A 57,671-nucleotide genomic window follows, 5' to 3' on the forward strand; every position below is an offset into this window, starting at 1 on the left:
TATGATTTTCGCTGCTGTCGGACGCTTTCCGCCGGGTGAGCGATGAGCCATCCCCGCCGCTTTGGCGTACGTTGGGATGTCTCATTTGCCCACTCATCCGGCAGGAGTCGCCGCCAACAGCGAAAATCAACAGAAAATGCTTACTTATTAGTGCCGACTCGCTAAAAACCAAAATTTTATACAGATTTTAAAATATGTGATTCCAGAAAATGGTTTAGGGAGATCAACTGTTCATGGAAAGCAACCAATTCTACTCGTGAAGCAATCAAATCAGTGCGAGAGCAACCAAATTGCCGGTGAAAGCACTCAATTCTTAAAACAGCTCTTTACTTGGAGTGAGATAACAAGGAATAGGAGGAACTCTTCCAATAAGTGGTTAATAGAAAATAATTTTATTCTAAAAGATGTGCTCTTTATTTGGAGACCGCATTTTCTAATTAGATTTTATAAACATTACATAGTAGAATGGATTAATTTAACCTTTGATATGTGTCGACACTAAATTAGATAGTAATTCCCATGGATTTTCCCTGCAGGGCGGCGACTCCAATGGAGGCCAACACGATGTTGGTCACGAAGGCGTTGCCACACGATGTGGCGCTCTTAGCCTTTGTTCCTCTGCCTGAGCAAGATGAGCCTTCACATCGTACGCGCTAGCGGCGGTGAAGGCTCATCGCTCACCCCATGGAAAGCATCCGAGCTGCAGCGAAAATACCAGCGGATACCTCATTCAACTCATTACCTCGCAGTTTCCCCATAAAGTACGTCACGCTATTTACAGCTCCCATTTACCTGTTGGGAAGACATAGGTACTTGCGTTTTTCGTATGTACTAGGCTATTAATACATAGTAAAGCAATAAGTATTAAATGTTTTTGAGCAACTGTATTGCATTACATAGGAAACTTTGATAAGATGTATTTAATTCAAGATAAAATACTTGAAGGACAATAAAATATTGATTCATCTTCGGGGCAGGGTGAAATTCCCGACCGGCGGTATTAGAACATGTTTCTTGAGCCCGCGAGCCGTTAAGTTAAGGTTGATTTGGTTAAATTCCAAAGCCGACAGTACAGTCTGGATGGGAGAAGGTGAAGGTGCAGTCGTTTTTCGTATACTCTAATACGGATACGCTTATTTAAGTGTACCTTTTACTCCTTTAAGCCTAGTAATAGCTTAAGGGATTTTTTGAGTAAAAGAAAACGTGCTGAGCCTTTCTTCTTGTGGAGTGAATCGCAAAAGGAGAGAGGATTTTATGTTAAAAGGTAAAACGCGAATGCTGATCGCAATCGCAATGTTAAGTAGTATTTCTTTTGTATTAATGCTTGTAGCATTTCCATTACCAGCATTACCTGCTTTTTTAAAGGTCGATTTTAGTGATATTCCAGCACTAATCGCAGCAATCACAATGGGTCCAGTAGCAGGTATTCTTGTAGCATTTTTGAAAAACGTCCTAGATTGGTTGTTTGCAGGCAGCCCAACTGGTGTTCCAGTAGGACATATGGCAAACTTCGTAACGAGTATTTTATTTATAGCGCCAGTCTATCTAATCTATCGTAAAGCTACATCATCTAAAGGAATTACGTATGGCTTAGCTTGTGGGACAATTTCGATGGCAATCGGGATGAGTGTATTAAACTATTATGTATTCTTACCAATGTATGCTTATTTCTTAAATTTCCCAATGGAAACTGGCACAGCATTATTCAATTCAATCATTTTCGGTATTTTACCGTTTAATCTTATCAAAGGAATATTAGTGGCAATAGTCATGATTGTTTTATTCAAACGAATGAAACCATTACTAGATAAAGTGACACATTCATTTGGTGCTACAAATATTAATTAAATTTAAAAGGGTTGTTTCTCCAATCACGGAGAAACAACCCTTTTTCATTGAAATATGAAGCATTTTTTCCATTTTGTTATACTATAATTCATGACATTCATTAATCGAAATAATTGCTCAGGAAAATAAAAGAACGTGTAAGGCGCTTTTTACACCTTACACGTTCCTTATCGGTATACTATTCAAACTTCAATGCGTCACCTTCGAATGATTCCTCTGCTACTTTAATAGAGTCAGTTGGGCAACCTTCAAATGCATCTTCCATATCCTCTAGTAGTTCATCTGGAACTTCTGTCGTCCCCATGTTATTATCTAAAATAACGAATGCAATTCCTTCGTCGTCATAATCATATATATCTGGTGCAGCAGCGCCACATGCGCCACATGCGATGCATGTATCTTGATCAACAATTGTATATTTAGCCATTCCTATATTCTCTCCTTTATATCTGCTTTCACGAATCTGCTATCTTATTCATTCTAAAGATATTTTCGCTACATTTCAACCAAAATACTTTCATATGTGAGGGATTTCCAGTGTATTTTCAACTATTACTCTTATTCATTATATACCATTTTCAAGGGGAACGGTCATCTACAGCTCCTTATTATTTATTAAAAGGGAAAAAATCCGGTCAAACCATGCAAGATGTGACGTATTTTAACCTACATCCCTACTTCGGCCTCTATCCAAAACTAGCAAAAGAAATATATGAAGTCGAAATAGAGAAACTCCATGCAGAAGGCTTCATCATCATGAATGAATCTACTTTGGCTATTACCGAAAAAGGTTTGCACCAAATAGTTTCCGTACGACGTCCTTTTTATAATGGATGGAATTTACGGGGGAAAGAATTTGTTTTTTGGGGAAGAGTGGAATTGATCGTTCAAACACTATCTCAATTTCAAAGGAATGAAAAACGATTTGTGCCCGTACAAAAGAGTAATGACGTTCATCAGTTTGTCAAAACGTATTTGCAACAAAGAGATTTTCAATCAAGCTCTTTTGGAGCAGATTTCAAACAACAACTATTGGGTTTACTCGAGAATTCTCAATTACTAGAAATACATCGTCTTTTGTTTGTTTATCGTTTAAGTGGGTACAAAAATAGTGGCTTAACTTGGGAGCAACTTGCGAGTACCCATCAAATGACTATCTTAGATGTGAAGTTTTTATTCATAGAGGGCTTACATATTTTATTGAATGAAATAACCGAGGAACAATACCCGGATTTCCACGCATTAACGAAAGGAATTTATGTACAAACACCTTTAACTGAATCAGCTTTGAAAACAAATAAATTATTTGAAAAAGGCTATACGATCTCGGAAATAGCAAGTATGCGCTTTTTAAAGGAAAATACGATTGAAGACCATGTCATTGAAATAGTTTCAGTAAATCCGAATTTTCCAATCCATTCCTTTATATCAGACAATCAAATGCAAGAAGTGCTACAAATCGCTCAAGAAAGACAAACAAAAAAATTGAAAATCATTCGAGAACAACTTCCTGATTTAAGTTATTTTCAAATTAGATTAGCACTAACAAAAGGAGAAGAAGTACATGGATAAGTTGACGGAAGTACTCAGCCGTAAATTTGGTTATGAGTCGTTTCGGGAAGGGCAAAAAGAAATAATTGAACATGTCATAGCGGGACAAGATGTTGTTGCAATTTTGCCAACGGGAATGGGGAAGTCACTGCTATACCAATTGCCGGCTTACTTGATGAAAGGGTCTGTCGTCATTGTTTCTCCTTTACTATCTTTAATGCAGGATCAAGTAGAACAATTAAAAATATTAGGCGAGAAACGTGTGGTAGCGATAAACTCTTTCTTATCTTTTGAACAAAAAGAGATGGTTTTTCGCAATTTATCTGCTTATAAATTCATTTTCACTTCTCCCGAAATGTTGCAAAATGAGCGCTTTAATCATGCGCTAACTACTATAAAAATCGCTTATATTGTGGCGGATGAAGCGCATTGTATTTCTCAATGGGGGTTTGATTTTCGGCCAGACTATTTACGAATCGCTAAATGGCTTCAACAGTTCCGACAAACCAATGTCCTTGCCTTAACTGCTACGGCAACAAGTAATGTAGTGAAAGATATTAAATCAACGTTACTAATGAGGGAGCCGTATGAATATATTCATTCCCTTGACCGACCTGCCATTGCATATGAGGCAATTGAAGTAAAAGATACGAAAGAAAAGCTAGCTTGGATCATCGACAGAATTACGTCTACCAATGGTCCTGGTATTTTATATACGCAGTCACGTAAAAAAACGGAGATGTATGCACATGAATTGCAAAAAAGAGGGATTCAAGCCTCATATTATCATGCTAAAATGGAGCAAGATGATCGTATTTTAGTCCAGCATCAGTTTCAGCAAGGGCAGCTAGAGTGGATATGTGCAACAAATGCTTTTGGGATGGGAATACATAAAGATAATATTCGACAAATTATTCATGATCATATTCCGACATCCATTGCGAGCTATATGCAGGAAGTGGGAAGAGCTGCGCGGGACGGGGCGCAATCAATCGCCTCCTTGCTATTCACTTCAACAGATGTGGAGCATGCATTTTACGTCGCAATGCAAGACTTTCCGGAAGAAGCAGATATTCGGCTGGCATATGAGTCCGATCAGATACAATTCCAATTACCAGAAACGACCGCTCGGATTTTAGAGTACTGGAAAGAAAAGTTGACGGAACAAGAGACGACCCTTCTTTTCCAATCGATTAAACAAAAGAAATGGACGGAAATTTTAAGCTTGTATACGATGCTACAAAATGATGTATGTATAAGAGAACAGCTTCTGCACTACTTTGATGAACAATTAATAAATCGTCCTATGTATTGCTGTTCCAAATGTACACTTCCTATAGAAGAAATTGTCGAGAACAGAAAACAATCGAGAGAAAAAACAGAAGAACTGGACTGGAAATTGCGACTAGATGAACTACTACTTTAGTAAAGTAGATGAGAAGTTTACTTTTTCAACAAAATTCGTCATAATAGTAGTAGATATAAAGGCAGAAATGGAGTTTGAAAAATATGAATCAAGACGACTATCAAAAAAAAATAGATGAACACAGACAATCCATCGGTGTCGAGGACGATCAAGTAGAACTGAGAAGTCGCAGAAGATCCCATTCCGGAAAAAAAGCGAAAAAAAAGTCTAAAAACGTGTTAATTCCGACCTTATTTTTTATTTTTATACTAATTCCTGTAGGGATTTTTCTTTATGTGCAATTTATTTACACGCCTCAGGAAGAGGAAGAAGTACAAGAATCGGAAATTATTCAAGTAGAGACAAAAACAATTACGAACAGTCCTAAAGAAGAAGAAAACGAAGCGCAAGTAGCGGATAAGGAAGTAGAGCAACCTACAGCTACAGAGGAACCAAAAGTGGAAGAACCTAAAGTTGAACAACCGAAAACAGAACAACCAAAAACGGAACAACCGAAAGTAGAAGAGCCCAAAGTCGAAAAGCCAAAACAAGAAACCTCCTCTAAAACACATATAGTTAAAGAAAATGAAACACTATACCGTATTGCGATCAACTATTATAATGACCCAAATGCTGTCGAAAAAATTAAATCAGCAAACGGTTTATCGTCTGATGAGATTGCAACTGGCCAAAAGCTAATCTTACCTTAACAAATGTATAAAAAGAAGGTCATTTGCAATGTTAGTTGCATAAATATATGTAGACAGTTATATTTGGAAAAAGATGATTCATAAAGTTAAGTAGTGAATGGAAAGGACAGGGGGGAATTTCCCTGTCCTTTTAGACGTTAACATTAGGAGGTTTTTTGTTGGTCTATTTTCTTTTGGTTGTAGTTGGTTTAGCTGTTTGTTTTCTCCTTTATATGCTCTACTTAGCATTTCAAGTAAATCTAAAGACACATACACTTCGAGTGGAAGAAATGAAACCCGGTGCGCAAGTTCATCTATTTTTCATCTCAGATATTCATCGTCGAAAAATAGATAGTAATCTTATCTATTCGCTTATGGGGAAGGTAGACATAGTTATTATCGGTGGGGATTTAACCGAAAAAGGGGTTCCTTTACATCGAACGGAACATAATATCGAGCAACTAAAAAAATTAGGGGACGTTTTTTATGTATTTGGCAACAATGACCGGGAAGTGGGAGAGCAAAATTTAATCCGACTACTTGAAAAAAATAATGTTCATCTATTGGTCAATCAATCTGTGGAACGCATCATTGATGGTACACCGATTCGCCTCGTTGGAGTCAATGATGGATTTAGTGGTAAAGTGAACATATATGACGCATTTCAAGAAGTTAGGCAAGAGGATATTATTATTTTCATCACACATGCACCAGCTTATTTTAACAACGCTAAAAAAGTCAGTAAACCGCATTTATTATTAGCCGGGCATCTGCATGGGGGTCAAATCCGATTTGGACCTTATGGCATTTATGAAAATGGTGCTTTTAAAGTAAAAGAAAATAGTGCGGAGCTTGTGAGCAATGGTTTTGGAACCACAGGCGTGCCTCTTCGATTAGGGGCAAAATCAGAGTGTCATATTATTACAATGTACGGTGAATAAAATCACCGGTTGAAAGAGTTAGGAAAGGAAGTTTTTACAAGTGGTACAACAAGTTGACGTAATAATTGTTGGAGGGGGGCCATGTGGGCTAGCAGCTGCAATTTCGATGCAAAATATTGGTTTACATACACTCGTGATTGAAAAAGGAAATATTGTGGAAGCAATTTATAAATACCCCACACATCAAACGTTTTTTAGCACAAGTGAAAAGCTAGCAATTGGAGATGTTCCTTTTGTCGTAGAAGAACGAAAACCTAAGCGAAACCAGGCATTAGTCTATTATCGAGAAGTCGCAAAGTTGAAAAACATACAAGTGAACAAATATGAATATGTTAGACAGGTGGAAAAAGAAAAGGATTATTTTATCATCCACACATCGAAAGGGACGTATCATTCGACATACGTCATTATTGCAACAGGTTATTATGATCATCCTAATCTCATGGGTATACCTGGTGAGGATTTGCCAAAAGTGAGTCATTATTTTAAAGAAGGTCATCCCTATTTTGATCATCATGTTTTAGTAATTGGTGGGAAAAATTCGGCAATTGATGCGGCGCTAGAGCTAAACAAAGCAAGAGCAAAAGTTACGGTTGCTTATCGAGGTGATACTTATTCCCCGAGTATAAAACCATGGGTATTGCCAGAGTTTGAAGGGCTCGTTCGAAATGGTGAAATCGACATGCATTTTAATACGGAGGTAACAACGATTGAAGAACAAGCGATTACGTTAAAAGGACCAGACGGGGAATTTCAAATAGAAAATGATTTCGTATTTGCAATGACCGGTTACCATCCGGACCATGGATTTTTACGGAAAATGGGGATTCAAATGGACCCAGTGACTGGTCGTCCAACCTACAATGCAGAAACGATGGAAACGAATGTGGATGGAATTTTTATAGCTGGAGTTATTGCTGCAGGAAATAACGCCAATGAAATATTTATAGAAAATGGCCGTTTCCACGGAGACCAAATAGCTAAAGAAATAGAAAAAAAGCGTAAAGAAAACTAAGCCTCTTTACGCTTTTCCCTTGCCCCTAGGGAATAATAAAATTTTTTTCTATATAGAAAAAATGCTGTTCATTGCGCTTTTCGGGTCGGTGTGATGCAGTGCTATGAGCAGTGCTAGTCTTGCCTTTTGACCGTTTAAACCGTGTGCAAACATCACTCCTTGTTCTTTCAAATTTTTTCCTCCGCCGACGTAACCATAAACGTCTTGAGCAATCCCATTAAAACATCTAGAGACCAGTACAATCGGTATATCTTTTTTCAAAATATCCTCGATGGTTGGAACAAGACTTGGAGGGACATTTCCTTGGCCTAAACCTTCTAGTACAATCCCTTCGTATCCTAATTGGATAGCCGCTTCGAGTAAATCAGGCTCCATCCCCGCATACACTTTAAATAATGCGACTCTTTTGGAAATACCTTGAATCGGAAGCACATTTCGGTGATTTGGCGAATGGTGAAAATGCACAATCGATTTGGAAATAAAACCAATTGGACCATATTGCGGACTTTGAAATGTGCTTACATTACTAGCATGGGTTTTCGTCACATTCTCTGCTGTGTGAATTTCGTCATTTAAAACGACAAGAACCCCTTTATCCTTGGCATCATCCGAACAAGCAACTTGTACAGCGGATACTAAATTATACAAACCATCTGAACCTATTTCGTTAGAAGAACGCATTGCACCTGTAAGTACGATTGGTATAGATGTATCAATTGTTAAATCGAGAAAATAAGCAGTTTCCTCCAGCGTATCAGTTCCATGTGTGATGACAACACCTTCAATGGAATGTTCTCCAATATATTGCTCAATTAATTGTTTCAAAATTAACATTTCTTTTGGCGTAATATGTGGAGAAGGTAAATTGAACGCTTCTATTTCTAAAATATTAGCATATTGTTTCAGTTTTTCAGCTTCGAAAGTAATGGGATTATTTTCTGTAGGTATGACGGCACCAGTATCTGATTGTATTTGCATAGATATAGTTCCGCCAGTATGAATAAGTAAGATAGATTTCATTTTAAAACCTCCGGAATTTTACATTTTATCGGCAAAAAGTTGTATAATAAAGAGAATCTAATGGAAGGAGTACGCATATGTTCATACTACTCTCTGTTGCAATTGCACCAGCACTTGCACTTTTAAGCTATTTCTATTTACGTAAAGAAATAGCCAAAGAGCCTTCCAAATTATTATTACATTCTTTTATATATGGTGCTATATTAACATTTCCAATATTATTTATCCAACACGTTATTCAAGAGGAAGAGCTATTTTCATCCTTATTTCTTCATCAAGCACTCGTAACAAGTGCTTTGGAGGAATTTTTTAAATGGCTTATATTAGTTATTGCCATATACAAACATGTAGAGTTTGATGATCCTTACGATGGAATATTGTATGGGGCCAGTGTCGCGCTCGGCTTTGCGACGGTAGAAAATATTTTATTTTTACTAAATTTTGGGATGGATGCAGCATTTATTCGTGCCTTATTACCCGTTTCCAGTCACGCCTTATTTGGTGTTGTAATGGGCTATTATTTAGGGAGAGCAAAATTTTCTGCTCGAAAGGCAAAAAACGAAATTACGTATGCATTTTTAGCATCATTTTTTTTACATACTGTATATAATAGTATTTTGATTATTAAAGGGTTGGATTTATTATTAATCGTTCCATTCATGCTGTTTTTATGGCTATTCGGTTTGTCTAAAGCGAAAAAAGCGCATATTTTATCACGACGTAAGCGAATGGAAGACCATCAATATTATATGAGAGAAGAAATCTAGCTCTGTGCTAGATTTTTTTTGTATATTTGAGCGCATCTTATCCAAGCTAATAAAAAAGGAGAGATGACGTTYGAAACAACTAAAGTATATTTTATTGGGCATCGTATTTTGTGCAGCGAGCTATGCCTTGTTACAGGAAGAGCAACCTACACAGGCTTTCTCTACCCAAATAGTTGAACGCGGAGCATATGGTGACGATGTAATTGAATTGCAGTCTAGACTACAATATACCGGATTTTACACGAGTCAAATAGATGGGAAATTTGGTTATAACACATACTGGGCACTTCGAAACTTTCAAGAAAAATATGGCCTTCCAATTGATGGTTTACTAGGAGAGGAAACGAAGAAAAAGCTTGTAAGTGTTTCCAAGTTCGATAAACAATTCGTCCATGACCAACTGAAAAAAGGAAATAGTTTTACGACTTATGGTGGAAAAGATTTAGCTAGTCAAGTGAAAAATAAACAAGCAGAAAGCACCAATATGCAACTTCCACCGAAGTATTCGGAAAAAGATTTAAATCTTATTGCCAATGCTGTATATGGGGAATCTAGAGGAGAACCTTATGAAGGGCAAGTGGCGGTTGCTGCAGTTATTTTAAATAGAGTGGAGCATCCCGATTTTCCAAATACTATTTCAGAAGTAATCTTCCAACCATTAGCCTTTACAGCAGTTGCGGACGGTCAAATTTGGCTAGAGCCAAATGAACGTGCAAAAGAAGCGGTACTCGATGCGTTGAATGGATGGGATCCTACGGAAAATGCAATCTACTATTTCAACCCGAAAACAGCAACAAGCAAATGGATTTGGTCACGACCACAAATAAAAACAATCGGACAGCATATTTTTTGTGCATAAGGAGATCATATGAAAAAATTTATATGGGTAATTGTTGTTTCTGCCGCCGCCGTATTCCTTGTGTATCATTTTAACGTCCAGTCTAAAAATACTCGCTTAGAAAACGCGCTTGCCAATCAATATTCTAACCAATTAACATCGGCATCCGAAAAATTAATAAAACTAAGTGACTCCATTGATCAAACCTTACTCTTTCAGGATAAAGAGGTTCTCGATCAGCCATTAGAAGACGTATGGAGACTTTCTTCCGATGTTCGTGATTCAATATCTGCTCTTCCAATAGATCACGAGACCTCAACTGTATGGATGAATTACTTGAACCGAATCGGAAATAGTGCTTCCTTAGTGAAAGATGGCAAGATTCCAGTTGAGGAATGGCAAAAAAGTATGAAAGATGCAAGAACAAATTTACTATCATTATCTGATCAGTGGGCTTTTACGAATAGAAATGCTGGGAAAAAGGAATATATCGTTACTTCCTTTGTGAACAATAAAGCGAATAAAGAAAACGAAAAAAACTGGAAAACGCTTGGAGATTCTGTAAAAGCTTATACGGAAAGTGATTTTCCGATGACTGCAAGTGAAACGGACAAACAAAAAAAGAAAGATTTGCAACATATTAAAGACTCCGAAGTAACTGCGGATCAAGTGAAACAAAATTTCTTTAAATTATTTCCAGAACTAAAAGATGCGACCATTCATATTACGGAAAGCGCAGAAGATGCACCCTACCCTTTTTACCATGTACAATTCCATAAAGGGATTCGAATTGGATATGCTGACTTTACGAAAAAAGGAGGTCACTTGCTCTCGTATTTATTGGAGCGACCTTTTGACAAAACGACGATTAGTAGCGAACAGATGAAAGAAAAAGCAAGTGCTTATATGAAGTCCTTCGGCTACACTGATACAGAGTTGGTAGAGTATCGAGAAAACCATATTGCTTGGCATTTAGCCTTTGCACGGCTTGATCCAAATAATGATGCACTCATTTACGCGGACGGCATGCATTTAAAAATCGCCAAAGATAATGGGGAACTATTAGGCTTGAATGCGATGGAATATATTCAAAAAGAAAATATAGGGGAACAAAAAGTAGTACCAATCGATTATAAGAAAATATTCTCAGGTGATTTTACGGTCGAAGAAGAAAGACTAGCTTATGTGGAAAATAAAGAGCTTCAACAACGTCTTGCCTATGAAGTATTAACGAGAAATGATTCGATTGGCACACATAAAACGTATATTGATACGGAAACACATGAAATATTACACACAGAAAAATTACCTTAACCAGAAATTTTGATAGAAATATACCCCTTTAAGTGTCATAATATATATATTATGACACTTAAAGAGGGTTGCTTATGAATATTAAACTTGGGACAGTTCTTACTTTAGAGCCAACCGTATCAGAAAAAGTGGAAAAGTACCGTTGTAAAATTGTTGATAGCGATGATCATGCGATTTACGTAGATTATCCAGTAGATTCAATTTCAGGTAGAACCGTTTTTCTAATAGACGGAACACAACTTCGTGTTTCATACACCGAAGAATCAAAAGCAGCTTTTGCATTTCAAACGGAAGTTCTAGGCAAAAAAAAGGGACAAATCCCAATGATAAAACTCTCCTTTCCAGGAGATTCAGAAATTATTAAAATACAACGAAGAGATTTTGTGCGTGTGGTCGCTTCGCTTGATATATCAGTCCGATTCCAAGATGAAAAGTACCAATTTGTGACCGATGATATAAGTGCGGGTGGGACGGCTGTCATATTAAATCGTGCCGTCAATTTTAAAGCAGATGATGATGTTTCTTTATTGATCCCACTTCCGTTTAATAATGGTGATATTAAATACGTATCGACAACTGCTAAAGTAATACGGATCTGGGAAAGAGATTCGATCACGGTGGCATCATTGAAATTCTCGGATACGGATGAAGTAGATAAACAACAGATCGTTCGTTATTGTTTTGAACGACAAGTATTGCTAAGAAAAAAAAGCAGGGACTAAAAGTCTGTATAAACAGGCTTTTTTTCTTTGAGAAGTCATATGAGTTTTGGATAAGTGTAAACCTTTTTGGTAAAATAAGTGAGTTAAGTAATTTTAATGAATTGAACGCATTATAGGGATACTGCGACGTAGAGTATCCGCTATGATTTTCGTTACAGGATGGACGCTTTCCGCCGGGTGAGCGATGAGCCTTCACCGACGCTAGCGCGTGCGATGTGAAGTCTCATCTGCCCACTCATCCGGCAGGAGTCGCCATCCTTTCACGAAAATCAACGGAAAATTGCTTACCTATTCTGTATCKACTTGCTAAAAACAGGTTATTATCCAATTTATTCAATTCATGCATCCAGAAAATGGCTAAGGGCAACAGATCGGTCCCTGAAAGCAATCAAACCAACATGAGGGCAACCAAATTGCAGGTGAAAGCAACCATTTCTGTAAGTTTACTTGGATTGAGACGACCAGGAATTGGATGCATTATTTATAAAGGGTGCGCAAATGGTCTATAATGTTGTGAGTTTGAAGAGAGATTTTACGAGTAACGACTGCAACGTTACACATTTTTTATTGGACAATCTTCTCTGAATAAATAGAGTGGATATTGATGCCGTAGCGCGACGGGCCGCATGAGCCGCAGTCATGAGACCCACTCGTGTGCAACACGAGTTGGCTCATGCAAGGTGCGGCAAGCGCGAAGGCTAGCGGTCACTACGACGCATTATCCCTTTTCTGTGTAACATCCCATTAATATCAACCTAGCTGCAGCGCCTTGCCCCCTGAGGACAGCCATAGGCGCTTACGCTTTTCAAGTTATATGTTAAAATAGATTCGAATAGAGCGGAGGCAAAATTATGACGAAAAGAATTCAAGTCGCAATCGATGGACCGGCAGCTGCCGGCAAAAGCACAATAGCTAAAAAAACAGCAGAATTATTAGGATATACATATGTAGATACAGGTGCAATGTATCGAGCAATTACGTATAAAGCCATTCGCTTAAACATAGATTTGCAAGACGGAGAAAAATTAACGGAACTATTACACAACACTAGAATCGACTTAAAGCCCTCTCCAAAAGGACAACTTGTGTTTTTGGATGATGTAGAAGTAACAGAAGAAATTCGTTCCACAGAAGTAACTAGTTCGGTATCAGCAGTTTCTGCACATGCAGATTTACGGGAAGAAATGGTCAAAAGACAAGTGAATATGGGGAAAGACGGCGGGATTGTCATGGACGGCAGAGATATTGGAACACATGTATTAACGAACGCAGAATTGAAAATTTTCATGTCTGCTAGTGTAGAAGAACGAGCAAACAGAAGATATTTGGACAACCAAAAAAGAGGTATTTATACAAGCTTAGAAGAATTGGTAAAAGAGATCGCCCTTCGGGACAAACTGGATAGCGAGCGAGAAGCATCGCCATTAACGCAAGCAGAAGACGCGATTTATATCGATACTACTTCTCTTTCTATTGAAGAAGTATCCCAACAAATTATGCAGCTCGCAAAAGAAAGGATGGCGTAATATGAATCTTTATTCCTTTGCAAAAACAGTTGTTTATGGCATTCTGAAGCCAATTTACAGATTTGAAGTGATTGGAGCTGACAAATTTCCAAAAGAGGGAGGCATTTTATTATGTAGTAATCATATCGATAATTTAGATCCTCCCGTTGTTGGTATAAATGCTCCAAGACCAGTAAATTTCATGGCAAAAGAAGAATTATTCCACTTACCACTTTTAAAAAGTATATTACCTGGAGTGCGAGCGTTTCCTGTAAAAAGAGGAATGAGCGACCGAGATGCGCTTCGCCGTGCTATTAAACTATTAAAAGACGGAGAAGTAGTTGGTCTTTTCCCAGAAGGTACCAGAAGCAAAGATGGACAACTTGGTAAAGGATTCAGTGGAGCGGGCTTTTTTGCTTTAAGAGGAGAGGCAAATGTCGTTCCTTGTGCCATTGTCGGTCCCTATAAACCTTTTAAACGTTTAAAAGTAGTGTACGGTAATGCGATTGATATGCAGCCATATCGCGAGAGAAAAGCATCTGCAGAAGAAGTAACAGAAGTAATAATGGCTCATATTGCGGAATTATTGGAACAATACAAAACGAAATAATTAGATTTTTTCCATTTCAAAAGTGCTTCTTTTTGTATTTCTGTGCTAGTTGGCATAAAATAGATTAGAGACGTTGTGAAGGAGGAATATCATATGTCAGAAGAAATGAACTTAAATGACTCACATGAATTTAAAGAGGGAGATCTAGTAAAAGCAACGGTTGCGCAAGTTGATGAAAAATCGGCAATCGTATCAATCGAAGGTGCACCTTTTGATGGCATCGTTCCTATAAGTGAACTATCTAGCTTGCATATTGAAAAAGCATCCGACGCCGTTTCCATCGGTGATGAATTGGAACTTATGATTACAAAAGTGGAAGAAGCTAATTTTGTTCTTTCCAAACGAAAAGTAGATGCCCAGAAAGCATGGGATCAACTTGAAAAGCAATTCCAATCAGGTGAAATTATTGAAACAGAAGTAAAAGAAGTAGTAAAAGGTGGATTAGTGGTCGATTTAGGTGTCCGTGGATTTATCCCTGCATCTTTAATTGAAGACCATTTCGTTGAATCATTCGATGATTATAAAGGCAAAATGTTAACCTTTAAAATTGTAGAATTAGAAAAAGATAAAAATCGATTAATCCTCTCTCATAAAGCAGTAGTGGAAGATGAAAAATCGGTTAATAAACAAAAAATATTAGATGTGATCCAACCAGGAGACGTATTAGATGGTACAGTTCAACGCTTAGCGTCCTTTGGGGCATTCGTAGATATCGGCGGAGTAGACGGGCTTGTGCATATTTCACAAGTGTCATACGAGCATTTAGAGAATATTGCGGACGTTCTAAAAGAAGGGCAACAAGTGAAAGTAAAAGTATTATCAATCGACCGCGACGCGGAAAGAATTTCTTTATCTATTAAAGATACTCTCCCTGGACCGTGGGATGAAATTGAAGAAAAGGCTGCAAAAGGTTCTATTTTAACAGGTAAAGTAAAACGACTTGTTTCCTATGGTGCCTTTGTAGAAGTACTTCCAGGTGTAGAAGGGCTTGTTCATATTTCACAAATCGCTCACAAACATATTAGTACACCACAAGAAGTGTTAAAAGAAGGCGAAGAAGTACAAGTTAAAGTACTAGAAGTAAATAGTAAGGAAAAAAGATTGTCCTTAAGTATTAAAGACTTAGTTGAAAACGAAGAAGCATTCGATTTAACGGATTATCAGTTACCGGAAGAGTCAAGAGGTTTCTCTATTAGCGACGTACTAGGAGACAAGCTTAAGGATTTTACCAAATAAAATTAGTCTATAAGTATCACAAAGCAGGTGACTTCGACAAAGAAGTCGCCTGCTTTTGTCTTTTTGTTGTATAATACAAAATAGACGAAGTTGGAAGGATGAATAAGTAATGACAAAACCAGTAGTAGCAATCGTTGGTAGGCCAAATGTCGGCAAATCGACTATATTTAATCGAATCGTAGGAGAACGTGTTTCTATCGTGGAGGACATTCCAGGGATTACACGTGATCGTATATATAGTTCTGCCGATTGGTTAACACATGAATTTAATATTATCGATACAGGTGGTATCGAACTAAGTGACGAACCCTTTTTAGAGCAAATTAAACAACAAGCGGAAATCGCAATGGACGAAGCGGATGTAATCATCTTCTTAACTAATGGACGAGAAGGCGTTACATCGGCAGACGAATATGTGGCTAAGATTTTGTATAAAACGAAAAAACCAATCGTTTTAGCTGTAAACAAAATTGATAATCCCGATATGCGTGAAATGATTTATGATTTCTATACATTAGGAATGGGCGAACCATTTCCTATTTCAGGATCTCACGGATTAGGATTAGGGGATTTACTAGACGAAGTTGCGAAAAACTTCCCTAATGTAGAAGATCAGGAATATGGAGAAGATGTCATTAAATTCTCATTAATCGGTAGACCAAATGTTGGGAAATCATCTTTGATCAATTCATTTTTAGGACAAGAACGCGTAATTGTCAGTGATATTGCTGGAACAACGCGAGATGCCATTGATACAGAGTATTCGTTTGATGGGCAAGAGTACGTCATGATTGATACGGCTGGGATGCGAAAAAAAGGAAAAGTATACGAAACAACGGAGAAATACAGTGTGCTTCGTGCTTTAAAGGCGATCGAACGTTCAGACGTTGTGTTAGTCGTACTAAACGCAGAAGAAGGTATCCAAGAGCAAGATAAGAAGATTGCTGGATATGCCCATGAAGGCGGCAAAGCAGTTATCATTGTCATGAACAAATGGGATGCAATAGAAAAAGACGATAAAACGATGAATGAAATGACAAAATCTATTCGCGAGCATTTTCAATTTTTGGACTATGCACCGATTGTGTTTGTTTCAGCAAAAACCAAGCAACGTGTGAATAGCCTATTTCCAATAATAAATACCGTAAGTGAAAACCATTCACTTCGCGTACAATCATCTGTCTTGAATGAAGTAATTGAGGATTCTGTAGCGCGTAATCCAGCTCCAACAGATAAAGGGAAAAGATTACGTATTTACTATGCAACACAAGTGGCGATTAAACCACCGACATTTGTTGTGTTTGTAAACGAACCAGACATGATGCATTTCTCTTACGAGCGCTTTTTAGAAAACCGTATTCGTGAATCCTTTGATTTTGAAGGGACTCCAATACGTATCATAACTCGCGCAAGAACTTGAGTGTAAAAGGGGCGTAATTAAATGGAGAAAGTAACAGTACTTGGTGCCGGTAGCTGGGGGACAGCTCTAGCAATGGTGCTCGCAAATAACGATAATGATTGTCTGTTGTGGTCTCACCGCGAAGATCAAGCAAAAGAAATAAACGACCTTCATACAAATATCAAGTATTTACCAAATACTACTTTGCCTAGCAATTTAAAAGCGACTAGTCATTTTGAGCAAGCGATTCAACATGCATCTACTATCGTGATTGCCGTGCCAACAAAGGCGATTCGTGAAGTTTGTCATGATATGAAGTCGTTTTTAACGGAGAAAAAATTAGTGGTGCATGTTTCAAAAGGGATTGAACCCGATTCGTTAAAGCGCATTTCAGAAATGTTAGAAGATGAGCTTCCTGCTGAATTTGTAGATGCAATTGTTGTATTATCCGGTCCAAGTCATGCAGAGGAAGTCGTGTTGCAACATCCTACTACGGTTACAGTAGCCAGTGTAAAAATGGAAGCAGCAGAAAAAATACAAGATCTGTTTATGAATAATTACTTCCGCGTTTACACAAATGACGATGTAGTAGGAGTAGAAATAGGCGCGGCTTTAAAAAATGTTATCGCTTTAGCCGCTGGTATAGTAGATGGTTTAGGTTATGGAGACAATGCAAAGGCAGCTTTAATTACAAGAGGTCTAGCTGAAATCACTAGACTTGGCATCAGCTTAGGAGCAGATGCCTCTACATTTTCAGGGTTAACTGGCATGGGCGATTTGATCGTAACATGTACAAGTGTTCACTCTAGAAACTGGCGTGCTGGTCATATGCTTGGAAAAGGTGCAAGCCTGCAAACGGTATTAGATGAGATGGGAATGGTAGTAGAAGGCGTACGAACGACGAAAGCCGCTTATCAGCTTGCGAAAAAGCAAGAAGTAGATATGCCAATCACCGAAGCATTGCATTCTGTATTATTTGAAGGGACTCACCCGAAAGAAGCGGTCGATATTTTGATGCATCGTACGAAAAAACATGAGTTGGATGATTATAAATCATTCTAAAATTGTCACAAAGAAAAGAGTTGTTTGAAAACAACTCTTTTTTGAAGTGATATAATCTAAAGTTATAGAAAGGTGGGGAAATTTGTGTTACCTGTCTTGTTAGTGTCATCGATGGATAAAATGTGGATATCATTTGGATCTATGGGTAGTATGTTTTTAGCAATGCTTCTTATGTTTTTTGTGAAAACAAAATTTAATAACGCTTTCTTGAAATTTATCTTTGGTTTAGCCGCATACATAATGTTATTTATAGGCTTCATTACGATGATTTATATTATTTTTAACCCTACAAAAGCTTAATAAGGAGATTCGCATGAAAAAATTAAGTTTACTAGCAATTTTTACTATTGGCCTTCTCATATTAGCAGGATGTAATTACAAAAGCGGATATGAGCCAGAGAACTTATTGCCATACGAAGATCAATTAAATGCTGTCCAAAATGCAGTAAATGGATTTAAAGAAGATTCGGGTGGCTTATTACCAATTAAAACACGTGATATGGAAACAGATCAGTATATAAAATACCCAATCGACTTTAAAAAAATTGTGCCTGCTTATATGGGAAAAGTCCCGGCAAACTCTTATGAAGCAGGCGGAATTTACCAATACGTCATTATGGACGTAGAGGAAAATCCTACTGTTAAATTGGTAGATTTGCGCCTTGCAGAAGCAATCCGGGATATTAACTACCGAAAAGGGATTAATGGCTACGGCCCTGTTGCGGAAATCGTAGCAGAAGGTGTATATAAGCTAGATTACAAGAAGATGGGGTATAAAAGTGAATTATCCGTTCAAAGTCCTTATTCCGACACGCAGTTGCCTTTAGTAGCGACCGGAGACGGGAAAGTGTATGTGGATTATTCCATCGAATTGAATCGTCTTCTTCAAGAAAATGAAGTAGAAGTAAAACCAGGAGACGATATCCGCTTTTTACTAACGGATAATTTTGCCATTGTCCCGGCATACTCGCTTCCCTATACGGTTGATGAAAATAACGAACCAATATTTATGTTAACACCTGCGAAGTAGAGATGATAAGCTAGATTTGTATGTTTCAGTCCGCTTTGAACGAAATATTATCTAAAAAAATGATTAGGGAGGTGATTCTGTCACTTTCCTAATCATTTTTTTGTACAAACCGTCGTAAATCGAATACTTATCAGTTCCGCTTCGCCGAAAAACAAAATTTTATCCAGTTCTCCTATGGTGCACATCCAGTAAATGGCTTAGAGCAACAAATCAATCAATGAAAGCAACTAATTCTAATCTGAAAGCAACCAAATCGGCACGAAAGCAACCAAGTTACAAGTGAAAGCAACTAATTCTTATAACAGCTCTTTACTTGGAGTGAGACGACGATGCCGGAGAGTTATTTTGGGATAATACCTTGTAAAGCCTGTGGAACTTCCCGGCTTGACTCTAGCTAGGCTGGCTTGTCGTGTTCAGCGGTTTTATTGTCTCGTTCAACCATTTATTGTTAATTCGGGATGCGGATAAGTTAATATTTCCATTGATCTTCGCAGTAGACACTTCATTACTTAGAAAAACGTTTTATGCTTTATGCATGAAACGTTTTTTTGGTACATATATTAGATTGCGAAGAAAGGAGACTATCCATGTCAAATCAACTTTATGAACAAATAGCAGAGCGAACTAATGGAGATGTGTATATTGGTGTTGTAGGTCCAGTTAGGGTAGGGAAATCTACTTTTGTCAAACGAGTAATGGAGCTCGTTGTCATTCCGAATATTCAAGATGAAGCGGAAAGAGTACGAGCGCAAGATGAGCTTCCACAAAGTTCTCCAGGTAATGTTATTATGACCGCAGAACCTAAATTTGTCCCAGCACATGGAACGAATATCCACCTAGGAGAAGATCAATTACGACTACAAATTCGGTTAGTCGATTGTGTTGGCTACATGATTGATGGGATTAATACTGGTTCCGGAGAAGATGGCCAGAAACTGGTACACACCCCATGGCATAGTGAAGCAATTCCATTCGAAGAGGCAGCACGCATCGGTACCGACAAAGTAATCCGTGATCATTCCACAATTGGTATCGTAGTAACGACAGATGGATCAGTAAATAATATTCCGAGAAAAGCAGCGGAAGAAGCGGAAGAACAAATTATTTCGCAATTAAAAGAAATTGGTAAACCATTTGTCATTGTGTTAAATAGCAAAAATCCTGGTCATATTGACACGATTCAATTGAGTGAAGAATTACAGAAAAAACATGAAGTGCCTGTAATCGCAGTAGCTGTTGATCGTATGACTGCGGAGGAAATTCAGTACATACTCCAACAGGCCCTTTATGAATTTCCTATTACGGATATTGAAGTTGTAAAGCCTGATTGGACGGATGTACTAGAACCGGATCATTTTGTGAATAATGCCATCACTTCTTCGTTACACGAGTGGTTACAAATTGTATCCAAAATGAAAGATGTAAAAGAACTTGCTGCTCGTTTTAAACAAGTGCCATTTATTCAATCGGCTGAAGTAGTAGAGGCAAATCCGGGGCGAGGATCTGCTTGTATTCAAATTGGCCTAAAGCCCGAAGTGTTCCAGGAAGTATGTGATGAGTGGTTAGAAGAACCAATTCAATCGAAAAAAGATTGGCTTTTGTTCGTCAAAGATGCATCTACAGCGAAGAAAGCCTACAATAAATTTTCAGAAGCACTTGAAGCGGCGAAAAACCACGGGTACGGCGTGTCGCTACCAACTATACAAGATTTTCAACCTTCAGCACCAGAAATCATTAAACAAAATAATTTTTACGGGGTCAGCCTAAAAGCAAAAGCCGCTTCCCTTCACATTATTCGTGTCGATATGGAAGCAGAATTTGCTCCACTCATCGGCTCTGAATTCCATAGTCAGCAATTATTAAAAGACTTAAAACATGGGTATTTGCATGACCGGGATGCATTGTGGCAAACACAGGTTTTTGGAACTTCTTTAGTCGAAGTGATGAAAGAAAGTTTGCGTTACAAAACGGAAAGCGTTTCGGCCGTTGCGAAGAATAGAATGCGTCAAACAATCGAACGAATGGTAAACGAAGGCGATCGAGGAATGGTAACATTCATACTGTAAATTTGATACAGGGCTTTTCGCGACTATGCGAAAAGTCCTGTATTTTTATGAAATTCCCGTTTTTTTAAGGAATCTTCCCTAAACACGTGTAAATAGTGTTGCGAAGCCATTTCTGATGTGATACTCTTTTTACAGGCTTAAAGCTATCTTCCTTTGAGAGGAGGTGAATGGTATGAATAAAACAGAATTAGTAAATGCTGTTGCAGAAGCTGCAGAACTTTCTAAAAAAGACGCATCTAAAGCTGTTGAAGCTGTATTTGAATCAATTCAAGCTGCTCTTGCAGATGGAGGTAAAGTTCAATTAATCGGCTTTGGTAACTTTGAGGTTCGTGAACGTGCAGCACGTAAAGGACGTAACCCTCAAACAGGTGAAGAAATCGACATCGCTGCTAGCAAGGTGCCTGCTTTCAAACCAGGTAAAGCACTTAAAGACGCAGTTAAATAACTGATGTTGTAGTACATAGAACGGTTATTGTGAAGCTTGCTTCATAGTAGCCGTTCTTTTCAATTACATAGTGCGACTAGAGGAATTGGGCGATACATAGTTAAAAATATTTATTAAATACCATTCCTATGCTAAGATGCTAATGGTATATAAGTTAGGTCTAGGGGGTTAACAGATGACGAATGTCGATCTGAAAAAAATAGAAGAAGCAGTAAAAATGATTTTGGAAGCAGTTGGAGAAGATCCAGAAAGAGAAGGATTACTCGAAACACCAAAACGAGTTTCTAAAATGTATGCAGAAATGTTTGAAGGCTTACATCAAGATCCAAAAGAATATTTTAAAACCGTATTTAACGAGGATCACGAGGAGCTTGTATTAGTAAAAGATATTCCTTTCTTCTCCATGTGTGAACACCACCTTGTTCCTTTTTACGGTAAGGCACATGTTGCCTACATTCCAAGAGATGGAGTCGTAACCGGATTAAGTAAATTAGCGAGAGCTGTCGAAACAACGGCAAGACGACCACAACTGCAAGAAAGAATCACATCTAGTATTGCAGAAGATATAATGGAAATGTTGAATCCACACGGAGTTTACGTTGTTATTGAGGCGGAGCATATGTGTATGACCATGCGTGGTATTAAAAAACCAGGTGCCAAAACGATAACAGCTGTAGCTAGAGGGATATTAGAAACAGACGAAGTAAAACGCTCCGAAATATTATCTTTTATCCAGATGAAGTAACAGCTTTGGAGAAAGTTTTAGAATATGGTATGATGAAAAAAGACTGTTTTGTAAAGGAGAATAAATAATGTCTAGTTCAGATTTTATCGTGATAAAAGCAGAAGAAGATGGGGTACATGTCATCGGGCTTACCCGTGGGACGGATACAAAATTCCATCATTCTGAAAAACTAGATACAGGTGAAGTAATGATTGCACAGTTTACAGAGCACACTTCTGCCATGAAAATTAGAGGAAAAGCATCTATTCACACGGCAAACGGCGTTATTCAAAGTGAATCTAAAAAATAAAAGACCTACTCTAAAAAAAGTAAGCGTGGTTGGGAAATGGAGTAAAGTGTAATGAATGAAGCAATGATCACACAACTGGTAAAACAATATAAAAGCGATATTCTCATGCAAATTCGGCAAAGCACTTTGTTAAACTATACAGGTACTCCTATCATTGACGAAGAACGTTTGTTTTTTACACTTTTACCACTACTCAATGGGGAAGATTGGAACGAATCAGAAAGAATTTCTGTACTAGCAGTTTCTCTAATTTTCTCAGCACTTGCTGCTCATGATTTAGTGAAAGAACAAAATGCCACGTCGAGAGAACAGCAATTACAAGTGCTGGCAGGAGACTATTACAGCGGAAAATACTATCAGCTGTTAGCAAAAGATAAAAAGATAGATTTAATACAAAAATTGTCCGAATGTGTCACTTCTATTACGGAGCATAAAACAAGGTTTTACGACAAACACAACTATACGTTTGAACAACTGATAGATTCTATTCAACTTATTGAAAGTAAAACAATTGAACAATTTATGGAATATTACCTTTATCATGAATATGTATTTTTCATGAAAGAAGCATTATTATTACTATCACTGAAAAAAGAGATTGCTGCTTATGAACGAATGGAAGTTACATTTTATATAGATAAATCATCCGTTTTGAAATCGAACATAAACTTACTTCATGCGGAGATAAAAAATATAGAAAACAGTTTAGTACAAGACGTCCGTTCCTCGGATTTATTAAAAGAACATGTCAAACATGCAATTGTAGAACGGGTAACTAAATGTTCGCTGGAAACGCAGTTGAGAGAAGGTTAAACGGTGGGAAAATCAAAAGAGCAACATGTACATGAAGTATTTGAAAAAATTTCAGATAATTATGATTCGATGAACTCTGTCATCAGTTTTCAACAACATAAAATATGGCGCAATGACACGATGAAAGCAATGCAAGTGAAAACGGGGAGTTCCGCATTAGACGTATGCTGTGGTACTGCTGACTGGACCATTGCTTTAGCCAATGCAACTGGGCCAACAGGAACAGTAAAAGGGCTAGATTTTAGCCAAAATATGTTGAATGTTGGGAAAGAAAAAGTGAAAAACATTTCTCAAATTGAATTAATACAAGGTAATGCAATGGAGTTGCCATTTGAAGACAACACATTCGATTATGTCACGATTGGTTTTGGTCTACGAAATGTTCCGGACTACAAGCAAGTACTTAGCGAAATGAATCGCGTTGCAAAACCTGGTGGTAAAATTGTCTGTTTAGAAACATCACAACCAGATTCTAAACTATTCAATGCGGGATTCCGACTATATTTTCGTTTTATTATGCCGATGTTCGGTAAACTATTTGCGAAAAGCTATAAAGAGTATTCATGGTTACAAGAATCAGCGAAAGACTTTCCAAATAGAGCAGAACTTGCCAAGTTATTTGAACAAGTCGGCATGCAGCATGTAACAAGTAAGCCATATAGCGGTGGTGCAGCAGCAAGACATATTGGTTTCAAAAAAGATATTTAAGTGGGGGAAGGTTTGGATCTATGGATAAGATGAAGTTGAAATTACTTTATTCCGATTTAAAATCGGATTTAGAAGTCATAGAAAAAGAGCTTGCAGTAGCTGTGAATTCTTCCTCTCCCTTATTGAATGAAGCCTCTCTTCATTTACTTCTTGCTGGAGGCAAACGGATTCGACCTGTTTTTGTTCTACTAGCTGCGAAGTTCGGAAACTATTCGATTGAATCCATCAAACATGTTGCTGTCTCGATAGAACTGATACATATGGCCTCCCTTGTGCATGACGATGTAATAGACGATGCGGAAACAAGAAGGGGTAGGGAGACGGTCAAGGCACAATGGAATAATCGAGTCGCAATGTATACAGGCGATTTTCTTTTTGCGAAAGCGATGGAATACATAACAGAAGTACAAAATACATACGCACATGAAGTGTTATCTCACACCATGATTGAGCTTTGCATCGGTGAAATTATTCAAGTCGAAGATAAGCGCTTGTTAGACCAAACAGTGCGAGATTATTTAAGAAGAATAAAGAGAAAAACTGCCATCTTAATCTCTGCTAGTTGTGAATTAGGAGCTATTGCATCAGGAACGGATGCTAAAACAGTAAGGCATTTAAAACTCTTTGGCTATTATGTGGGGATGTCCTTTCAAATTATCGATGATATATTAGACATAGTTTCGACAGATGAACAACTGGGTAAACCGGCCGGAAGCGATCTTCTACAAGGGAATATTACCTTACCAGTGCTTTATGCAAAAGAGGAACCGACTGTGGCTCCATTGCTTCATGCGATGTTGGAAGGAACGATTTCCGCTACCGATCAAGATAAACTATTGAAGGCAATCCGACAATCGGATGGCATGACGAAGGCCAAACAACTAAGTAATTTATATTTGCAAAAGGCATTAAACGAAGTGAAACAATTACCTGCGAATTCTGCTAAAAAATCTTTGCAAAATATCGCCTTATTTATGAGTAAACGTAAGTTTTAATTGATAATTATAGTGCTTAGTGATACTATTTTTAACGGTGGAGAATTTATGCCCATTATATTTATTCGAGGAGTGTTAATCATGGAAAAAACATTTTTAATGGTAAAACCTGATGGCGTACAACGTAACTTAATCGGTGAAATTGTAAGTCGTTTTGAGAAAAAAGGTTATCAATTAGTTGGAGCAAAATTAATGCAAATTCCAACTGAATTAGCAGAACAACATTACGGCGAACATAAAGAACGCCCATTCTTTGGTGAATTAGTAGAATTCATCACTTCTGGACCAGTTTTCGCAATGGTTTGGGAAGGAGAAAATGTTATTTCAACAGCTCGTCTTATGATGGGTGCTACAAACCCTAAAGAATCAGCTCCAGGAACAATCCGCGGAGACTTCGCAGTAACTGTTGGTAAAAACATTATCCACGGTTCTGACGCACCAGAAAGCGCTGAACGCGAAATCGGTCTATTCTTCAAACAAGAAGAACTAGTAGCTTACGCTAAAGACGCTAACAACTGGATCAATTAATTTTTACTAATAAAAAGGCAGACAAGTGTTCACATTTGTCTGTCTTTTTCTATATTCGAAATGCCTCTGTTGCGATATACTAGATATAGGTCTTTAGAAAGGAACGATGTCAGTTGCCAGACTATATTAAATTTGTAGATTCCATCAAACGAAAAACAGGAATTGATCTTGCTGCATATAAGGAAGCACAAATGAAAAGACGCCTTACTTCTTTATATGAAAAGAAAGGCTTTAAAAACTTTGTCGATTTTTTTCAAGCATTAGATAAAGATAGAGATTTATTAAATGAGTTTTTAGATAGAATGACCATTAATGTGTCCGAATTTTATCGAAATGCCAAACGTTGGGATGTTTTAGAGCAAAAGATATTTCCAAAACTTCTTGCTCAAAATAAACGATTGAAAATATGGAGCGCTGCTTGTTCAACTGGAGAAGAGCCTTATACAACTGCCATGGTGCTATCTAATCACTTATCACTTTCGCAAATCTCTATTCTTGCGACAGATTTAGATGAAAATGCAATACAGCGTGCGAAGGTGGGAATTTATCCGGAGCGTTCGCTTGCGGAAGTTCCAGCTAATATGAAGTMGAAGTATTTCGAGAAACAAGCTGCCTTTTATAAAGTCGATGATTCGATAAAAAAGACGGTCACATTTAAAAAACATAATTTATTAAAGGATACATATGATAAGAATTTTGATTTGATTATTTGTCGAAACGTCATGATTTACTTTACGGAAGATGCCAAAGATCAAATATATCAAAGCTTTAGCGACTCGCTTAAACCAGGTGGCATTTTATTTGTTGGTAGTACAGAACAGATTTTTAATCCAGGGAAATATGGTTTTGAAACGGAAGACACATTTTTTTATCGGAAGAAATAGACTGTCTAACAAAATAGACAGTTTTCTTCTATACTTTGAAATAGATTTTATGTTATAGTTGAATATAAATACTTTAGCGAGTTGAAGGGGGAAAGTGTTGTGCGTTATTTAACAGCAGGTGAGTCACATGGACCACAACTTACAGCAATTATTGAAGGGTTACCAGCCCAATTGGAAATTACGAGTGAACAGATAAATAAAGAATTAAAACGTCGCCAAGGCGGCCATGGTCGTGGAAGAAGAATGCAGATTGAAAAAGATACGGTAGCCATTACTGCAGGAGTGCGCCACGGCAAATCGCTAGGTTCACCAGTTTGTCTTGTCGTAAACAATGATGATTGGAAACATTGGACGAATATTATGGGTATTGAACCACTTGGAGAAGAAATTGATCCAGAAGATATTAAACGACAAATTACAAGACCACGTCCAGGACATGCGGATTTAGTTGGTGGGATGAAATATGGTCATCGTGATTTGCGCAACGTATTAGAGCGTTCCTCTGCGCGTGAAACGACGGTACGCGTTGCAGTAGGTGCAGTGGCAAAACAGTTATTAAGCGAGTTAGGTATTTCGATTGTTGCCCATGTAACGAAAATTGGCGGAATTGAAGCGAATCTAGATTTAGCTACTGGCAAAACGATAGAAGAGATTCGTGACATTGTCGAAGCAGACTCAGTCTATTGTTTGGATTCTGAAGCTTCTGAAAAAATGGTCGAAGCAATTGACAACGCAAAAAAAGCAGGAGATACAATCGGTGGTGTCGTGGAAGTCATTATTTCTGGTATGCCTGCAGGTGTAGGTAGCTATGTACATTACGATCGTAAGCTCGATGCGAAACTTGCAATGGCCATGATGAGCATTAATGCATTCAAAGGTGTAGAAATTGGATTAGGGTTTGAAATGGCGAATTTATTTGGAAGTCAAGTCCATGACCAAATTTCTTGGAATGAGGAACAAGGGTATACACGTGATACGAATCGCCTGGGCGGTTTAGAGGGCGGAATGTCGACAGGAATGCCGATTGTAGTACGTGGCGTGATGAAACCAATTCCAACGCTTTATAAGCCATTACAAAGCGTCGATATCGATACAAAGGAACCGTTTAAAGCAAGTATTGAACGATCCGATAGCTGTGCAGTACCAGCGGCTTCTGTAGTTGCCGAAGCAGTCATTGCATGGGAAATTGCCCAAGCCGTATTAGATACATTTAATGGCGATAAAATGGATTCTCTAAAAGCAGAAATAGAAAGACATCGAGCTTATACAAAGGGGTTTTAAATCGTGAATATCCCAGTAAATACAACCGATGCTTCGTATGAAGTGCATCTAGGTGAAAATATATTACATGATTTTTGTGTACAGTATAAAGGGCAACTAGTAAAAGCCGATCAGTTAGTAATAATTACGGACGAGCATGTTTGGAGTTTGCATGAACAATATGTTCGCGAGCATTTTGCATTGCCATTTAAAGTTTATATCGTGCCAAATGGAGAAGCGTGTAAAACGTTTGAGTCGTATTTTGATGTCCAAACTTTTTTACTAAAAGAAAATTGTTCGAGAAATTCGGTGTTATTTGCATTGGGTGGAGGAGCAGTAGGAGATTTGACCGGATTTGTTGCGGCAACATTTATGCGAGGAATCCCATTTTACCAAATACCTACCACCATTCTAGCGCATGATAGTGCAGTTGGAGGGAAGACTGCCATCAATCATCCGAATGGAAAGAATATGATTGGTGCTTTCTATCAGCCACAAGCTGTTATTTATGATTTTCATTTCTTAGCTACTTTACCGCAAAACGAAGTACGTTCGGGTCTAGCAGAAGTGATCAAACATGCGCTCATTAGTGACGCGGAGTGGGTAAATGAGTTTTTTGCACTACAAGAGATCGAATCAGTCGACAAAGCAACTTTATTACAATGGATCGAAAAAGGAATTCGCGTAAAAGCACATATTGTAGAACTGGATGAAAAAGAGCAATCATATCGTAAATATTTAAATTTTGGCCATACTTATGGACATGCAATCGAGGCGACTGTTGGCTATGGGAAAATAACGCATGGCGAAGCAGTAATGATTGGTATGATACCTGCTTTAATGCTAAGTGAAATGCACGGAAATGTCGCAACAGGTTATGCCAAGATAGTATATGAACTTGCCAATAGACTAGGATACAATTTCAAGCATGTCCTTAATTGTACATTTGAGCAATTAGCAGGATTTATGTTAAAAGACAAGAAAACAACAAATGGCGAGCTTCATTTTGCCTTACTTCAGGAAATTGGGGAACCATTAGTTCAAGTTATTTCGATGAATGAAGTGCAAAGTTGTGACGAGCAATTGAGAAAGTGGATCAAGGAGGGAATGTAGATGATCAGGGGAGTTAGAGGAGCAACAACTGTAACAGCCGATTCAAATGAGGAAGTATTGCTAGAAACTGCGCGTCTTGTACAGGAAATGGCGAAAGCAAATGATATCTTACCAGAAGATATTGCATCGGTCATCATTTCAACGACGACAGATATTACATCCGCATTCCCTGCAAGAGCAGTGAGAAGTCTAGAAGGATGGACATACGTACCCGTAATGTGTACACATGAAATGGATGTACCGAACGCACTAGCAAAATGTGTAAGGCTTTTAATGCATATCAATACAGAAAAAAAACAACAAGATATCCAACATATCTATTTAAACAATGCAGTTATATTAAGACCTGACTTAGTCAAATAATGAAAAGAAACGAGGAGCTTTCACATGAAATTCAAAAAACAAATTGCTGGCTTACAAGCATACCAACCAGGAAAAACAACGGATGAAGTAAAGAAAATGTTTAACTTAAGTACCGTAACTAAACTTGCTTCCAATGAAAATCCCTACGGAGCATCCCCTAAAGTAAAAGAATACTTAGATAGCACAAGTATAGACTTTGCCATTTACCCAGATGGCTATGCGTCAAAACTTCGCACAGCTGTAGCAAACCATGTGAACGTTTCAGAAAAACAATTATTATTTGGAAATGGTTCAGATGAGAATATATTAATCATTTCAAGGGCACTTCTACAACCAGGTTTAAATACAGTAGTAGCGGATATAACATTCGGTCAATACAAACATAATGCCATTGTAGAAGGAGCAGAAGTTAGAACGATTCCTTTACTTTCAAATGGGGAACATGATTTAGATAAAATGGCAGAAGCAGTCGATGAAAATACAGCTATCGTATGGATTTGTAATCCGAATAATCCAACGGGAACACTTATTGCTAGCGATAAAATAAAAGCATTCGTTGAAAAAGTACCGAATGATGTGTTAATCGTGCTTGACGAAGCCTATACAGAGTACATAACAGATGAGACGTATGAAGATTCAATTCATTTATTAGACAAGTATCCAAACGTATTAATTATGCGTACTTTCTCTAAAGCATATGGCTTAGCAAGTTTCCGTGTAGGGTATGCTATTGGTTCAGAAGAAGTCATTAGTCAATTGGAACCAACTCGTGAGCCATTTAATAACACGGTACTAAGCCAAGAAGTCGCAATTATCGGATTAGCGGATCAAGCCTTTATTGAAGAATGTAAGTCGAAGAATAGCGCCGGTAGAGCACAATATGAAGCTTACTGTGCAGAGCGCAATCTCCATTTCTATCCTTCCCACACAAACTTTGTTTTTATGGAAGTGAAAGCAGATAGTGACGCAGTGTTCCAAGGATTGATGAAACGTGGCTTTATCGTTCGAAGCGGAAATGCACTTGGTAAACCAGGTTACCTTCGAATCACAATCGGTACGGAAGAGCAAAATACGGAGTTACTGCAAAAACTAGATGAAGTGTTAAAAGAGGAAGGCGTTTTGTAATGAAGCAAACGATTTTCATCATTGGGCTTGGTCTAATAGGAGGCTCGTTAGCGCTCAGTTTAAAAAGAAATAATGATGTAAAGGTTATTGGATATGACGCAAATACTCATGCACTTCGAACAGCCAAAAGGATTGGTGTCATCGATGAGATGGCAGTTTATATGAAAGACGCTGCAGGATTTGCAGATATCATTATATTCGCTACCCCAGTAAATGAAACAATTCGACTKATGAACGAGTTGTCAAGCTGGCAACTAAAAGAACAGGTTATTGTAACAGATACCGGTAGTACAAAAAAAGAAATTATGAAAGCAGCAGGATTATTAAATGAGCTAGGCATTACTTTTATAGGTGGACATCCTATGGCTGGATCACATAAAAGTGGGGTAGAAGCAGCAAGAGCACACCTCTTTGAAAATGCATATTATTTGCTAACCCCTTTTCCAAATGAGAACAAAAATAATATAAATAGGCTATCGAGCTTATTAGAAGTAACAAAAGCTAAAGTAGTACAAGTTAGTGCAGAAGAACATGACCATATGACGGCTGTAGTAAGTCATTTTCCGCATTTAGTAGCAGCCTCACTTGTACACCAATTAGCTTACGAGAATGAACAATTTCCCTTCACAAAGCAACTTGCAGCAGGGGGCTTTCGCGATTTAACGAGAATCGCTTCGTCAAACCCTGTTATGTGGCGGGATATTACGCTTCAAAACCGATACGAGTTAAGTAATCAGCTTCAAGCCTGGACAGATGAAATGATAAAACTTCAAAATCTACTCTTACAGTCGGATGCGGAAGATATTGAAGCATATTTTCGGACAGCTAAAAAAGTGCGAGATGAATTACCCATTAACGAGCAAGGTGCCATGTTCGCTGTATACGATTTGTATGTTGATGTCCCCGATTATCCAGGGGTTATTTCGGAAATCACCGGCTATTTAGCTAAAGATCGTATCAGTATTACAAACTTACGGATTGTCGAAACACGGGTTGATGTTTTTGGTATTTTGGTCATTAGCTTTCAAACAATGGAGGACCGGGCAAAAGCAGTTGCTTGCATTGCCAAAAATACGACCTTTGAAACGTATATTTCTTAAGGAGGAAGAATGATGATGAGTAAAGTATTGGACTACAAACAGCCTTCCTTACAAGGAACTTTGCGAATTCCTGGAGATAAGTCTGTATCCCATCGTTCCATCATGTTTGGAGCAATGGCTGAAGGGATTACTACGGTGGAAGGCTTCTTATTAAGTGAAGATTGCTTAGCGACGATTGACTGCTTCCAAAAGCTTGGTGTAGAAATTACCGTAGATGGAGAAAACGTCCGTATCGAAAGTAATGGCATTAAAGCGTGGAAAGAGCCTAGCGAGATTTTATATACTGGTAACTCGGGTACGACAACGCGTCTAATGCTCGGAATTCTGGCAGGCTCCAATGTGTCGTCTGTTCTTATTGGGGACGAATCGATTCAAAAGCGACCAATGAAACGAGTGACGGAGCCTTTAAAACAAATGGGTGCAAAGTTGATAGGTCGAGAAAATGGTCAATTTACCCCAATTGCAGTGGAAGGAACAAATTTAAGGTCTATCCACTACCAAATGCCGGTTGCGAGTGCGCAAGTGAAGTCTGCCATCTTATTTGCTGCATTACATGCACAAGGAGAAACAATCGTACAAGAAATGGAAACCTCTCGTGATCATACAGAAAAAATGCTGCAACATTTCGGAGCAGACATTAAAGTCCGAAATAAAACAATCCGACTGCAAGGTGGACAAAAACTTACTGGAACACATGTAGTTGTACCAGGTGATATTTCGTCTGCAGCATTCTTTTTAGCCGCGGGAGCAATTGTCCCTAATAGCAAGCTCACATTAACGAACGTAGGCTTAAACGAAACGAGAACGGGAATTATCGATGTCTTACAAGCAATGGGTGCAAGTTTGACGATCCAGGTTTTAGAAAATACGAGCCATGAAGAAATGGGAACAATTGAAATCGAGACTTCTTCTCTAAAAGGGACAGAAATCGGCGGAGATTTAATTCCTCGACTAATTGACGAAATTCCGATCATTGCCTTACTTGCAACACAAGCAGAAGGTAAGACGGTCATTAAAAATGCCGAAGAACTAAAAGTAAAAGAAACAAATCGAATAGATGCCGTTGTCAATGAACTAAAGAAACTCGGTGCCAATATTACCGCTACTGAAGACGGTATGATTATTGAAGGACCGACTGCTCTACACGGCGGCGATATAAAAACATACGGCGACCATCGTATCGGTATGATGGGTGCAATTGCATCACTTATTACATCAAGTGGTGTTACACTGGATGATCCAGCTTGTATAGCAGTTTCCTATCCGAACTTCTTTGAGCAATTGGACAGTGTGCGAAACAGTAAATAAATAGAACATGACAGACCAAGGAATGATTTCGAAATGTTCCTTGGTCTGTTTTTAATTTGCTCCCTGTAACAGATGCAACTTATACACTATTCGGAATTGTTTATAACTTATGTCTAGCACAGGGACACTGACAATTGTGTCTAGATTCATACTTATTTACTGATATATTTATTAAGAAAATGTAAATGAACTTCCCTTTATTAGTCCTTTATGCTATTTTTTAATATAGGTATATTTTCACTACTTTAGACATAACTAATATACAGAATATTTGAATGAGTGGAAAAATAAAAGTGTTGAGGAGTTTTTATATGAAATGGACGATTAACAAAAAACTGATTGGTGGATTTTCGGCGGTTTTACTATTACTAATCATCATGATTGGTATTAGCTACAGCCAAATTACATCCATGAATAATTCATATACCGATCTAGTTGGCGATAAAGCGATGAAAGCAGTTGAAATTAGCGAACTACAAGTGGCAGTAAAACAAGAAATTCTTGCGATGAGAGGGTATCTAATAGTAGGGGATGAAGAATCCTTCCAAGTTTATACTAACGCTATTTCTAATTATGAAGAAGCATATGATGCCTTGTTATCCAAGTTTAGACTTCCGGTAGCAATTCAGATGTTAGAAGATATCAACCAGATTCAAACGGAGTACGCTCAATTTGCAGAGAAGGTATTTAATCTTAAAAAGCAGAATAAATCGAATGAATATGAGGCACTTATTTCTTCGGAAGGCATAATTATTGTAGCAAAACTTGACGCAGCAGTAGCTAAACTTTCGGAATTTCAAAACGATTTATTAGTTGAAGGGATTGCTGATAACACGTTAAAGGTCGAAAATACAATTATGCTTGTCTTAGCTATAGGAATTATTGCAGTTATAGCTGGAATTGTCATAGCAATTACTATAGGTCGTCTTATTTCTAGACCAGTTATTGCATTGGCCAATTCTGCCGAAAAAATGGCAGGTGGGGATCTATCGGTTGATATGGTGAAAGTGAAAAACAAAGATGAAATTGGTGATTTAGTTGGTTCCTTCAATCTTATGGCTGCCAATCTTCGGACGGTAATAGAACAAGTTAGTATGAACTCCAATCATGTAGCGTCGTCTGCAGAGGAACTAACCGCGAGTGCGGAACAGACTTCCCAAGCTACCKAACAAATTGCATCATCCATTCAAGACATTGCTTCTGGCTCAGAAACACAAGGAATTACTGCCAATGAATCTTCCGAAGCCATGAAAGAAATGTCTATTGGCATTCAACAAGTGGCAGAAACCTCTTCCACTGTTTCTGAATTAGCAATTGAAACAAACAGAGAGGCTAATTTGGGGAACGAATCACTTCAACAAATGATTCATCAAATGGATGCCATCCACCATGCTGTAGCAGATTCTGCATTGAGCATAAAAAAATTAGGTGAACTCTCTCAGGAGATTGGAAATATTATTGCTGTTATTACTGGAATAGCGGACCAAACAAATTTATTGGCTCTTAATGCAGCAATAGAAGCCGCTCGTGCTGGAGAACATGGACAAGGATTTGCAGTAGTTGCGGATGAAGTTCGTAAGCTTGCAGAGCAGTCCAAAGACTCAGCAGACCAAATAGCAGGATTAATAAACCAGATTCAAACAGATACAACCGAAGCAGTAAATGTAATGGAGATCGGTACGAAAGAAGTAGCTACTGGAAAAGTAATCGTAGATGAAACAGGCATACGTTTTAAGAAGATTTTACGTTCCGTTGAACAAGTTACCGCTCAAATACAAGAAGTTTCCGCTATTTCCGAAGAAATGTCCGCAAGCGTAGAAGAGGTGAACGCCTCGATTGATGAAATGGCAAATATTGCACAATATTCCGCTTCCAATACACAAAACGTAGCATCCGCTTCAGAAGAGCAACTTGCTTCTATGGAAGAAATTACAGCTTCTGCTACCAACCTATCCAAAATGGCAGAGGATTTACAAGTAATAGTGAAACAATTCAAGTTATAATAGAGCTCTAGATTATTCTAAATGGATCAATAATCACTAGTAGAATTAGAAAATTTGTTATTTCTAACCTTTATAGTATGTAATTTTTTGAGTCTGACACTGATTCAGAAGATGTCCTTTTTTAATGCCTAAAAAACAAAGCCCTGGAAATTTTACTTTTCGTAAAATTTCCAGGGCTTTTCATTTTTCAAGATGGGTTTTGTCCCAGCCTCATTTTATTATTAGAAGGGTAATATATCATTAATAGTCAGAATAGAATGACAATACAAGCGTGGTCAGACCATACAACCATGATCGGAAAATTGGAGGTGAGAAATAGCCAGGTCTGACAGGGTTACATATTCAACAAGTTCTTTAAGCGTATAAAAAAATTGTAAAGTTGGAGGATGATTTTCGTTGAAATTACTATCTTTTATTTTTTCTGGTGAAGTTAAATTAGGTGTTAAAACAGAGAGTGGGATTGTCGATGTAGTGGCGACAGCGGAAAGAGAAGGATTATCCTCACCAAAAGACCTTCAAGAGCTAATCCGTCAAGGGGAGGAAGGCTATGGTAAGGTGAAATCGATTTTATCTTATTCGCCAGTGTTGATACCTGAAGGAGAGCTACAATATGCACCGCCCTTAAGTAAGCCTGAAAAAATGATTTTTGTTGGATTAAACTATGAAAAACACGCAAAAGAAGGAGGGATGCCAATTCCTGAACAACCGATTTACTTTGCAAAATTCGCAAATAGTCTTGCTGCTCATAAAGAAGAAACGGTAGTAACCGACTTGATGAAAGAAGTTGACTATGAAGTAGAGTTGGTTGTGGTTATTTCAAAAAAGACAAGTAAAGTTACGAAAGAAGAGGCATTGGATTATGTATTTGGATATGCAACGGGGAACGATTTTTCTGTGAGAGAACTTCAAAGTCGTAGTAGTCAATGGCTTTATGGAAAAGCGCACGACGGTTTTGCCCCTTTTGGTCCATACGTTGTGACATCAGATGAAGTGCAAAATCCACAAAACTTGAATTTGAAACTGTGGGTAAATGGAGAGGAAAGACAAAATTCCAATACTGCGGATATGATTTTTTCCGTTGCTGAAATCATTAGTGATCTTTCTCAAATCATGACGCTTGAACCAGGAGATATTATTTTTACTGGTACTCCTGAAGGGGTTATTTTAGGGATGGAAAAAAAGGACTGGCTGAAGCCTGGAGACAAAGTGGTCTGTGAAGTGGAAGGACTTGGAACTTTAGAGAATACTTTAGTAAGTGAAAAATAGAGTCTAACACCTCTATTTTTTAAATTAAAATGTAGGCGCTTTCCGATTAATCGAGGATAGAGTATTTTGAAAATGATTTGCAATCAAAAATAAAAGGGGAGTAGCAATGGAAGGTACCATATTATCTCTTTTGCCACCAGTAATTACGATTGCTTTAACAATCATTACGAAAAGAATTTTATTATCCTTAGGGGTAGGGATACTATTAGGGTCATTTATGGCGAATCAGTGGAGTATTACTGCTACCGTTTCCTCCATATTTGACATACTGCTGTCAGTATTAGGGGAAGGGAATATCTTTCTCTTCGTTTTATTAATCGGCGCATTGAATACATTAATCTATTTATCTGGCGGTATGCACTCATTTGCTGAATGGTCTATAAAGAAAGTAAAAACACCGTTTCAAGCAAAGATGGTCGCAATCTTTTTAGGGTTTTTATGTTTTTTTGACGATGCTTTCAGCTGTTTATTTCGAGGAAGTTTAGTACGACCAATTACAGATAAGCATCGAATTTCCAGGTCTAAACTCGCTTATATGCTTCACTCTACCTCAGCTCCTGTCATTATTATGCTGCCTTTTTCGGCTTGGGCTGGATTTATTGCTGCATTGATTGGAACAATTTTAGTTGATAATAGCATCACGCAATATGAAGGATTTCAAGTGTACTTATTAACAATCCCGACGAACTACTATGCATTGACAACTATTTTACTTGTTATTGCGGTTGCCTATTTCAAGTTAAACATTGGCCAAATGAAGCGTGATGAAAAACGTGCAACAGAAGAAGGCATACTTTTCGATACGTCAAGAGGGGCTGTTGCAGGGGAAGAGGAACGCTCCATACAGGTTAAAGAAGGCGGAAAAATGATGGATCTTCTTCTGCCTGTACTGACACTCGTCATATTGACCATCATAATCTCTGTGTATATTGGAATTTCTAACATTGATGGTAGTATTACACCTTTACAGATTTTGATGAACACAGATGTTATTCAGGCTCTTGTATACAGTGCACTTGTAGCAATTGCAGTGGTCATTTTTCGCTTGGTATACCGTAAAACAGCTATTGGACACGTAACAAAAGCAGTAGGTTCTGGGATGAAGGCAGTTTTACCAAGTGTTACTATTCTTTTTATGGCTTTAATGACAGCACAGGTTATCTCCAAATTAGGAGTAGGACAGTACTTAGCATCTCTTATTGATGACAATATGTCACTTGCATGGCTACCCTTAATATTCTTCGCTATCTCTGCATTTATGTCTTTTTCGATGGGAAGTACTTTTGGAACATTTKGTTTAATGTTGCCGATCGGTGCTGAAATTGTTTCCATTATCGATATAACTTACTTGGTTCCTGTTTTCGGAGCGGTTCTTGCAGGCTGTATATTCGGTGAACACAGCTCTCCACTATCGGATACTACAATTCTTGCCTCTATTGGGGGAGGTGTCCATACAATGGATCACCTTATGACACAAATGCCATATGCGATGATTTCTAGTGTTGTATCCATTATCGGATACGCAACACTGGGCTTCACAAAAAACATCTATATAGGGTTATTTGCAACACTTCTTGCACTTTTGGTTATGATAGTCACTCTCTATAAAATGAAGGATAAATCGTTTAGTAAGAGTAGTACGGTACCTGGATAAACACAGCAAATTGAAAAAGGTGAATTCTCATGATAGAACCAGTGAAGCGTCTTAATGTAGGCGATAATATTGTAAACCAAATTAAAGATCTGTTTTTATCTGGAAAATTAAAAGCAGGTGATCGGTTGCCTCCCGAAAGAGAGATGATGGATTTATTTCAAGTTGGGAGAACCTCATTAAGAGAAGCTTTGAAAGTTTTAGAGTCTTTAGGACTTATAGAAAGATCACAAAAAGGAACATTTATTTCTTCCAATTTCAATGAGTCCTTTACAGAATCACTTGTCTACCAGTTCTATTTTTCGGATGCAGAATGGGAAGATATATTCGAAGCACGTTGGATTCTTGAAAAGGAGCTTGCTTTTTTAGCTGCAAATCGAGCAACAACAGAGGAACTAATAGAAATTCAACAAACTATTGAAAAAATGGAAGTGGCGATTGTAGAAAATAACCAACAGAATTACGTAAATGCCAATATGCTGTTTCACGAAAAAATTGCCGCTGCATCACATAATATTGTGATGATTGATATATATAAATCGATTAGTAACTTGGTTTTAAACATACAAAATGTATTAGGTAACCACAAGGAAATTTTAATCGTTCAAAGTGTTATGGCAGATTCATTGGCCTACCATCAGAAAATAATGGTAGCACTAAGCGAGCGGAATGCCAAAAAAGCAAGTTCGCTTATGAAAGAACATATCCAAATTGTACAAGGACATTTCAAAAAAGTATAAAGCTAAGCATATCGAGGCTTTAGCCAGCCAAAAAATAATGGGGGACCAATCGTGTATTAAAATGTGGAACTTTTGGTCCTTCTGAATCGATCGTATACGAAACAAGTAGAAATGTTCTTGTGCTGGATTTTATGAAGCTCTCTTTTAAGAAGGAGAGTTTTTTTCTTGTTCATAACCGAATGTTCTTGTACGATAAAGACATAGAGAAAGTATGGTGATGATATGGAAAAAATGATGCCTTTTATCCGTGTAATGGAAGAAGGAGATATTGAAAAGCTGGACACACTTGTAGAAGCTTTTTTACTAGATGGAAATCCAGATGAGCAATATGAACTGGCGGATCTATTAGCCCAATATGGTTTTTTACAAGGAGCAGTAAAAGTATTAGATCATCTGCACTATTTATTCCCAGAAGAAAATCAGTTGAAAATCGATCAAGCACAGCTTTATCTAGAAATGGATAAAGAGGATGCTGCATTAGAGCTGCTTACGGCAGTCGAAAAATCGAGTGATGCTTACCCACAAGCACTATTAACATTAGCTGACTACTATCAAATGATTGGTTTATACGAAGTGGCAGAGCAAAAGATTAATGAAGCAATTAGCATTATGCCAAATGAGCCATTACTTCTTTACGCAAAAGGGGAACTATTACTGGAAACTGGTAGATATTTAGAAGCTGCTAGAATAATGGAAGACTTAATCCCCTTACAAGAAGCTATTCCAGCTGTTGACTTATCGCTAAAGCTTGCAGAAATTTATAGTGCGGGAGCAGCGTATGAGGAGGCGATTCCTTACTATGAAGTAGCACTCCAGAAGGAAGTTGCACCAGATGTTTTATTCCACGCGGCGTATGCATCTTTCCAAGTGCAGCATTATGAAACAGCAGGAAAGCATTTAGAAAGCTTACTTGAAATGGATCCTGACTATTTTTCAGGTTATATGTTGCTGGCGGAAACGTATGCAATGCTTGAAAAGAATGAAGAAGCATTGAAAGCGATCACGGATGGTATTGCCCGAGATGAATTTGAAAAAGAATATTATTTATTTGCAGGAAAAATATCACTTAAATTGGGTAGAGTGAAAGAAGCAGAATCATTTTTGCGAGAAGCAATTGTACTAGACCCAGAATATATGGATGCAATTTTTATTCTTTCTTCTTTATTTTCAACAGAAGAGATGGATGAGGAGTTAATCGAACTGTACGAAACGTTGAAAGAGCAACAGTTTGAGTGGTCTTCTATGTATCCATTTATAGCGAAAAGCTATGAGCGTTTAGAATTGTACGATGAAGCATATGCATTTTATAAACTAGCATATACTGAACATAAAGAGGATGCTGCATTTTTGGAAACATACGTCTATTTCCTACTTGAGGAAGGAAAACGAGACGAAGCACTAGAAGTAGTAGCGGTATTGCAAAAATTACAGCCTGACAATAGTACATGGTTTGACTTAGTGGAATAAAAAAAGGAAGGAGAGGTTACGTGACTGCTTCTGTTTCAGTTGGGGAGAAAAAAGAATTTGTTCGCTGGTTTTTAAAAAAGTATCAAATGAAAAGAAGAGAGTGCGTCTGGATTTTGAATTACCTAATTAGTCACGAATCATTGTTGAATAACGTCCATTTTGTGGAGGAAGCACATTATTGCCCGCGAGCGATGATTATGTCGGTTACTACATCATCTGGCATTCCTTTTCGCTTTTACAAGGGTAGTGTGATGACGGCCGATGCGGAAAAGTCATTTCATGATTTACGTTTACACCCAGAAGAAGACATGTACATTCAATTGAACTTTCAAATGCTCCCACCAAGCCCAGAGTACTTAGCGGTTCTAGAAGAAAATCCTTTTATGCCTAAATATTTGCATATTAGTGAAAAAGATAAACGAATCGCAGAAGACATGTTAGCGGAAAGTCTTCATTCATTTCAAGTGGAACAACTAAAAAAACAAATTGATGAAGCGATCGATGAAAATAATAAGGAAAAGTTTTTAGAGCTTTCGGCATTATGGAAAAAACTACAACATAGAGGAAATTAGGAGAGATAACCATGCATTGGAACGGAAAAGATAGCGCAGTATTTCAAGCACAAAAAGAATATATAGATACAGCAGTCATCCCACTAATAGTCATAGATGGTTCAGAGCATGGATTTGGATTTGCTGCCTCGGCAGCTGATTTTACGCTATCGTTGGCCAATATAATTGAAAATCAGTTCAAAGGAAGGATTGTTTTATTTCCTTCCTTCTCTTATACAACAAGTCAGGACAAGCAATCATTGCTAGAAATATGGAAAGAAGAGCTAGCTAAGGCAGATTTTAAATACATATTCTTCGTTACCTCGGATCGAGAGTGGACTAGTATTGGGGATGAACAGGAAGTGATTTGGACACCATCTGTTCCACTAGATTCCATGGACCAAAAAATGAGAAATTCTGTGTTAGAAGACCAACTACGACAACTCATTCCGATCTTTGCGAAAAAATGGGCGAATTAGTGACAAATTGTTGCAAGAAATGTTCACAAAGTTCATAATTCATGTCAAAGGAATATTGACCTTCCTTTTTTATTGATATATCATGGATATGTCCTAGTATTATTATTTCAAGCAAGTATGTCCATTGGACTGACCTTTAAGTAAGAGGGGGGAAAAGGATGAGTAACAATAAAGTATCAAGACGTCAATTTCTAAGTTATACACTAACAGGTGTTGGCGGTTTCATGGCAGCAGGAATGCTCATGCCAATGGTACGATTTGCAATTGACCCTGTATTGCAAAAATCAGAAGGTGGAGATTTCGTCTTAACGGAGAAGAAAATTGCCGATATTACGGACGTTCCACAACGTGTAGACTTCACTTTTGAACAAGTGGATGCATGGTACAAGTCTGATATTACAAATGCTGCATGGGTTTATAAAGAAGGAGATCAGATTATCGCACTTTCTCCTGTATGTAAGCATTTAGGATGTACGGTAAACTGGGAAGGTGACCCAGCTCACAAAAATCAGTTCTTCTGTCCATGTCACGCAGGTCGTTACGAGAAAAACGGACAGAACGTTCCAAAAACACCACCTCTAGGTCCGTTGGATCAATTTGAAATTCGTGAAAATGACGGTTTCTTAGAAATTGGAAAAGCTATACCTAACACATTAGTTTAAAAGTAAGGGGGTACGACATCAGTGCTTAATAAAATCTATGATTGGGTGGATGAACGTCTAGATATTACACCTATATGGCGTGATATCGCAGACCACGAAGTACCAGAACACGTAAACCCTGCACACCATTTCTCTGCATTTGTTTATTGTTTCGGAGGATTAACATTCTTCATCACAGTTATTCAAATTCTATCCGGTATGTTCTTGACTATGTATTACGTACCAGATATTGAAAATGCATGGGAATCTGTTTACTATCTTCAAAATGAAGTAGCATTCGGTGAAATCGTGCGTGGGATGCATCACTGGGGAGCGTCACTTGTTATTGTTATGATGTTCTTACATACATTACGTGTATTCTTTACTGGTTCTTATAAAAAACCTCGTGAACTAAACTGGATGGTTGGAGTTTTAATCTTCGCTGTTATGTTAGGTTTAGGATTTACGGGATACTTACTACCTTGGGACATGAAAGCATTGTTCGCAACAAAAGTAGGTATTGAAATTGCTGCATCCGTTCCATTTATTGGTGGAATGATTAAGACTTTACTTGCTGGTGATGAACATATCATCGGTGCACAAACATTAACAAGATTCTTTGCGATTCATGTATTCTTCTTACCAGCTGCATTATTTGGTTTACTTGCAGCACACTTTATCATGATTCGTCGTCAAGGTATTTCTGGACCACTATAATGGGTAAGTGGTAAGGATAATTCTTCATAAGGAGGGGACATTATGCATAAGGGAAAAGGTATGAAATTTGTTGGTGACTCTCGTGTCACAGATCCAGCTAGCAGACCAAAGAAAACTCCGAAAGATTATTCAGAGTATCCTGGTAAAACAGAAGCTTTCTGGCCAGACTTTTTATTGAAGGAATGGTTAGTCGGTGCTGTTTTCTTAGTAGGTTATCTAGTATTAACTGTTGCACATCCGTCTCCACTTGAACGTCCGGCAGATCCATCGGACACAGGTTATATTCCGGTACCTGACTGGTATTTCTTATTCTTGTACCAGTTATTAAAATATGAATTTGCATCAGGGCCGTTTAACGTTATCGGAGCAATCATTATGCCAGGCCTAGCTTTCGGTGCACTTCTATTAGTACCATTCTTAGATACTAGTAAAGAAAGACGTCCATTTAAACGTCCTTTACCAACTGGTTTTATGCTTTTAGCAATTGCTGCAATGATTTTCCTAACTTGGGAATCCGTTGTAAACCATGACTGGGAAAAAGCTAAAGCGTATGGTGAAATTAGAGAAGAAGTTGCAGTTGAAATTGATGAAACTTCGGAAGGCTATCAGCTATATCAAGCATCGTCTTGTATTGGTTGTCATGGTAATGCATTCGAAGGCGGTTTAGGTAAGCCATTAATCGGTTTAGACTATACTGCTGATGAAATCGTTAACATTGCTCATGAAGGTTTAGGTGGAATGCCTGGTGGCACTTACCAAGGAACGGAAGAAGAGCTTCACAAACTAGCAGAGTTTATTACAACACTTCAACCAAAGGAATAAACAGCTAGATATAATAAAAGTAAAGAGAGTCAGGAAACTGACTCTCTTTTTTACTTACCAACGAAGGAGCGTTTCTATGAAAGAAATGATGACGTATGGGAAGTTAGTGCTCTTTAATAAGTCATTTATGGGCTTATTGTTCGTAGTGAATTTATTAGGGACGATTTATGGTTATATATGGTACGAGAGCCAGCTCTCTGTTACGGAACCTAAATTTCTGCTCTTTGTTCCGGATAGCCCCACTGCAAGTTTATTTTTTACTATTGCATTACTCGGATGGCTAATAAATAAGAATTGGAAGTTAATAGAAGCACTCGCACTTATTACATTGGTTAAATATGGTGTCTGGGCAGTCGTCATGAATATTTGGACGTATATCGAGACTGGTTCCATAGGCTGGATGGGATGGATGCTTGTCGCTTCTCATTTTGCGATGGCTTTACAGGCTGTCCTTTATATTCCTATCTATCGATTTACATTCGTACATATTTTTATCGCAGCCGTTTGGACATTGCATAACGATGTCATTGACTATGTATTTGGTCAAATGCCCATATATCGTAGTTTGAGCGAATATGCCAGTCAAATTGGCTATTTTACATTTTGGTTATCGATTGCATGTATTAGTATTGCAATTGCAGTTCATCAAAAAAGGTCAAAGCGAATTAGTTGAATGTGGTTGGGTAACCTATTAAAATAATAAGTATAGAGAAGAAAGGGGAAATGATTCGTGATTTCTTATATCATCTATTTTGCGATAATTTTGTTATTGCCGATATATGCACAGATGAAAGTAAAAAGAACGTATAAAAAGTATTCAAAAGTACGCTCAACTTCAGGTATGACTGGTGCACAAGTAGCAAGAACTATTTTAGATGCAAATGGTCTATATGAAGTGAAAGTAGTGGAAAGTAGCGGTTTCTTAAGTGATCATTACAACCCAATGACTAAAATTGTTGCATTATCTTCGCATAACTATCATGAAGCTTCTGTTGCAGGATCTGCTATTGCAGCTCATGAGGTTGGGCATGCGATTCAACATAAAGAAGCTTATTCCTTTTTAACTTTGCGTCATAAATTAGTGCCTATAGCCAATATTTCTTCCAATGCATCATGGATTTTTGTCATGATTGGTATATTTGCTTCTATGAGTGGCATGTTATTACTTGGTATCGTGTTACTAGCTGCTGGGGTAGTGTTCCAAATCGTTACGCTTCCTGTAGAGTTTAACGCGTCCAATCGTGCCATGGATCAAATGGTATCGCATGGTATTATTCGCAATGAAGAAGAACGTCATGCAAAGAAAGTGTTAAACGCCGCTGCATTAACATATGTCGCAGCTACAGCAGTTGCTGTACTTGAATTATTACGTTTAGTATTAATTTATACAGGAATGTCTAGAGACGATTAAAATGTATAGAAAGGATTGTTCCATGTATTTGGAGCAATCCTTTTTTTAGGAAGTAACTTCCATCTTGATCAACTAGGAACTTAGTGTATATGTGCTTTTGGATTGCTTTGGACTGAACGAGAGCCCTACACCATTACCAAGCTTTCAAAAATAGGAGGTATGCGACCTTGTCGCATACCTCCTATTTTTTAGGTAATCCTGTGGTTTTGGTTCGTCCGTCGCTCTCCAAAAGCACAAGTAATTGAAGTGCAAAAGCTTTTGGGAAATAAGGAATAGATACTTTCCTAATAATAAAGTAAGCAGCCAAAGATACAATTTTGGCTGCTCAGGCCTTCTTTATTGAATTACCACCCTCTCATTTTCTATAAAGATACGAGTATCTGTTGACGAATATTAAATATTCATGTGTAATATCTATTTAAAAATAATGCAATAGAATTACTGAAAATAGTGTGCATTTCTTTTCAAGCGATTTTTATTTTGGCAAGTGACACCGAAGAGGAATAGTTAGTATTCACTGTATAAAGAAGCTAAGAGCTCTCGAAATTGTATCTTCGAGAGCTTTCTGTATGTATTGGAAAGTATCTTTTCATTTATTATCAAAAGAGAATTTAACCTTATTCATATTATTGAAAAGGACGACGGACAGAAATACGCCATAAGATTACCGATAAAAAGAGAGGCAGGTCGTGACTTTAATCACGACCTGCCTCTCTAAAAGTCAAACGGTAATTATATAGAGATAAGTCTGTCCAAAGACCTTTGAATCTCTATAATATAGGTTTTGTTCTTGCATGTTTTCTTAGTCAATCGGTCTTTTCTCTTCATCGAGCGTGAATCCTTCACCCATTACATCATTCGTTTCTGTTACCGACACAAAAGCATGCGGATCGACTGCTGTAATAATCGATTTAAGGCGAACTATTTCATTTTTGGCAATAACACAATATAAAATCTCTCGTTCTTTCTTCGTGTAATGTCCATAACCTTTTAACACCGTCACTCCACGGTCCATTTCGTTCGTTATACGGTTGGCAATTGCATCTTGATGTTCAGAGATGATAAATGCTCCACGCGCCGCATAACCACCTTCCTGTACGAAATCGATCACGCGTGCTCCGACAAAAACTGCCACTAAGGTATACATCACGGATCTAATATCTAAAAATGTAAGCCAAGAAAGTAAAATGACAATGGCATCGAACATGAACATCGTTTTTCCCATACTCCAGCCCAGATACTTTTGACCAAGTCTTGCAATAATATCTACGCCACCAGTAGTTCCGCCAAATCTGAAAATAATACCTAGTCCGACTCCGACGAATACCCCTGCAAATAAAGAAACAAGGAACATATCATCTTGTAATCCGATTTGTATTTCGTAAATCTGAAATATTTTCAAAAATACAGAAACAGCTACAGTACCGATGATTGTATACAGAAAGACTTTTCTACCTAAAAGCTTCCATCCTAAAATAAACATAGGAATATTTAATAACAGGTTCATTAAAGCTACGTCCCATTTAAAAACGAAAAATAAAATTAATGTGATTCCTGCAAATCCGCCTTCTCCAAGTTCATTTTGCATATTAAAATGAACAAAACCAAAACTATAAATAGCGGATCCTATTATAATCATGATAATATTTTTAAATTTTAAGCCAAGCCCCATTGTTCCACCCCTTTTTATAGTTCATACTAAAAGTTATTATCTTTTATTTAATTGTTTTTGACAACTGGTGTATAAATTTATTACGATGAAGGGAGGAGCGTGAGAAAAATGTCGGAAAATAAAACATTATCTGAACTTCAACATGAAGTAGATGCATACATAAGTCAATTTAAAGAAGGATACTTTCCTCCAATGGAACTTTTAGCAAGATTAACGGAAGAACTTGGAGAACTCTCACGAGAAGTTCAACATAAGTATGGCACGAAGAAAAAGAAGCATACAGAAGTAGAGAAAGAACTTGCGGATGAAATGGGAGATTTCTTTTTTGTGCTCATATGTTTGGCAAATGCAGAAGGGATAGATTTACAACAATCCTTACAAAACGTATTGCATAAATACAATACACGTGATAAAGATCGATGGACGAAAAAGGAGGACTAACTGTGGTTATCAAAGTAGCAATAGCAGGACCAAGAGGTAGAATGGGAAAAGAAGCGGTAGCAACTATTATTAAAAATGAGGAATTTCTTTTAGTAGGATTATTAGACCATAAAAAAACAGAAGAATATTTAGGAGATAACATTCCTATTTTCACGTCACTTGAGGAATTAATCGAACAAACCGAGCCGGATGTATTAGTAGATTTAACTATTCCTACAGCTGTTTTTGGTCATGCTATGACAGCTCTACAATATGGTGTAAGGCCAGTTATTGGCACTACGGGATTTACTGATCTACAATTAGATGAGATACGCACGAAAGTGGAGGAAAAACAGGTCGGTTGTATTATCGCTCCGAATTTCTCAATAGGGGCAGTGCTCATGATGAAATTCGCGCAAACGGCAGCAAAATACTTACCAGACGTAGAAATAATTGAAATGCATCATGATCGCAAAGTAGATGCTCCATCAGGCACGGCGATCAAAACGGCACAAATGATTCAAGATACAAGGAATCCATTTGAACAAGGACATCCGGATGAAGAAGAAATATTTGCCGGTGCAAGAGGGGCCAATATAGAAGGGATGCATATTCATAGCGTTCGTTTGCCTGGTTTAGTCGCCCACCAACAAGTATTACTTGGTGGGGAAGGACAACTTCTTACACTTCGCCACGATTCGTTTAATCGTACTTCGTTCATGTCTGGGATTGTTTTGTCGGTTCATGAAATAATGAAGCGAAATACGCTAATATACGGCTTAGAAGAGATTATTTTATAGGAGTGAAGTTGTAATGAGAATTGCATTAGTAGCACATGACAAGAAAAAAGAAGATTTAATTCAATTTGTAACTGCATATAAATCTATTTTAGGCGAACATGAATTATTTGCAACGGGTACGACGGGAACGCGCATTATTCAGGAAGTTGGATTATCCGTATTTAGATATAAATCGGGTCCACTAGGTGGGGACCAACAAATTGGGTCAGCAATCGCAAACAATGAAATGGATATGGTCATCTTTTTCCGAGATCCATTGACAGCGCAGCCACATGAACCGGACGTCTCTGCGCTAATTCGTCTCTGTGATGTATACCAAATTCCACTTGCAACGAATATGGGAACAGCGGAGATTTTATTAAAAGGTATTGAAGAAGGATTTTTAGATTGGCGTTTATTGGAAGAAAGACGCGCTCGTTAAGGAAGTGTTAAAATGCGTAAATTAAAAATTGGGATTACATGCTACCCATCAGTAGGTGGATCGGGTGTAATTGCCACAGAACTTGGTAAAATGCTTGCGGAAAAAGGCCATGAAATACACTTTATCACATCGAGTATGCCATTTCGTTTAAATAAAATGTATCCGTCCATTACATTTCATCAAGTAGAAGTAAATAGTTATTCTGTTTTCCAATATGCTCCATATGATATTGCACTTGCAAATAAAATGGCAGAAGTGATTATCGATGAAGACTTAGACGTACTGCATATGCATTATGCGATGCCACATGCAGTATGTGCCATTCTAGCAAAAGACATGGCCAAATCCGATATAGGCATTGTGACGACCTTGCATGGAACAGATATTACCGTATTAGGAGATGATTCTTCCCTTTCAGGTGCTATCCGGTATGGAATTGAAAAATCCGATATCGTTACAGCGGTTTCACAGTCATTAGTAAATCAAACAATGGAATTAATCGCACCACAACAAGAAATTGAAACAATCTATAATTTTGTAGATGAACAAGAATACTACAAAAAAGATGCTGGAAACTTGAAAGAATTATTAGGAATTGCGCCGGATGAAAAAGTAGTCATTCATGTTTCTAATTTTCGAAAAGTGAAACGAGTTTCGGATATCGTGAAAAGTTTCGAATTAATTAGGAAAGAGATGCCGGCAAAACTTCTTTTAGTAGGAGATGGTCCTGAAAAACATCCAGTAATGGAATATGTAAAAGGAACTTCTTTTGAACGAGACGTTCTATTTCTTGGAAAACAAGATAATTTATCCGAGCTGTATTCTATTTCGGATCTAATGCTCCTTCTTTCACAAAAAGAATCGTTCGGTTTAGTATTATTAGAGGCAATGGCGTGTGAAGTACCATGTATAGCCACTAATGTCGGTGGGATACCAGAAGTAATTATTCACGGGGAAAATGGCTATTTAGCCGAGCTTGGGGATGTCCAAAAAGTAGCAGAATATGGGATTCAATTATTACAAGATCCTATTTTACATAAACAAATGGTCGAAACTTCGTTAATGTTTATTGAAGAACGATTTAGTTCGAAAAAAATAGTAGAACAGTACGAAGCGATGTACGAAAGAGTGGCGAAGAAGTAAGATGATGAAAACTCGGTGGCCAGAAGCTTATAAAGTAATCGAAACACTTGAAAATGCTGGTTTTGAAGCATATGTTGTCGGAGGTGCAGTCCGCGATTTTGTAAGACAACAACATGCAAATGATGTGGACGTGACAACAAATGCGACACCGAATGAGGTCAAACAGTTATTTCCTCACACGATTGATGTTGGAATTGAACATGGTACCGTACTAGTCGTATTAAAAGAGACCATTGAAGTAACGACGTTTCGTTCGGAAACTACATACTCCGATTTCAGGAGACCAGACGCTGTTACTTTTGTTCGCTCACTTCAGGAAGATTTGCAAAGACGAGATTTCACGATGAATGCGATGGCGCTAACGAAGATGGATGAGCTCATCGATTATTTTGGTGGTAGGGAAGATATCGAGAAAAACCTAATAAGAGCCGTCGGAGATCCATCGAAACGTTTTGCAGAGGATGCACTTCGTATGCTACGCGCAGTCCGTTTTTCCGCACAGTTGAACTATTCTTTGCACGCAGAGACGATGGAAGCCATTCAATCATTACATCCACTAATTGGACATGTTTCGATGGAGCGGGTAAAAGTGGAGCTAGAGAAAATTTGGAGCAGTGATTACGTAGAAACAGGCATGCAATTATTTGTTACTAGTCATTTAGCAGACGATTTCAAAGGCGATTGGAAATCATTTTGCAATAGTTGGAAAAAATTTTCCAGTTTCGGTAATGCTGCCAACGGATGGGCATATTTTGCACTGATGCAACCTCCAACAGATGTAGGGACTTTGCTTTCCTTTTATAAATGTTCCAATGCAGAAAAAGCGCATGTAAAGCATGTATTAGCCGCAGTGGAACAGCTAGAAAAAGGGTATTGGAGTTATTATAATTTTTTTCAGTTTACAGAAGATGTGCTTAGTGTTGCTGCAAGTTATGCAAAGGAACTGAAAAAAATCGATTTTTCTTATACCCCAAAGCAAATTCGTCAAACAAAAGCTGCTATTCCGATTTCATCCGTAAAAGACATTGTCGTAAATGGCAATGATTTGATGGAATGGGCTAACGAAAAAAGAGGTCCATGGATTAGAGAAGCTATTGAAAAAATAACAATTGAAATCGTAAACGGTAGGCTAATGAATGATAGAAAAATGATAAAGGAATGGTTTTTTCGTGAGTATATCAATGAAAGAAAAGATACTTTCCCAACTAATTAATGCAAATGGTGAGCCAATCTCCGGTCAAAAACTTGCTGACGAATTAAATATTTCCCGTACGATGATTTGGAAACACTTAAAAAGCATAGAAGAAGACGGATATGTAATCGAAGCTATTAAGAAAAAAGGCTATATTTTACATTCCATACCAGACATTGTCTCACCAGAACGAATTTCCTCTTATTTAGAAACAAAATCTATCGGAAGAAATATAGTGTATTATCCTGTCTGTGAATCTACCCAAACTATCGCAACGGAAAAAGCAAGCGAACAAGCACCTCATGGAACGGTCGTTATTACCGAGCAGCAAACAGCTGGACGAGGTAGACTAGAACGTCCTTGGGATTCTTCAGCAAATAAAGGAATTTGGATGAGTGTTATCATTCGCCCGGAAATTAGCCCTCAATTTGCCGCCCAGTTTACGCTAGTTTCCGCAGTAGCGATTACGCGAGCAATAGAGGATTTGACTAACTGTTCTCCAGCCATTAAATGGCCAAATGATTTATTGATCAATGGCAAAAAAGTGACAGGCATTCTAACCGAACTTCAAGCAGATATGGACCGTGTCCAAGCGATTATTATCGGCATTGGAGTCAATGTCAATCAAGATTTAGATGCATTTGACGAGTCCATCCAATCGATTGCCACATCTTTAAAAATGGAATCTGGACAAGAAGTAAACCGTGCCGAACTAGTAGCTAAAATATTATTTTATTTGGAAAAGTATGCAGACATATATGTAGAAAAAGGCTTCGCACCGATTAAATTACTTTGGGAAAGTTATAACTGCACGATTGGTAAACGAATTCGTGCTAACTTGCTTCGCGAAACATTAGAAGGTGTCGCAATGGGTATTACAAATGACGGAGTATTAGAGCTCAAACTAGATAATGGTGAGATTCGTGGAATTTACTCAGCGGATATTCATTTGATGAATAAATAGACAAAACAGCTTCCGAAAATGTAATTTCGGGAGCTTTTGTGCATTTTGCTGGGGATCATTTTTTTATGTTAGACATATAGAAGATTCACTTAATTTTTGGAGTAAGTAAAATCATTTGGACGCCCAAACTATTTTCTGTTATTCTATTAGCGTTGGGCAGTATCGTTTGGCGAACTGCACCCGTTTCAAAAAGTAAATAATTGAATAGTCTGCCTTGATCTGCATATGACAGGGACGGAGAAAACCTATGAAACTACATTTTCTGCCCTTCTGTCCATTTTTGGAACGAAGGGCTTTTTGTTGGTTTTCTCTCCACTTAAAAAGAGGAGGAATTTCATTGAAAACGACGAGTAATTTTGTAGAAATGAAGAAAAAAGAAGAAAAGATCACCATGGTGACGGCCTATGATTACCCAACTGCTAAGTTTGCAGAAGAAGCGGGGATCGACATGCTTTTAGTAGGAGATTCGCTTGGGATGGTTGTACTAGGATATGATTCTACTGTACTAGTTACGATGGATGACATGATTCATCACGGAAAAGCAACAAGAAGAGGTGCACCGAACACATTTTTAATCGTGGATATGCCATTTGGGACTTATCACGGTTCGCTTGATCAGTCACTTGCAAATGCTGTGAAAATTATGCAGCAAACAGGTGCTCAAGCGGTAAAAGTTGAAGGGGCGGACGATGTGCTGCTAGTTATTGAAAAATTGACAGCTGCGGGAATACCAGTTGTAGCGCATCTTGGGTTAACGCCTCAATCGGCTGGTGTGCTCGGAGGATATAAAGTGCAAGGAAAAACTGCGGAAGCCGCAGAAAAATTGATCGAAGATGCGAAAAAATGTGAGCAGGCAGGTGCGTGCGCAGTCGTATTGGAATGTATTCCCCATCAGTTAACTGAAAAAATTTCACAAGGCTTAGTCATTCCGACAATTGGTATTGGAGCTGGAGCTACAGCTGACGGTCAAGTATTAGTATTTCACGATTTAGTGAAATATGGCACGCATCACATTCCGAAATTTGTAAAAGAATTTGCCAATGTTGGTGAGCCAATTGCAGCAGGTATCCAGCAATATGTGGAAGAAGTGAAAAGTGGATCTTTCCCAGCTTTAGAGCATTCATTTACAATGAAAGAAGAGCAACTAAACCAATTGTACGGAGGCACTACTTATGCAAACAGTTCAAACAATCGTTGAGTTAAAAAATATTCTTGAAGCAAATAAAAACAAAACAATCGGGCTTGTCCCAACAATGGGATATTTACATGAAGGCCATCAAGCATTGTTAAATAGAGCAAGAAAAGAAAATGGCTTCGTCGTCGCGAGCATTTTTGTTAATCCAGCCCAATTTGGACCAAATGAAGATTTAGATAGATATCCACGAGATATCGAGCGGGATCTGAAAATCGCAAAGGAAGCTGGTGTGGATCTTATTTTTAATCCTTCACCAGAAGAAATGTATCCCTTTGAAAGTGGAATCACCATACAAGTTGGAACGCTTTCTACCAAACTATGCGGAGAAAGTAGACCGGGACATTTTGATGGCGTATTAAAAGTTATTACGAAATTATTCAATCTAGTGCAACCATCAAATGCATATTTTGGACAAAAAGATGCTCAACAACTTGCCATTATTGAAACATTTGTGCATGCCTATAATTTCCCAGTGCATATCGTGCGTGTTCCAACAGTTCGTGAAAGGGACGGACTAGCAAAAAGTTCTCGAAATGTGTTTTTGAGTGAACATGAACGTGTAGAAGCCATTCACTTATACAAAGCGCTTACGCTAGCAACAGAACATTGGAAGCAAACAAAAAATGTGGACGATGCAATCGCAATAGGAAGAGCGCATATCAAGGAAAACACATCTGGCAAAATAGATTATTTTGAAGTGGTAACATACCCGCTACTACAACAAGTTTCAGAGCATGCAAGCCAGCTCTTATTTGCAACAGCAGTATTCTTTGAAAAAGCGCGATTAATCGATAATATTCTTGTAGATGTAAAGGAAGTGTAAGTAATGTTAAGAATGATGTTAAATAGTAAAATTCACCGTGCGACTGTAACCGAAGCCGATTTGAATTATGTAGGAAGTATTACGATTGACCAAAATATATTAGATGCTGTGGGCATGTTACCAAATGAAAAAGTGCATATTGTGAACAACAATAATGGCGCACGTTTTGAAACGTATATTATTGCTGGCGAAAGAGGCAGCGGCGTCATTTGTGTAAACGGAGCAGCTGCTMGTCTTGTACAACGCGGCGATATTGTTATTATTTTATCGTATGCATATGTGATGAATGAAGAAGCTGCAGCACATCAACCAACTGTTGCGATTATGAATACAGACAATACGATCAATCAAATCATTCATTATGAACCTGAAGCGACAGTTATGTAATATAGTAAAAAAGGTAGCTCTCGAAGAAACAATTTCGGGAGCTTTTTCGTTTTTATAAGGGAAGTTCCCTGTTTTTTTATAGAGACACTTTAAAGGGATACTGCGTGGTAGAAGTATCCGCTATGATTTTCGTTACAGGATGGACGCTTTCCGCCGGGTGAGCGATAAGCCTTCACCGACGCTAGCGCGTGCGATGTGAAGTCTCATCTGCCCACGTGGAACAAAGGCTAAGTATGCCACATCGTGTGGCAACGCCTTCGTGACCAACATCCTGTTGGCCTCGCCCGGAGTCGTCATCCTTTCACGAAAATCAACGGAAAATTGCTTACCTATTCAGTATCGAGTTACTAAAAAAAGGTTATTATCCATTTTATTCAATTTACTCATCCAAAAAATGGCTAAGGGCAACAGATCGGCCCCTGAAAGCAATCAATTCCATTCCGAAAGCAATCAAATCAGCATGAGAGCAACCAAATTGCTGGTGAAAGCAACTATTTCTTAAAATAGCTCTTTACTTGGATTGAGATAACTAGGGATAAAAGGTATTATTCCGATATGTGGTTGATATATAACAATTTTATCCTAAAAGATGTGCTCTTTATTAGAAGGCCGCATTTTCTAATTAGATTTAATAAACATTACGTAGTAGATTGGGTTATTTTAATCTCTGATATGTGTCGACACTAAATTAGATAGTAATTCCCATGGATTGGAGCGCAAGGCGGCGACTCCTGTGGAGGCCAACACGATGTTGGTCACGAAGGCGTTGCCACACGATGTGGCGTTCTTAGCCTTTGTTCCTCTGCTTGATACAGGTGAGACCCCGCACGTAGCGTAAGCGGAGGAGGAGGCTCAACGCTCGCCCCACGGAAAGCGTTCGCCCTGAAGCGGAAATCCCAGCGGACACCTCATTCAACTTTCTACGTTGCATTTTCTCTATACTGTACATACCCATAAGGGCAATCCTTGCAAAGAAATATTTCCAGAAATCCGACTTTTCTTTTTAGCATATTTTTCGTTTCTAATTCCTGAATGTGGTACAATTTTTTTAGAACATTATGGATAGCGAGTTGAGGAATAATGGAAAATCATAAATATGCAGTTGTTGATATTGAAACAACAGGCCATTCATCGGCGAATGGTGACCGTATTATTCAACTTGCAATAGTATTTATTGAAAATAGCAAAATAGTGGATACATATACAACATTTATCAACCCCGAAAAACCAATCCCTTTTTTCATACAAGATTTAACGAAAATTGCAGACAAAGACGTACAACATGCACCGCTGTTTGAAACAATCGGATCCAACGTGTTAGATTTACTGCAAGATCATATTTTTGTGGCGCATAATATTCACTTCGATCTTCCTTTTTTGCAAAAAGAATTGAAACGAGTAGGTCTTCCAAAACTTGTATGCAAAACGATGGACACGGTAGAATTCACCAAACTAATGTTTCCGAATCTGTATAGTTATAAATTGCAAGATATCGCTACCGAATTACATATCCCGCTAAATGTAGCCCATCGTGCAGATGATGATGCGTTAGCTACTGCATATTTATTATTAAAATGTATCGAACAATTAAAATGCTTGCCTTTAAAAACAATCGAATTATTACATAAAAGGTCATTTCATTTAAAATCAAATTTATCGATCTTATTTTTTGATGTATTAGCCGAAAAAAGAAAACAGTATGATGCAGCTAACTATCCAATGTACCGAGGAATTCCCTTAAAAGAAGTGGAAACAGTTCAAGATGCAAGCCTTACATCTATTCCTTATCCTCGAACGAAAGAGTTAAAAATGACTCTATTTCGAAAAGGGCTTCCTCATTTTGAAGAAAGACAAGGGCAGTTTGCGTTTATGGATGAAATTCAACATGCGCTTGATACAAAAGCAGAAACGGTTTGTGAAGCAGAAACCGGAATCGGCAAAACGCTAGGTTATTTATTACCTGCCACAATTTTCGGGCTGAGTCAGCAAAAGCCAGTTATTATTAGTACATATACGACCCATTTAATCGACCAGTTAGTGTTAGAAGAAATACCGAAGCTAGAACGTTTTTTAGACATTCCCATACGTGTAGCAAAACTAAAAGGAATGCAACACTATATAGATTTGTATCGTTTTTGGCAGCATGTGCAGCTAGAAGATGAATCGTACGACGAAACATTTACCATTATGCAAATACTAGTTTGGCTGACGATAACGGATGAAGGGGATCTTACGGAACTCAACGTATCTGGTGGGGGGCAATTATTCGTAGATAAAATAAGAAAAACGTCCCTATCGAAAATATTAGAAGAGCGAGATATGGACTTTTATGAACGAGCACTTGGTAAAAGTGAAAAATGCGATGTTTTAGTGACGAATCATTCGATGATTATGGCAGACCGTGAACGAAAGAAAAAATTATTAGGGCATGGCTGTGCCACAATTATTGACGAGGCACATCAAGTTATTCATGCAAGTATGTCTCGAAAAGAACGTATATTTTCTTATACGACTTGGAAATATGTATTGGGCCAATTTGGTACATTAGACACTGAACAACTGCTTAGTAAACTTGAGGTGCTACATATACCTTTAGCGCTACGAATTCGACTGGAAAAACAATATGTAGACGTAGTTGAGTCGTTTGACCGAGCCATTTCGTCCGTTATTCATGCTATCCCATCTACAAAGGGACATTCGAAAAGTACAAAAAAAATGGCAACATTAGATGATTTAAATTTAAACACATCCATTTTCCGTACTGTTGCTACTGCGATGCAAACGTATATTTTATCAGCCAAGTCAATATTAACTACTTATGCGAAAAATAAGTTGGATGATCAAGCCACTGTATTATTGAACGAATGGGAATATTGGATAAGAGAGCTTGAAATTAAAGTAAGTGAATGGGATGAAATCTTTTTACTTGATGAAGCAGTGGAAGCCAAATGGCTAGAAATTGATACAAGAAGCATTCCGGGAAGCTTAACGATTATTAAACGACCGCTAAATTATCAAAAAGACATTAAAGAAGCGGTCGACCATATGAGAGCATCTGGTGCAGTCATTTGGACGTCAGGCACGCTCACTGTGCCTTCTAATCGTCATTTTATTACGTCTCAATTAGGATTAAGTACAGCGATTCCGATTCATCAATTCCGTGCAGCTGCTGACTATTATAATGGAGCAGAGCTCTTAATCATGGAGGATATGCCAGATATTAAGCAAGTGTCCCAAAGTGATTATATTGAGGCGGTTGCTGAAGCAATTGTTCAAACGGTTCTTGTAACAGAGGGCAGATGCTTTGTTTTATTTACATCACAAGATATGTTAAGGAAAACAGTAGAGATTATACAAGATACAAATTTACTCGAAGACTATATGTTATTTGCACAAGGGATGACATCGGGCAGTAGAATGCGACTCTTGAAATCATTTCAACGCTTCTCGAAATCGGTGTTATTTGGAACAAATAGTTTTTGGGAAGGGGTAGACGTTCCTGGAGATGCATTGTCGGTAATTATTATGGTTCGTTTACCATTTTCATCACCAGATGATCCTTTATTTAAAAAGCGGGCAGAATTACTTAGCGTAAATGGTCAAAATCCATTTACTGCTTATTCGCTTCCGGAAGCAGTGTTGCGATTTAGACAAGGATTCGGCCGTTTAATACGAGCTTCGAAAGATAAAGGTGTTTTTATCGTATTGGATAGAAGGATAGAAACGAAGTCATATGGAAGTGACTTTTTACAGGCAATTCCTAATATTCCTATTAAAAAAGTGACGCTCGAAAATATGGTCTTAGAGCTGGAAAATTGGTATACTAATGAAGGATGAGTTTTAGAAAGCGGGTAGAAATATGGAAAACAAAATTGAAGTGCTATCTACTGTTAAAGTCAATTATCAATCGGACTTATATAAACTAGTGGATGCATTAAATCGAACATTAAAACAGCAAGACTTGATGTTTGGCTTAGCACTTGATAAAGAAGATCAAGAAAAGTGCGTTTTTACCATTTATAGGACGTAACGAATGGTACTTAAAAGATGGCTCTTATTTATCGTTATTTTTGCAATTAGCTTAACGGTGATACTTAGTTTACTGATATATTTCCAAGCAAAAACACCGTTTTCAGAAGCGAATGAAAATGCGGAAAGCTATGTAACGAAAAACCATTTGCTCGCTCAAGTAGACGACTCTTATGTATATAA

59 protein-coding genes and 1 riboswitch (1 of these 60 running past the window's edge) are annotated in these 57,671 nt (G+C 37.9%); of the genes, 56 read left to right on the forward strand and 3 right to left on the reverse strand.

Annotated elements, in window-relative coordinates; all coding sequences use genetic code 11:
- Positions 1-960 precede the first annotated feature (960 nt).
- Positions 961-1,096, forward strand: a riboswitch (FMN riboswitch).
- A gap of 158 nt (positions 1,097-1,254) precedes the next feature.
- Positions 1,255-1,848 (forward strand): ECF transporter S component, encoded by a 594-nt coding sequence (locus AC1DFT_RS14265; protein WP_478159401.1) that lies wholly within the window; start codon positions 1,255-1,257, stop codon positions 1,846-1,848.
- Positions 1,849-2,026: 178 nt separating this feature from the next.
- Here the strand turns inward: AC1DFT_RS14265 and AC1DFT_RS14270 are convergent, their stop codons facing one another.
- Entirely contained in the window at positions 2,027-2,275 is a 249-nt protein-coding gene (locus AC1DFT_RS14270; protein ID WP_478159402.1) for a ferredoxin, read from the reverse strand.
- Positions 2,276-2,385: 110 nt separating this feature from the next.
- Between AC1DFT_RS14270 and AC1DFT_RS14275 the strand changes: the two genes are divergently transcribed.
- The 5 genes from AC1DFT_RS14275 (at position 2,386) to AC1DFT_RS14295 (ending at position 7,449) form a co-directional block, all read left to right on the forward strand.
- Positions 2,386-3,420: a YpbB family protein gene (locus AC1DFT_RS14275; RefSeq protein WP_478159403.1), complete on the forward strand. Its 1,035-nt coding sequence runs from the start codon at positions 2,386-2,388 to the stop codon at positions 3,418-3,420.
- Positions 3,413-4,825 carry a RecQ family ATP-dependent DNA helicase gene (locus tag AC1DFT_RS14280; RefSeq protein ID WP_478159404.1) on the forward strand — a complete coding sequence of 471 codons (1,413 nt, stop codon included), beginning with the start codon at positions 3,413-3,415 and terminating at the stop codon, positions 4,823-4,825. The genes AC1DFT_RS14275 and AC1DFT_RS14280 overlap by 8 nt, the downstream gene beginning before the upstream one ends.
- A gap of 83 nt (positions 4,826-4,908) precedes the next feature.
- The gene (locus AC1DFT_RS14285; RefSeq protein ID WP_478159405.1) at positions 4,909-5,514 is read left to right on the forward strand and encodes a LysM peptidoglycan-binding domain-containing protein; all 606 of its coding nucleotides are present in this window, start codon (positions 4,909-4,911) and stop codon (positions 5,512-5,514) included.
- Between the two features lie 158 nt (positions 5,515-5,672).
- The gene (locus AC1DFT_RS14290) at positions 5,673-6,434 is read left to right on the forward strand and encodes a metallophosphoesterase (RefSeq protein ID WP_478159406.1); all 762 of its coding nucleotides are present in this window, start codon (positions 5,673-5,675) and stop codon (positions 6,432-6,434) included.
- 40 nt (positions 6,435-6,474) lie between these two features.
- Complete coding sequence (locus AC1DFT_RS14295) at positions 6,475-7,449, forward strand: YpdA family putative bacillithiol disulfide reductase (protein ID WP_478159407.1); 975 nt, start codon at positions 6,475-6,477, stop codon at positions 7,447-7,449.
- A 48-nt stretch (positions 7,450-7,497) separates the two neighbouring features.
- Here AC1DFT_RS14295 and AC1DFT_RS14300 read toward each other — a convergent pair whose 3' ends face one another.
- The gene (locus AC1DFT_RS14300) at positions 7,498-8,469 is read right to left on the reverse strand and encodes an asparaginase (protein ID WP_478159408.1); all 972 of its coding nucleotides are present in this window, start codon (positions 8,467-8,469) and stop codon (positions 7,498-7,500) included.
- A gap of 77 nt (positions 8,470-8,546) precedes the next feature.
- On the opposite strand from AC1DFT_RS14300, the gene prsW reads away from it, so the two are divergent.
- The 38 genes from prsW to AC1DFT_RS14490 all read left to right on the forward strand — a co-directional run bounded on the left by prsW (position 8,547) and on the right by AC1DFT_RS14490 (position 44,442).
- Positions 8,547-9,236, forward strand: a complete 690-nt coding sequence (gene prsW / locus AC1DFT_RS14305) for a glutamic-type intramembrane protease PrsW (RefSeq protein WP_478159409.1) — start codon at positions 8,547-8,549, stop codon at positions 9,234-9,236.
- A gap of 94 nt (positions 9,237-9,330) precedes the next feature.
- Positions 9,331-10,095, forward strand: a complete 765-nt coding sequence (sleB, locus tag AC1DFT_RS14310) for a spore cortex-lytic enzyme (protein WP_478159410.1) — start codon at positions 9,331-9,333, stop codon at positions 10,093-10,095.
- A gap of 9 nt (positions 10,096-10,104) precedes the next feature.
- Positions 10,105-11,388, forward strand: a complete 1,284-nt coding sequence (locus AC1DFT_RS14315) for a PepSY1/2 domain-containing protein (RefSeq protein ID WP_478159411.1) — start codon at positions 10,105-10,107, stop codon at positions 11,386-11,388.
- A 74-nt stretch (positions 11,389-11,462) separates the two neighbouring features.
- Positions 11,463-12,110 carry a flagellar brake protein gene (locus tag AC1DFT_RS14320; protein WP_478159412.1) on the forward strand — a complete coding sequence of 216 codons (648 nt, stop codon included), beginning with the start codon at positions 11,463-11,465 and terminating at the stop codon, positions 12,108-12,110.
- 851 nt (positions 12,111-12,961) lie between these two features.
- Positions 12,962-13,636: a (d)CMP kinase gene (gene cmk / locus AC1DFT_RS14325; RefSeq protein ID WP_478159413.1), complete on the forward strand. Its 675-nt coding sequence runs from the start codon at positions 12,962-12,964 to the stop codon at positions 13,634-13,636.
- Between the two features lies 1 nt (position 13,637).
- Positions 13,638-14,225 (forward strand): lysophospholipid acyltransferase family protein, encoded by a 588-nt coding sequence (locus AC1DFT_RS14330; protein WP_478159414.1) that lies wholly within the window; start codon positions 13,638-13,640, stop codon positions 14,223-14,225.
- A gap of 93 nt (positions 14,226-14,318) precedes the next feature.
- A complete protein-coding gene (gene rpsA / locus AC1DFT_RS14335) occupies positions 14,319-15,461 on the forward strand; it encodes a 30S ribosomal protein S1 (RefSeq protein WP_478159415.1) in 1,143 nt (380 codons plus the stop codon).
- A gap of 109 nt (positions 15,462-15,570) precedes the next feature.
- Positions 15,571-16,881: a ribosome biogenesis GTPase Der gene (der, locus tag AC1DFT_RS14340; RefSeq protein ID WP_478159416.1), complete on the forward strand. Its 1,311-nt coding sequence runs from the start codon at positions 15,571-15,573 to the stop codon at positions 16,879-16,881.
- Between the two features lie 21 nt (positions 16,882-16,902).
- Positions 16,903-17,922, forward strand: coding sequence for an NAD(P)H-dependent glycerol-3-phosphate dehydrogenase (locus AC1DFT_RS14345; protein WP_478159417.1), 1,020 nt, complete (start codon positions 16,903-16,905; stop codon positions 17,920-17,922).
- Between the two features lie 84 nt (positions 17,923-18,006).
- Positions 18,007-18,222, forward strand: coding sequence for a DUF2768 domain-containing protein (locus tag AC1DFT_RS14350; protein WP_478159418.1), 216 nt, complete (start codon positions 18,007-18,009; stop codon positions 18,220-18,222).
- Between the two features lie 13 nt (positions 18,223-18,235).
- On the forward strand, positions 18,236-18,952 hold the full coding sequence (locus AC1DFT_RS14355; protein ID WP_478159419.1) for a hypothetical protein: 717 nt from the start codon (positions 18,236-18,238) through the stop codon (positions 18,950-18,952).
- Positions 18,953-19,539: 587 nt separating this feature from the next.
- Complete coding sequence (spoIVA, locus tag AC1DFT_RS14360; protein ID WP_478159420.1) at positions 19,540-21,018, forward strand: stage IV sporulation protein A; 1,479 nt, start codon at positions 19,540-19,542, stop codon at positions 21,016-21,018.
- 172 nt (positions 21,019-21,190) lie between these two features.
- The gene (locus tag AC1DFT_RS14365) at positions 21,191-21,463 is read left to right on the forward strand and encodes an HU family DNA-binding protein (RefSeq protein ID WP_093273151.1); all 273 of its coding nucleotides are present in this window, start codon (positions 21,191-21,193) and stop codon (positions 21,461-21,463) included.
- Positions 21,464-21,638: 175 nt separating this feature from the next.
- On the forward strand, positions 21,639-22,208 hold the full coding sequence (folE, locus tag AC1DFT_RS14370; protein WP_478159421.1) for a GTP cyclohydrolase I FolE: 570 nt from the start codon (positions 21,639-21,641) through the stop codon (positions 22,206-22,208).
- Positions 22,209-22,275: 67 nt separating this feature from the next.
- Positions 22,276-22,497, forward strand: coding sequence for a trp RNA-binding attenuation protein MtrB (gene mtrB, locus AC1DFT_RS14375; protein WP_282245146.1), 222 nt, complete (start codon positions 22,276-22,278; stop codon positions 22,495-22,497).
- A gap of 51 nt (positions 22,498-22,548) precedes the next feature.
- Positions 22,549-23,310: a heptaprenyl diphosphate synthase component 1 gene (locus AC1DFT_RS14380; protein WP_478159422.1), complete on the forward strand. Its 762-nt coding sequence runs from the start codon at positions 22,549-22,551 to the stop codon at positions 23,308-23,310.
- A gap of 3 nt (positions 23,311-23,313) precedes the next feature.
- Entirely contained in the window at positions 23,314-24,018 is a 705-nt protein-coding gene (locus AC1DFT_RS14385; protein WP_478159423.1) for a demethylmenaquinone methyltransferase, read from the forward strand.
- Positions 24,019-24,038: 20 nt separating this feature from the next.
- Complete coding sequence (gene hepT, locus AC1DFT_RS14390) at positions 24,039-25,013, forward strand: heptaprenyl diphosphate synthase component II (protein WP_478159424.1); 975 nt, start codon at positions 24,039-24,041, stop codon at positions 25,011-25,013.
- 81 nt (positions 25,014-25,094) lie between these two features.
- On the forward strand, positions 25,095-25,541 hold the full coding sequence (ndk, locus tag AC1DFT_RS14395; protein ID WP_478159425.1) for a nucleoside-diphosphate kinase: 447 nt from the start codon (positions 25,095-25,097) through the stop codon (positions 25,539-25,541).
- Positions 25,542-25,654: 113 nt separating this feature from the next.
- Entirely contained in the window at positions 25,655-26,425 is a 771-nt protein-coding gene (locus AC1DFT_RS14400; protein ID WP_478159426.1) for a CheR family methyltransferase, read from the forward strand.
- A 99-nt stretch (positions 26,426-26,524) separates the two neighbouring features.
- On the forward strand, positions 26,525-27,706 hold the full coding sequence (gene aroC / locus AC1DFT_RS14405; protein ID WP_478159427.1) for a chorismate synthase: 1,182 nt from the start codon (positions 26,525-26,527) through the stop codon (positions 27,704-27,706).
- Positions 27,707-27,709: 3 nt separating this feature from the next.
- Positions 27,710-28,798 carry a 3-dehydroquinate synthase gene (gene aroB, locus AC1DFT_RS14410; protein ID WP_478159428.1) on the forward strand — a complete coding sequence of 363 codons (1,089 nt, stop codon included), beginning with the start codon at positions 27,710-27,712 and terminating at the stop codon, positions 28,796-28,798.
- Positions 28,799-29,161, forward strand: coding sequence for a chorismate mutase (aroH, locus tag AC1DFT_RS14415; protein WP_478159429.1), 363 nt, complete (start codon positions 28,799-28,801; stop codon positions 29,159-29,161).
- 24 nt (positions 29,162-29,185) lie between these two features.
- On the forward strand, positions 29,186-30,286 hold the full coding sequence (gene hisC / locus AC1DFT_RS14420) for a histidinol-phosphate transaminase (protein WP_478159430.1): 1,101 nt from the start codon (positions 29,186-29,188) through the stop codon (positions 30,284-30,286).
- Positions 30,286-31,386 (forward strand): prephenate dehydrogenase, encoded by a 1,101-nt coding sequence (locus tag AC1DFT_RS14425; RefSeq protein WP_478159431.1) that lies wholly within the window; start codon positions 30,286-30,288, stop codon positions 31,384-31,386. Before hisC ends, AC1DFT_RS14425 begins: the two co-directional genes overlap by 1 nt.
- 12 nt (positions 31,387-31,398) lie before the next feature.
- On the forward strand, positions 31,399-32,694 hold the full coding sequence (aroA, locus tag AC1DFT_RS14430) for a 3-phosphoshikimate 1-carboxyvinyltransferase (protein ID WP_478159432.1): 1,296 nt from the start codon (positions 31,399-31,401) through the stop codon (positions 32,692-32,694).
- Positions 32,695-33,005: 311 nt separating this feature from the next.
- Entirely contained in the window at positions 33,006-34,697 is a 1,692-nt protein-coding gene (locus AC1DFT_RS14435) for a methyl-accepting chemotaxis protein (RefSeq protein WP_478159433.1), read from the forward strand.
- A gap of 396 nt (positions 34,698-35,093) precedes the next feature.
- Entirely contained in the window at positions 35,094-35,963 is an 870-nt protein-coding gene (locus AC1DFT_RS14440) for a fumarylacetoacetate hydrolase family protein (protein ID WP_478159434.1), read from the forward strand.
- A 106-nt stretch (positions 35,964-36,069) separates the two neighbouring features.
- On the forward strand, positions 36,070-37,617 hold the full coding sequence (locus AC1DFT_RS14445) for a Na+/H+ antiporter NhaC family protein (protein WP_478159435.1): 1,548 nt from the start codon (positions 36,070-36,072) through the stop codon (positions 37,615-37,617).
- A gap of 29 nt (positions 37,618-37,646) precedes the next feature.
- Complete coding sequence (locus AC1DFT_RS14450) at positions 37,647-38,354, forward strand: FadR/GntR family transcriptional regulator (protein WP_478159436.1); 708 nt, start codon at positions 37,647-37,649, stop codon at positions 38,352-38,354.
- Between the two features lie 222 nt (positions 38,355-38,576).
- Positions 38,577-39,821 carry a tetratricopeptide repeat protein gene (locus AC1DFT_RS14455; protein ID WP_478159437.1) on the forward strand — a complete coding sequence of 415 codons (1,245 nt, stop codon included), beginning with the start codon at positions 38,577-38,579 and terminating at the stop codon, positions 39,819-39,821.
- Positions 39,822-39,841: 20 nt separating this feature from the next.
- Positions 39,842-40,393, forward strand: coding sequence for a ReoY family proteolytic degradation factor (locus AC1DFT_RS14460; RefSeq protein WP_478159438.1), 552 nt, complete (start codon positions 39,842-39,844; stop codon positions 40,391-40,393).
- An 11-nt stretch (positions 40,394-40,404) separates the two neighbouring features.
- Positions 40,405-40,851 carry a DUF2487 family protein gene (locus tag AC1DFT_RS14465; protein WP_478159439.1) on the forward strand — a complete coding sequence of 149 codons (447 nt, stop codon included), beginning with the start codon at positions 40,405-40,407 and terminating at the stop codon, positions 40,849-40,851.
- Between the two features lie 158 nt (positions 40,852-41,009).
- A complete protein-coding gene (locus AC1DFT_RS14470) occupies positions 41,010-41,513 on the forward strand; it encodes a Rieske (2Fe-2S) protein (RefSeq protein ID WP_402828127.1) in 504 nt (167 codons plus the stop codon).
- Between the two features lie 21 nt (positions 41,514-41,534).
- The gene (gene qcrB / locus AC1DFT_RS14475; protein ID WP_402828124.1) at positions 41,535-42,209 is read left to right on the forward strand and encodes a menaquinol-cytochrome c reductase cytochrome b subunit; all 675 of its coding nucleotides are present in this window, start codon (positions 41,535-41,537) and stop codon (positions 42,207-42,209) included.
- 42 nt (positions 42,210-42,251) lie between these two features.
- On the forward strand, positions 42,252-43,031 hold the full coding sequence (locus AC1DFT_RS14480; protein WP_478159440.1) for a c-type cytochrome: 780 nt from the start codon (positions 42,252-42,254) through the stop codon (positions 43,029-43,031).
- A gap of 76 nt (positions 43,032-43,107) precedes the next feature.
- Entirely contained in the window at positions 43,108-43,704 is a 597-nt protein-coding gene (gene lhaT, locus AC1DFT_RS14485) for a lipoprotein heptaprenylglyceryl N-acetyltransferase LhaT (RefSeq protein ID WP_478159441.1), read from the forward strand.
- A 60-nt stretch (positions 43,705-43,764) separates the two neighbouring features.
- Complete coding sequence (locus AC1DFT_RS14490) at positions 43,765-44,442, forward strand: zinc metallopeptidase (protein WP_478159458.1); 678 nt, start codon at positions 43,765-43,767, stop codon at positions 44,440-44,442.
- Between the two features lie 802 nt (positions 44,443-45,244).
- On the opposite strand, the gene AC1DFT_RS14495 is transcribed toward AC1DFT_RS14490, so the two are convergent.
- On the reverse strand, positions 45,245-46,114 hold the full coding sequence (locus AC1DFT_RS14495) for a YitT family protein (RefSeq protein ID WP_478159442.1): 870 nt from the start codon (positions 46,112-46,114) through the stop codon (positions 45,245-45,247).
- Positions 46,115-46,222: 108 nt separating this feature from the next.
- Here AC1DFT_RS14495 and AC1DFT_RS14500 point away from each other — a divergent pair, with 108 nt between their 5' ends.
- The 12 genes from AC1DFT_RS14500 to AC1DFT_RS14555 form a co-directional block, all read left to right on the forward strand.
- Complete coding sequence (locus AC1DFT_RS14500; RefSeq protein WP_478159443.1) at positions 46,223-46,555, forward strand: nucleotide pyrophosphohydrolase; 333 nt, start codon at positions 46,223-46,225, stop codon at positions 46,553-46,555.
- Between the two features lie 2 nt (positions 46,556-46,557).
- Complete coding sequence (dapB, locus tag AC1DFT_RS14505; protein ID WP_478159444.1) at positions 46,558-47,334, forward strand: 4-hydroxy-tetrahydrodipicolinate reductase; 777 nt, start codon at positions 46,558-46,560, stop codon at positions 47,332-47,334.
- Between the two features lie 13 nt (positions 47,335-47,347).
- Positions 47,348-47,755 (forward strand): methylglyoxal synthase, encoded by a 408-nt coding sequence (mgsA, locus tag AC1DFT_RS14510; protein WP_478159445.1) that lies wholly within the window; start codon positions 47,348-47,350, stop codon positions 47,753-47,755.
- Between the two features lie 12 nt (positions 47,756-47,767).
- Positions 47,768-48,898: an N-acetyl-alpha-D-glucosaminyl L-malate synthase BshA gene (gene bshA, locus AC1DFT_RS14515; protein WP_478159446.1), complete on the forward strand. Its 1,131-nt coding sequence runs from the start codon at positions 47,768-47,770 to the stop codon at positions 48,896-48,898.
- Positions 48,899-48,902: 4 nt separating this feature from the next.
- Positions 48,903-50,111, forward strand: a complete 1,209-nt coding sequence (locus tag AC1DFT_RS14520) for a CCA tRNA nucleotidyltransferase (RefSeq protein ID WP_478159447.1) — start codon at positions 48,903-48,905, stop codon at positions 50,109-50,111.
- Positions 50,068-51,054 (forward strand): biotin--[acetyl-CoA-carboxylase] ligase, encoded by a 987-nt coding sequence (locus AC1DFT_RS14525; RefSeq protein WP_478159448.1) that lies wholly within the window; start codon positions 50,068-50,070, stop codon positions 51,052-51,054. Before AC1DFT_RS14520 ends, AC1DFT_RS14525 begins: the two co-directional genes overlap by 44 nt.
- Positions 51,055-51,391: 337 nt before the next feature.
- Positions 51,392-52,252 (forward strand): 3-methyl-2-oxobutanoate hydroxymethyltransferase, encoded by an 861-nt coding sequence (gene panB, locus AC1DFT_RS14530; protein WP_478159449.1) that lies wholly within the window; start codon positions 51,392-51,394, stop codon positions 52,250-52,252.
- Entirely contained in the window at positions 52,227-53,072 is an 846-nt protein-coding gene (gene panC, locus AC1DFT_RS14535; RefSeq protein WP_478159450.1) for a pantoate--beta-alanine ligase, read from the forward strand. Before panB ends, panC begins: the two co-directional genes overlap by 26 nt.
- 3 nt (positions 53,073-53,075) lie before the next feature.
- A complete protein-coding gene (panD, locus tag AC1DFT_RS14540) occupies positions 53,076-53,459 on the forward strand; it encodes an aspartate 1-decarboxylase (protein WP_478159451.1) in 384 nt (127 codons plus the stop codon).
- 1,080 nt (positions 53,460-54,539) lie between these two features.
- The gene (gene dinG / locus AC1DFT_RS14545) at positions 54,540-57,296 is read left to right on the forward strand and encodes an ATP-dependent DNA helicase DinG (protein ID WP_478159452.1); all 2,757 of its coding nucleotides are present in this window, start codon (positions 54,540-54,542) and stop codon (positions 57,294-57,296) included.
- A 22-nt stretch (positions 57,297-57,318) separates the two neighbouring features.
- Entirely contained in the window at positions 57,319-57,489 is a 171-nt protein-coding gene (locus tag AC1DFT_RS14550) for a YpmA family protein (protein ID WP_402828075.1), read from the forward strand.
- 3 nt (positions 57,490-57,492) lie between these two features.
- Positions 57,493-57,671, forward strand: the 5' end (the start) of a protein-coding gene (locus tag AC1DFT_RS14555; protein ID WP_478159453.1) for a cell wall elongation regulator TseB-like domain-containing protein. The gene runs 310 nt beyond the window's last position; the window shows 179 of its 489 coding nt (coding positions 1-179); it begins with the start codon at positions 57,493-57,495; its stop codon lies beyond the right edge, outside the window.

Source organism: Psychrobacillus sp. 05T411, from assembly GCF_056396485.1.

Coding starts and splice junctions, on each gene's coding strand:
- AC1DFT_RS14380 (WP_478159422.1), top strand. CDS start 22,549: ATGAATGAAGCAATGATCACACAACTGGTAAAACAATATAAAAGCGAT.
- hisC (WP_478159430.1), top strand. CDS start 29,186: ATGAAATTCAAAAAACAAATTGCTGGCTTACAAGCATACCAACCAGGA.
- AC1DFT_RS14265 (WP_478159401.1), top strand. CDS start 1,255: ATGTTAAAAGGTAAAACGCGAATGCTGATCGCAATCGCAATGTTAAGT.
- AC1DFT_RS14285 (WP_478159405.1), top strand. CDS start 4,909: ATGAATCAAGACGACTATCAAAAAAAAATAGATGAACACAGACAATCC.
- AC1DFT_RS14520 (WP_478159447.1), top strand. CDS start 48,903: ATGAAAACTCGGTGGCCAGAAGCTTATAAAGTAATCGAAACACTTGAA.
- folE (WP_478159421.1), top strand. CDS start 21,639: ATGACGAATGTCGATCTGAAAAAAATAGAAGAAGCAGTAAAAATGATT.
- bshA (WP_478159446.1), top strand. CDS start 47,768: ATGCGTAAATTAAAAATTGGGATTACATGCTACCCATCAGTAGGTGGA.
- AC1DFT_RS14480 (WP_478159440.1), top strand. CDS start 42,252: ATGCATAAGGGAAAAGGTATGAAATTTGTTGGTGACTCTCGTGTCACA.
- AC1DFT_RS14320 (WP_478159412.1), top strand. CDS start 11,463: ATGAATATTAAACTTGGGACAGTTCTTACTTTAGAGCCAACCGTATCA.
- spoIVA (WP_478159420.1), top strand. CDS start 19,540: ATGTCAAATCAACTTTATGAACAAATAGCAGAGCGAACTAATGGAGAT.
- AC1DFT_RS14365 (WP_093273151.1), top strand. CDS start 21,191: ATGAATAAAACAGAATTAGTAAATGCTGTTGCAGAAGCTGCAGAACTT.
- hepT (WP_478159424.1), top strand. CDS start 24,039: ATGGATAAGATGAAGTTGAAATTACTTTATTCCGATTTAAAATCGGAT.
- AC1DFT_RS14470 (WP_402828127.1), top strand. CDS start 41,010: ATGAGTAACAATAAAGTATCAAGACGTCAATTTCTAAGTTATACACTA.
- AC1DFT_RS14270 (WP_478159402.1), bottom strand. CDS start 2,275: ATGGCTAAATATACAATTGTTGATCAAGATACATGCATCGCATGTGGC.
- AC1DFT_RS14280 (WP_478159404.1), top strand. CDS start 3,413: ATGGATAAGTTGACGGAAGTACTCAGCCGTAAATTTGGTTATGAGTCG.
- AC1DFT_RS14465 (WP_478159439.1), top strand. CDS start 40,405: ATGCATTGGAACGGAAAAGATAGCGCAGTATTTCAAGCACAAAAAGAA.
- AC1DFT_RS14500 (WP_478159443.1), top strand. CDS start 46,223: ATGTCGGAAAATAAAACATTATCTGAACTTCAACATGAAGTAGATGCA.
- AC1DFT_RS14300 (WP_478159408.1), bottom strand. CDS start 8,469: ATGAAATCTATCTTACTTATTCATACTGGCGGAACTATATCTATGCAA.
- AC1DFT_RS14455 (WP_478159437.1), top strand. CDS start 38,577: ATGGAAAAAATGATGCCTTTTATCCGTGTAATGGAAGAAGGAGATATT.
- panC (WP_478159450.1), top strand. CDS start 52,227: ATGCAAACAGTTCAAACAATCGTTGAGTTAAAAAATATTCTTGAAGCA.
- dinG (WP_478159452.1), top strand. CDS start 54,540: ATGGAAAATCATAAATATGCAGTTGTTGATATTGAAACAACAGGCCAT.
- AC1DFT_RS14495 (WP_478159442.1), bottom strand. CDS start 46,114: ATGGGGCTTGGCTTAAAATTTAAAAATATTATCATGATTATAATAGGA.
- mgsA (WP_478159445.1), top strand. CDS start 47,348: ATGAGAATTGCATTAGTAGCACATGACAAGAAAAAAGAAGATTTAATT.
- aroA (WP_478159432.1), top strand. CDS start 31,399: ATGATGAGTAAAGTATTGGACTACAAACAGCCTTCCTTACAAGGAACT.
- AC1DFT_RS14330 (WP_478159414.1), top strand. CDS start 13,638: ATGAATCTTTATTCCTTTGCAAAAACAGTTGTTTATGGCATTCTGAAG.
- aroH (WP_478159429.1), top strand. CDS start 28,799: ATGATCAGGGGAGTTAGAGGAGCAACAACTGTAACAGCCGATTCAAAT.
- rpsA (WP_478159415.1), top strand. CDS start 14,319: ATGTCAGAAGAAATGAACTTAAATGACTCACATGAATTTAAAGAGGGA.
- AC1DFT_RS14355 (WP_478159419.1), top strand. CDS start 18,236: ATGAAAAAATTAAGTTTACTAGCAATTTTTACTATTGGCCTTCTCATA.
- AC1DFT_RS14550 (WP_402828075.1), top strand. CDS start 57,319: ATGGAAAACAAAATTGAAGTGCTATCTACTGTTAAAGTCAATTATCAA.
- lhaT (WP_478159441.1), top strand. CDS start 43,108: ATGAAAGAAATGATGACGTATGGGAAGTTAGTGCTCTTTAATAAGTCA.
- prsW (WP_478159409.1), top strand. CDS start 8,547: ATGTTCATACTACTCTCTGTTGCAATTGCACCAGCACTTGCACTTTTA.
- mtrB (WP_282245146.1), top strand. CDS start 22,276: ATGTCTAGTTCAGATTTTATCGTGATAAAAGCAGAAGAAGATGGGGTA.
- AC1DFT_RS14315 (WP_478159411.1), top strand. CDS start 10,105: ATGAAAAAATTTATATGGGTAATTGTTGTTTCTGCCGCCGCCGTATTC.
- der (WP_478159416.1), top strand. CDS start 15,571: ATGACAAAACCAGTAGTAGCAATCGTTGGTAGGCCAAATGTCGGCAAA.
- AC1DFT_RS14450 (WP_478159436.1), top strand. CDS start 37,647: ATGATAGAACCAGTGAAGCGTCTTAATGTAGGCGATAATATTGTAAAC.
- AC1DFT_RS14345 (WP_478159417.1), top strand. CDS start 16,903: ATGGAGAAAGTAACAGTACTTGGTGCCGGTAGCTGGGGGACAGCTCTA.
- ndk (WP_478159425.1), top strand. CDS start 25,095: ATGGAAAAAACATTTTTAATGGTAAAACCTGATGGCGTACAACGTAAC.
- cmk (WP_478159413.1), top strand. CDS start 12,962: ATGACGAAAAGAATTCAAGTCGCAATCGATGGACCGGCAGCTGCCGGC.